We start from the raw sequence: 54,967 nt of genomic DNA, 5'->3' as shown, positions 1-54,967 counted from the left end.
CTTCGGCGAGCCCGTAGGCAAGCACCGCCGCGTTCATGGCCCCGGCGCTGGTGGCGACTGCCCCCTCGAGGGACAAGTTCTCCTCGTCAAGGAGCCGATCGATGACACCCCATGTGAAGGCGCCGTGCGCGCCTCCGCCCTGAAGCGCGAGGTTGATCGTCCGCTTCCCGCGGACCACGCTGGCCGCGGCCGGTTCCGATTGGCTGGAGGCAAGCTTCACAACGTCGGCATGAGTGTTCATCGGGTACCCTCCTCGCGTAAAATTGCAGAAATTTGACGATGACGGTGCGCTCAGTGCGCAGTCCAGCCGCCGTCGATCGGCCGTAAATTTCCAATTGGCCGCAGCACCGCTGGCCCTGTCGCCGATGGCGCTCGGTCTCGTTTATTTCGTATTTCTGCCGTCGATGCTGACAACCCCGCTCGCCGGCCGAGTGGCAAGGCGGTTCGGCCCGGCCAGCGGCATTGTCCTGACGCTCGGAATCGCCATCGCCGGCCTTCTGGCGCTGCTCACTCCAAATCTGCCGATCGTTCTTGCGGGCATGGCGCTGATTGCCATCGGAACATTCTTGGCGCAGGCGATCACGACCGGCCATGTCAGCCGCGTCGCCGCCCGCGACAAGGCCGCTGCGAGCGGTATCTATCTTGCTTCATACTATTCCGGCGGGTTGGTCGGCAGCTTTGTCCTCGGCCAGGTCTATGACCGGCTCGGCTGGACCACTTGTGTTATTGTTCTCGTCGCCGCCCTGATCGCGGCAACGATAATCGCCCGCCCGCTGACGGCGCCACGCGTCTGATCCCGCTTCACCTCGACGTTTACCGCCGCTCATGAGCGGCGGCATTTTCCATGGAACCTGCCAGCCATACGCCGCACTCATCAATTCAGGCAGCAAACGGCATTATCAATCCGTCGAGCCTTTCCGCATCCTTTCTTCCAGCCTGTCAAAGGACCGGCTTCACTCACGGAGAAAGAAAAATGATCAATTCAGTCAAATCGACCCTCGCGTCGACGGCGCTTGTCCTGACGCTTGCCACCCCGGGGTTTCTGGCCCAGGCCAATGCTGAGACGGCGTCCGACGGCGTCGTTACAGTCAAGAGCGGCTATTCGGTTGCAGAGACCGTGTCGCGGATCAAGAAGGATGTCGCCGACAAGGGCATCACGTTGTTCGGTGTCATCAACCAAGCCAAGCTCGGCAACGCCGCCGGCAACGTCGTCAGGCCGTCGCGGCTCATCATGTTCGGCAACCCGGCACTCGGCACGACCTTCATCACCGCGAACCCGAAAGCCGGCCTCGACTGGCCGGTGCGCGTCGTCGTTTACCAGACGGCTGATGGCTCGGTCTACGCGGCCTACACGGACTTCGACTACATCGCCAGGCGCCACGGTATCGAAAGCCGCACTAGGGAATTCAAGATGGCGACCGAAGTGATCCAGTCCGTCACCTCCAGCATCGAGAAATGATCCTTGAAGCGGGGCCGGCCTTCCGGCTAGCGGTCCGGCCCCGAAAGTTTTGCGCCGCCACGGATTTAGTTCCTATGACACGTAACACCCTCGTACCCAAGCATCAGACATGACCGGAACGACAGCTTCCCCTGAATTGCGGGCAACGGAGAGACTGGGACAGAAGGTCAGCTCAGGGTCATGGGCGTGAATTTGGCCGGTCGCGAACGAACCACCGCCAAGGGTCATCTTTCGCCCTTCCGCACCGGTGCTGAGTGTCAGATTTTTCCACCTAGAACCACATATCGCGCACGCAGCGACCATCGCCCGGCAGGTCCTCGAATGTGTGGAGACCATCGAAATGGTCGATTGGCAAGTCGGCGACGGTGTCAGGCGGCGCAAGCCTCACATTGACGGCGATCCGCGTGCGACCGGCGGCACTGGCGCGCAAACCACGCCAGGCCAGCACACAGGCGCATGTCGGACAGAACAGGATCTCGAGCGACGGGGCATCCTTTCCGGAGCGCGTGTAAGCACTTGTCGGTCCCGCAAGACGGATGCGTTCGTCGACATAATCGTAAGCCCATAGCGCGCCATAGCGGCGGCAAAGCGTGCAGTTGCAGGCTGTGATCGAGCCGGGATCGCCCTCCAAAGTCCAGTGGACCGCGCCACAATGGCAGGTTCCGGTCAGCATTCGTCCTCCTCACCTTCTGGCAGCAACATGAGCAGTGTTCCCCAACATTGTGGCGGACCCGGCGCGATATTCAACAGACTTTGGGCGGCCTGATGCGCTCGCCGCTTTGGCAAGATGTTCGTTGTCTTGCCCAACATCCTTGCCTTCGTGACAGGCATTCGCCATGAAGGCAGATGACTTTGCCAGCCAGCACACGCCAGCGGCTCGACGAACTCCTCGTCGCGCGCGGCCTGTTTCCCAGCCGCTCTCGCGCCCGCGACGCGATCGAGCGCGGCACCGTGATGGTTGACGGCGTCATCGCCCGCAAGCCCGGCCAGACCGTCCGGGCTGATTGCCTCATAGAAGTCGATGATCCGGCGCACGGCTATGTGTCCCGTGCTGCGCTGAAGCTGATCGCCGGGCTCGACTATTTCGACCTCGATCCAGCCGGCAGCGAAGCGCTCGACGTCGGCGCCTCGACCGGAGGCTTCACTCAAGTGCTGCTCGCACGCGGCGCGGCGCATGTCACGGCGATCGATGTTGGGCATGGCCAGATACATCCGGATATCGCCGGCGATCCGCGTGTGACGGTCATCGAGGGATTGAACGCCCGTGATCTTTCGACCGCCGATCTTGCCGATCGAATTCCAGATTTTATCGTCTCCGACGTCAGCTTCATCTCGTTGAAACTGGCGCTGCCGCCGGCGCTCGCCATTGCCAGGAGCGGCGCCAAAGCAATATTTCTGGTCAAGCCGCAATTCGAGGCGGGCCGCGAGGCGATCGGCAAGGGCGGCTTGCTGAAAGATCCATACGATGCCGCGCGGGTTGCCGGCCTGCTGCAGGATTGGTTGGACGGCGTCCCCGGCTGGCGCTCGCTCGGACTGCATCTGTCGCCGATCGAAGGCGGCGACGGCAACCGCGAGTTCCTGCTCGCCGGGATCAAGGACGCCGGTATCGAGAACAGGGGGATCGGAGGCCGATGACCGCGCGCTTCACGATCGCACGGCTGGGCTCCCAGGGCGACGGCGTCGCCGAAACCGAAACCGGCGAGCTTTTCATTCCGTTCACGCTGCCCGGTGAAACCGTCACCGCCGCGCGCGAAAAGGACCGTGCCACGCTGATGTCGGTGCTGGAGGCTTCGGCGCTTCGCATCGACCCTGCCTGTCGGCATTTCACCGAATGCGGCGGCTGCGCCATCCAGCATCTCGAGGCCGAAGCCTATCATCGGTGGAAGCGTGACAAGGTTGCGCATGCGCTCAACAGCAAGGGCATCACTTGCGACATTGACGCGCTGGTGCCGTGCGCGCCGCAGACGCGTCGGCGCGTCGTGTTCACCGCCAGGCGCAGCGAGTCCGGCATGCTGCTTGGCTTCGTTCGGGCGTTGTCGTCCGAGATCATTTCCATTGAGGAATGCCCGATCTCGCTGCCCGAGATCGTCGCAATGCTCGACCGTCTGAGAGCACTCGCCGAATTGGTTTGCGCCACGACGAAATCGTTCCGCATGACGGTCACGGCGACCGGTTCCGGCCTCGATGTCGCGGTTCACGAGTCCGGCAAGCTCGGCGAGAACCAGCGCCGCGTCGCCTCCAATTTCGTCATCGCCCAGGGGCTGGCCAGGCTTTCGATCGATGGCGAGATCATCATCGAGCCCAAAAAGCCGGTTGTCACGTTCGGCAGCGTCGCCGTCGCGGTGCCGCCGGGCGCTTTCCTGCAGGCGACCGAGGCCGCCGAGCAGGCGATGGCCGACATCGTCGGCCGGCACCTCGCGCGCGCCAAAAAGGTCGCCGACCTCTTCGCCGGCTGCGGCAGCTTCGCGCTGCGCCTCGCCGCCAGGTCGGAGGTCCATGCGGTGGAGGGGGATGCGGCAGCGCTTTCGGCGCTCGACCGGGCATTCCGTTTCGCCAGCGGTCTCAAGCGGGTGACCAGCGAACGCCGCGACCTGTTCCGGCGGCCGCTCACTTCGAGGGAACTGAATGCCTTCGACGGCGTCATCTTCGATCCGCCCCGCGCCGGCGCCGAAGACCAGTCGAAGCAGATTGCCCGTTCCGACGTGCCGCTGGTCGCCGCGGTTTCCTGCAATCCGGTTACGCTGGCGCGCGACTTGCGCATCCTCCTCGATGGCGGCTACGCCCTGAAAAGCGTGACGCCGATCGACCAGTTCCTGTGGTCGCCGCATGTCGAGGCCGTCGCGCTTCTGGAGAAGCCGAAGCGAAGGCGGTAGCGGGTCCGCACTTGTTGAGCTTGAATTTCGCGTAAAATGAGCATACTTTGAATGTGTTCTGTTCAAAATGTGCTAGGAAACTGTTATGAATACCGCAGCTCTCGATATCAGAGCATCGCGCTTTGGCGATGAGCGGACGCCATTTCTTTCGGCAAGACGGGTGGCTGAACTGCTGGGCGTCAATCTGACCGAACTGGCGGGCCTGATCGGCGTCGCGCGCAACACGCTTGCCGCCAAGACCGGCGCGCGCAAGGTCGACGCCGCATTGAGTCCGATTGTCCGTATCCTTGCGATGGCAGGCGAGATGGCCGGCGATGAACAGCGTGCGGCGATCTGGTTCAAGCATCAGCCGATCCCCGGCTGGGCGGGAAAGACCGCCTACGATCTCGTTCGAGAGGGCAAGACGGACAAGGTGCTTGCCTATCTGGAGGCAGTCCGCTCCGGCATCTATGCCTGAAAACAGACTGAGCCTGTGGCGCGCCTTCGTGCCGCGTTGGGCGCATCTGCCGCTTTCCGGCGAAGGAGCAGCCCGCTTTGGCGGTCGCTGGAATCCAGTCGGCGCCCCGACGATCTATGCCGCGGGCGAATTGTCTACGGCCTGGGCGGAGTACAATCAGGGCTTTGTTCAGCATCCGGCGCTGATTGCGCAACTCGCACTTTCAGGCGCGCGCCTGGCCGACCTTACGGACGCTGATGTGCTGACCAGGCTCGGCGTGACGGCGGACATTCACCGATGTGAATGGCGCGACATCATGGATCAGGGCCTTGTGCCTGAGACGCATACGCTGAGAGATCGCCTGATTGCCGATGGGCAGCATGGCGTGATCTACCCGTCCTTCATGTCGCCCGGCGGCACATGCGTGGCGCTGTGGCGATGGAACGAGAGCAACACACCCCGTCTGAAGGTCATCGATCCCGACCATCGCTTGCCGAAAACGGCGGCTTCATGGCTTTAATGCATGTCGCGCAAAAGCATGCCCTTGGGCCTGGACCCGAGGGTGTGAAGCGGTTTTGCGATAACGACATGCATAAAACAACACCCTAAAGCGCGTCGCATGAGGCCGGTCAAACGCGACGCGCTTTAGGGCAGTTCTAACCGGCCGCGCCGCCGCGCTTCGGCCAACACACCCGCGTCCATTTCTTCCAACGTCTTCGGCCTGTCTCTATGGGGCAGGGATCCAAACACGTCTTCTGGCCGTGTCTCGGCGAAGACTGGTGCAGGCTTCAGTAGCACGCCCTCCCGAGTATCTTCGACCAGAAGACGTGTGCCGGCGTCCCATTCCCTCCGCTTGCGGATCGCGCTGGGCAGGGTGACCTGCCCCTTGGTCGAGACGGTGGTTACGAGTCTTTCCGGGTTGGCCATCGCGGCGCATCCTCTGCATGTAAGACAAAAACCGCAGCTTCCGTCAAACCCGCGTTCCGCCAACCGTCATCTGGTTCATCCTGAGGTGCGGCTGGCCGACGCCGACCGGCACGCCCTGGCCGGCCTTGCCGCACATGCCGATGCCGGTGTCGAGCTTCATGTCGTTGCCGATCATCGCAACCCGATGCATGGCATCCGGCCCATTGCCGATCAGCATGGCGCCCTTGATCGGCTGCGTCACCTTGCCGTCCTCGATCATGTAGGCCTCGGTGCAGCCGAACACGAATTTTCCCGAGGTGATGTCGACTTGGCCGCCGCCGAAGGAGACGGCATAGATGCCGTTCTTGACCGAGGCGATGATTTCGTCCGGCTCCATGTCTCCTGAAGTCATATAGGTGTTGGTCATGCGCGGCATCGGCTGGTGCGCGTAGCCTTCGCGCCGTCCGTTGCCGGTGGCGTTCATGCCCATCAGCCGGGCGTTCTGGCGATCCTGCATATAGCCGACAAGCTTGCCGTCGTCGATCAGCACATTGCGGGCCGACGGCGTGCCTTCATCGTCGACGGTCAGCGAGCCGCGCCGCTCGGCCATGGTGCCGTCGTCGACGACGGTGACACCTTTTGCTGCCACCTGCTGGCCCATCAGCCCGGCGAAGGCCGATGTCCTCTTGCGGTTGAAGTCGCCTTCCAGCCCGTGGCCGACGGCCTCGTGCAGCATCACGCCCGGCCAACCGCTGGACAGCACGATGTCAAAGGTGCCGGCCGGCGCCGGGATGGCCTCGAGGTTGACCAGCGCTTGCCGCAGCGCTTCCTTGGCGGCGTGCTTCCAGCTGTCCTCGACCAGGAATTCGCCAAAGCCTTTGCGTCCACCCATGCCGTAGGAGCCGCTCTCCTGGCGGTCGCCGTCGCCGACCACCACCGACACATTGATCCTGACCAGCGGGCGGACGTCGCGCACCATCTGGCCGTCGGCACGCACGATCTCGACATGCTGCCAGGAGGCGGCGAGCGACGCCGTCACCTGTCGCACGCGCGGATCCTCGGCTCGCAGCCACGCATCGATTTCCTGAAGGAGCTTGGCCTTGGCCTCGAAGGAGGGCGAGGGGATCGGGTTGTCGTCGCCATAGAGATGGCGGTTGGTGCGGGCCGGAGCCGCAGCAAGCGTGCCGGAGTAGCCGCTCTTGACGGTTGACACGGCGTCGGCCGCGCGTAGCAGCGACGCTTCCGAAAGATCGCTGGAATGCGCGTAGCCGCTCGCTTCGCCGGCGACCGCGCGCAGGCCAAAGCCTTGGTCTGTGTTGAAATTGGCGGTCTTCAGCCGGCCATTGTCGAACATCAGCGCTTCGCTCTCGCTGTATTCGAGGAACAACTCGCCGTCGTCGGCGCCGTTGATGGTCTCGGCGACGATCTGCTTGATGCGATCGTCGGAAATGTCGAATTGGCCGATCAGGCTGTTCATGGCGCGGTCCGTCCGTGGAAAGAGATTGTCCTCACGATGTAGGCGCGAAGGTGCGCCCAGACAATCGGCAATGACCATTGTCTGTACATGACCCCGAAAATCGGAATCGATTTTCGGAAAGGATCATGCGCAAAATCGAAGCGCTACAGCGTCCTTTGCGCGCCCTTGAATGCGCGGCGCTGTAGCCAAAGGCGGTCACAATCTCATTTTCGTCAGCAGGGTTTGGGCCTCACGCCCCGCCTCAAGGCAGCGCGGCGAAACCGTCGGCGAAACCCTTGAGCTCGACCGGAATGCCGATGCCTTCCTCCGGCGTCTGGAAGACGATGAAGGTGGCCGACGTTCCGGTTTTCAGCGTGTCGAGCAGCGGCTTTTCGAGAATGACCTCGGCATAGCAGCCGTCCTGGAAGCAGCGCACGAAATAGGCCCGGCCGATGTCCTTGCCGTCGACATTGAGGCCGAGCCCGTTGGGCAGCAGCACGCCGAGCGGCGCCAGCACGCGCAGGATTTCGGCCTTGTTGTCGGCGGTGCGCAGCACGACGACGGAAAGCCCCATCTCGGGACGGTCTTCGGCGACGACGTTCTGCATCATCACGCATTGTTCCGAGGTGGCGCCAGCCGGCGTGTCGCAGATGATCGACCATGCGCCATGCGTCGTCCGCACCTTGCCGCTTGGCTGCGCGGCATTGGCCTGGCTGACGCCAAACGAGCCAACATAGGACAGGCCGATCCCGGACAGACCAACGCCAGATAGGCCAACGCTACACACGGCAGCGAGAAGGATGGCCTTTGCCAAGCTTCTAGAAAGCCCAAGTCCCCAAAGCCAAGAGTTCATGACGGCTCCATTGCGAATCACGGCACTTTAAGCCGCGCCAAGGGCAAGTAAAGGATGAGACCACTGCCGGCCTGCCTCGACCAAGGCAATTGTGCGCTTTTCCGTGCCAAATTCGCCCGAATTGCGACGGCCCGGCGCATTTTGCCGGGACACTCCGCCGCTCGGGCATTCGCGGGTCCGACACCGCCGCGGCCGCCGCCACAAGGCGCAGCCGCGCTTGCGCGCAAAAATGCCGCACGGTTTCCCCCGCTCCTTTCTTGCAGAGGCAAATAGAGTATGGTTTGAACCAGCCTCGGGACTATCCGGGATTCCCGTCCCGGCGTTGTTCGATATTCTTGCGGTCCGATCGCGAGGAACTGGGAGATAATGACGGCAATGAGAAAATTCCTAGCAGGCGCCAAACTCCTGGCAAGCGCTGCCGCCACACTGTTCACCGGCGCGTCCGCCCATGCGGCCCAGCCTGCGCCGTGGGAGATGAGCTTCCAGCCCGCCGCCACCGACATGATGCGGCAGATCGCCTGGTTCGAGGGCTATACGCTGTGGTTCATCGTGCCGATCACCCTCTTCGTGCTCTTTCTCATCGCCTATTGCATCCTGAAGTTTCGCGCGAGCGTCAACCCGACCCCGTCGCGCACCAGCCACAACACGCTGATCGAGGTGATCTGGACGGTTGGGCCGGTCGTCGTCCTGCTCCTGCTCGCCATCCCTTCGTTCCAGCTCCTGACCGCGCAATACACACCGCCGGAGGAAGCCAAGCTGACCGTCAAGGCGACGGGAAACCAGTGGAACTGGGATTACGAATACCAGACCGAAAACACGCTTTCCTTCAACTCGGCGATCCTGGCGGATTCTGACCGCGCCGCGGCCGGCAAGGAGGACCGCGGCGCTTATCCGCGCCTGCTCGCCGTCGACAACGAGATGGTGGTGCCGGTCAACACCATGACCCGGGTACTGGTGACGGCGGCAGACGTGATCCACGCCTTTGCCATGCCGTCCTTCGGCATCAAGACCGACGCGGTTCCGGGTCGCATCAACGAGGTCTGGTTCAAGGCGGAAAAGGAAGGCCTCTATTACGGCCAGTGCTCGGAGCTCTGCGGCAAGGACCACGCCTTCATGCCGATCGCGATCCGCGTCGTCTCCGACGCCCAGTACAAGACCTGGCTGGCAGCAGCCGGCACCGACCTTCCCGGCGCCAACAAGGCGCTGATGGCCGAGGTCGACGGCAAAGACAAGGTAGCGGCCGCCGGCAACTGATGCCGCGACCAGAAAAGATCAGGGAACGGAGCCGAACATGGCAGACGCTGCAGCTCACGACCACGACCACAAGCCGTATCATGGCTGGGTGCGGTGGGTGTATTCGACCAACCACAAGGATATCGGCACACTCTACCTGATCTTCGCGATCATGGCGGGCTGCGTCGGCGCTGCCCTTTCGGTCGTCATGCGTATGGAACTGCAGGAGCCTGGGATCCAGATTTTCACCGGCCTGGCGCAGATGGTCTACGGCTTGAACGCCGACGCTGCGCTCGACGGCGGCAAGAACATGTACAATGCCTTCACCACCGCCCATGCGCTGATCATGATCTTCTTCATGGTCATGCCGGCGTTGATCGGCGGCTTCGCCAACTGGATGGTGCCGATCATGATCGGCGCGCCGGACATGGCATTCCCGCGCATGAATAACGTCTCGTTCTGGTTGCTGCCACCGGCTTTCATCCTTCTGATCATCTCGGCCTTCGTGCCGAGCGCGCCTGGCGCCTACGGCGTCGGCGGCGGCTGGACGATCTATCCGCCGCTATCGACCTCGGGCCAGCCCGGACCGGCGATGGATCTTGCGATCCTGTCGCTGCACATCGCCGGCGCCTCATCGATCCTCGGCGCCATCAATTTCATCACCACCATCTTCAACATGCGCGCGCCTGGCATGACGCTGCACAAGATGCCGCTGTTCGCCTGGTCGGTGCTGATCACCGCTTTCCTGCTGCTGCTGTCGCTTCCGGTTCTGGCCGGCGGCATCACCATGCTTTTGACCGATCGCAATTTTGGCACCACCTTCTTCGCGCCCGACGGCGGCGGCGACCCGATCCTGTTCCAGCACCTGTTCTGGTTTTTCGGGCACCCGGAAGTCTACATCCTGATCCTGCCGGGCTTCGGCATCGTCAGCCACATCGTCTCGACCTTCTCCAGGAAGCCTATCTTCGGCTATCTCGGCATGGCCTATGCCATGGTGGCGATCGGGGCGGTCGGCTTCATCGTCTGGGCGCACCACATGTACACGACCGGCCTGTCGCTCGACACGCAGCGCTATTTCGTCTTCGCCACGATGGTTATCGCGGTGCCGACGGGCGTGAAGATATTCTCGTGGATCGCCACCATGTGGGGCGGGTCGATTTCGCTCAAGACCCCGATGCTGTGGGCGATTGGCTTCATCTTCCTGTTCACCGTCGGCGGCGTTACCGGCGTCCAGCTTGCCAATGCCGGTCTCGACCGCCCGCTGCACGACACCTATTACGTGGTCGCGCATTTCCATTATGTGCTGTCGCTGGGCGCGGTCTTTGCCATCTTCGCCGGCTGGTACTACTGGTTCCCGAAGATGACCGGCTACATGTATTCGCCTGTCATCGCCAATACCCACTTCTGGGTTACCTTCGTCGGCGTCAACCTCGTCTTCTTCCCGCAGCATTTCCTCGGACTTTCAGGCATGCCGCGCCGCTACATCGACTATCCGGATGCGTTTGCCGGCTGGAACATGGTGTCGTCCTACGGCTCGTATATTTCGGGCGTCGGCGTGGTCATCTTCCTCTATGGCGTGTTCGAGGCCTTCCAGAAGAAGCGGGTGGCCGGCGCCAATCCATGGGGCGAGGGTGCGACGACGCTTGAATGGCAGCTGCCTTCGCCGCCGCCCTTCCACCAGTGGGAACAGCTGCCGAAGATCAAATAGGCTTCTGCCTGGGCGAATACTGAATCGCCGGTTCGCCCGGCGGTTTTGGCCAACGGAATGATGGACTTTAAGTACGCATGGCCCTTGTCGACGACACCTTGACTGACGAACCGGGCTTTCGCATGTCGGAAGCGACGGCGGGCGATTTCTTCGCACTGTTGAAGCCGCGCGTCATGTCGCTGGTGGTGTTCACCGCCTTTGTCGGCCTGGTCGCGGCACCTGTGGCCATCAATCCGCTTCTGGCGGTGATCGCGATCCTGGCCATTGCCATCGGGGCTGGCGCGTCCGGCGCGCTCAACATGTGGTATGACGCCGATATCGATGCGGTGATGACCAGGACCGCCGGCCGTCCGGTGCCGGCCGGCCGCATCCGGCCAGGCGAGGCGCTGAGTTTCGGCCTGGTGCTGTCGGTGCTGTCGGTGATGACGCTCGGCGTGCTGGTCAATTGGTTGTCGGCGACGCTCCTGGCCTTCACCATCTTCTTCTATGCCGTCGTCTACACGATGTGGCTGAAGCGCTGGACGCCGCAGAACATCGTCATCGGCGGTGCTGCCGGCGCCATTCCGCCGGTGATCGGCTGGGCCGCGGTGACCGGAACCGTCAGCCTGGAAAGCGTCGTCCTGTTCCTCATCATCTTTTTATGGACGCCGCCGCATTTCTGGGCGCTCGCCCTCTTCAAGTCCGAGGACTATGCCAGGGCCGGCATCCCGATGATGCCGAATGTCGCCGGCCAGGCTTCGACCCGACGCCAGATCTTTGCCTACGCGCTGATCCTTGCCCCGGTTGGCGTGCTGCCATGGATGCTCGGTTTCACCACGCCCGCCTACGGCGTCTTTGCGGTGCTGCTTGGTGCCGGCTTCGTCTGGTATGCGTGGCAGGTGCTGCGGACGGCGGACGACGACCATGTGATGAAGCCGGCCAAGGCATTGTTCGGCTATTCGCTGCTCTACCTCTTTGCCATTTTCGCCGTCTACCTTGCCGACTGCGTTGTCGGGCGCGTGCTGACCATGGGCGGAGCATGACCATGGCCGACAAGAAGCTTGAACTCGTCACGCTGACGGAGCGCCAGCAGAAGGCCCGGCGCAACCGCTCGGTAGCCATCGGCCTGGCGCTGGCGGTGCTTGTCGTCATCTTCTACATCGCGACCGTCGTGAAATTCGGTAACAACCTCACCGGAACCATGTGAGGCTCAAGATGAACCGCCAAACAGTGACCAATCCTCAAAAGAAGAACACCAACCGCGTCGTCGCCGGCGTCTGCATCGCCTTTTTCGGCGGCATGATCGGCATGGCCTATGCCGCGGTGCCGCTCTACGCGATGTTCTGCCAGGCGACCGGTTACGGCGGCACTGTGAAACGCGCAACGCAGCAATATGCCGACCGGGTGCTCGACCGCGATATCACCATCCGTTTCGACGCCAACACAGCCGGCGTGCCCTGGCAGTTCGAGCCGGTCGCCCGCTCCGTCACCATCAAGATAGGCGAGACGGCGCAGGCGCATTATAGCGCCACGAACAAATTCGTCCGCGCCACCACGGCCCGCGCGACCTTTAATGTGCAGCCGGAATTTGCGGGATCCTACTTCAACAAGGTCGAGTGTTTCTGCTTTACCGATACGACGCTGAAGCCTGGCGAGACGCTGGACATGCCGGTCGTGTTCTATGTAGATCCCGACATCGTCAACGCGCCAGAATTGAAGGACCTGAAGACGATTACCCTGTCCTACACGATGTTCCCGGTCGAGAAGAACGAGAAGAAGAAGCCGGTCGTGTCGTCAGTGCCGGCCGAAGGCACAAGCAACAAAGTTTCACATACCGAACGAAGCCTCGGGGGTTGATATGGCAGACGCGCACGCAAAACCACAACATGACTACCATCTCGTCGACCCGAGCCCGTGGCCTTTTCTCGGCTCGGTCGGTGCATTGGTCACCGCGATCGGCGGCGTCTGTTACATGCAGTATCTCAAGGGCGGCGATTTCCCGATCTTCGGCTTCAACATCGCCAATCCGTGGCTGTTCTTCATCGGCCTCTTGATCGTCATCTACACCATGTACGCTTGGTGGTCGGATACCATCAGGGAAGCGCATGAAGGCCACCACACGCGTGTTGTGTCGCTGCATCTGCGCTATGGCATGATCATGTTCATCGCTTCCGAGGTGATGTTCTTCGTCGCCTGGTTCTGGGCTTTCTTCGACGCCAGCCTGTTTCCCGGCGAGGCACAGCAATATGCCCGCGCCACCTTCACCGGCGGTGTCTGGCCGCCGAAGGGCGTTGAGGTCCTCGACCCCTTCCACCTGCCGCTCTACAACACCGTCATCCTGCTTCTGTCGGGCACTACGGTGACCTGGGCGCACCACGCGCTGCTTCATGGCGACCGCAAGGGGCTGATCAACGGCCTGGTGCTGACCGTCGGTCTCGGCATCCTGTTCACCATGGTGCAGGCTTACGAATACATGCACGCGCCGTTCGGCTTCAGGGATTCGATCTACGGCGCCACTTTCTTCATGGCGACCGGCTTCCACGGCTTCCACGTCATCATCGGCACCATCTTCCTGCTGGTCTGCCTGGTCCGCGCGATGAAGGGCGACTTCACGCCCAAGCACCATTTCGGCTTCGAGGCCGCCGCCTGGTACTGGCACTTCGTCGACGTAGTCTGGCTGTTCCTGTTCGCGTCGATCTATGTCTGGGCCTCGAGCGGCGCGGTCATCGAAGGCCACTGAAATCTTCCTGAGGAAATCGATGAGGCGGCTGCGGCGACGTGGCCGCCTTACCTTTTGGAGTGAAGGGCACTAAAGTATCGCAATGAGCGACGACAAGGCGATCTGGCCAGCAATCGATCCGATTTCGGCTGGCCTGCACGGCCGCTGCCCGCGCTGCGGCGAGGGCCGGCTGTTTTCCGGCTTCCTCACCGTCGGCGAACGCTGCGCCAATTGCGGCCTCGACTATTCCTACGCCGATGCCGGCGACGGTCCGGCGGTGTTCGTCATCCTGATCATCGGCTTCATCGTAGTCGGTCTGGCGCTGTGGATGGAGGTGACGCTCAGCCCGCCGCTCTGGCTGCACTTCCTGCTGTGGATACCGCTGACGCTGGTGCTTTGCCTGGGCGCGCTCAGGCTGATCAAGGGCGTGCTCCTGACGCTGCAATACCGCAACAAGGCGGCAGAGGGCAGGCTGGACCTCGGCGAATGAGCACGACATCCGCTTCGATTGCGGGCCGTTCGCGGCCGAAGACGGCATTGCTGCTTGGGCTTGGCCTCGTGCTGTTCTTCATCCTGCTGGCGCTCGGCACCTGGCAGGTCCAGCGCCTGTACTGGAAAGAGGGTCTTCTCCAGACCATCGACCGGCGCACGCACTCAGCGCCCGTGCCGTTGGCCGAGGTCGAAAAGCGGTTTGCCGCCAGCGGCGATGTGGATTACACGCCGGTGACGGCATCAGGCACGTTCCTGCATCAAGGCGAGCGACATTTCTTCGCGACCTGGGAAGGCCAGTCCGGTTTCGATGTCTTCACGCCATTGCATCTGGAGGACGGCCGCTTCGTCCTGATCAATCGCGGCTTCGTGCCGTACGATCTCAAGGACGCTGCCAAGCGCCCGCAAAGCCATGGTGCGGGCCAGGTAACGGTGACGGGGCTCGCCCGCAATCCGCTGCCGGCAAAGCCCTCGATGATGCTTCCCGACAATGATCCGCAGAAAAACATCTTCTACTGGAAGGATCGCGACGCCATGGCGGCCAGCGCCGGTCTGCCGGCAGGTGCGGGGCTGGTGCCATTCTTTATCGACGCGGACGCCACGCCGAACCCGGGCGGGCTGCCGGTCGGCGGCGTTACAATCATCGAGCTGCCGAACAGCCATCTGCAATATGCCGTAACCTGGTACGGCCTTGCCGCTGCCCTTGCCGGCGTCCTCATCTTCAGGCTTCGCCGCCCGGCGAAAGAAGAATGATCAGCACTGGTGCCCTTGACAGGGCAGGGGTGCGCACCTCATTTCGCGCCTTGAGTTCAAGACTTGAGTTCACGCTACGACCAACCGGCCGGGAACCATGCTTCACACGACCACAAAGCCACCGCTGACGATAAGGCTCTGCCAGCCGCGCGGCTTCTGCGCCGGCGTCGACCGCGCCATCCAGATCGTCGTGCTGGCGCTGAAGAAATATGGCGCGCCGGTCTATGTTCGCCACGAGATCGTCCATAATCGCTACGTCGTCGAGGGGCTACAAAGCCTCGGTGCGGTGTTCATCGAGGAGCTCTCCGAGATACCGGCTGAGCATCGTCAGAGCCCGGTCGTCTTTTCGGCGCATGGCGTGCCGAAGTCGGTGCCGGCGGACGCCCAGGCGCGCAACCTCTTCTATCTCGACGCCACCTGCCCGCTGGTGTCGAAGGTCCACAAGCAGGCAATGCGCCATCAGCGGCTCGGCCGTCATGTGCTTCTGATCGGCCATGCCGGCCACCCGGAAGTGATCGGCACGATGGGGCAGTTGCCGGACGGCGCCGTCACCTTGATCGAGACCGAAGCCGACGCTGCGAATTTGGTGCCCGCCGACCCGCAGGCGCTCGGGTTCGTCACCCAGACGACGCTGTCGGTCGAGGACACCGCCGGCATCATTCGGGTGCTTAAGGATCGTTTTCCCGATTTGCATGCGGCGGCAGCGGAATCGATCTGCTACGCCACCACCAATCGCCAGGAAGCGGTCAAGGAGACCGCCGCGGGTGCCGATCTCTTCCTGATCGTCGGTGCTCCCAACTCCTCAAATTCGCGGCGTCTCGTCGAAGTGGCCGAACGCGCTGGCGCCTCGATGTCGCTTCTGGTGCAGCGCGCCTCCGAGATTCCATGGACCGAGATCGCCGGCATCTCGACGCTCGGTCTGTCGGCAGGTGCATCGGCGCCGGAAATCATCGTCGACGAGATCATCGATGCGTTCCGGCAGCGCTTCGACGTAACCATCGAGCTGGCGGTGACGGCGACGGAAACCGAGGATTTTCCGGTGATGCGGGTGCTGCGCGACGTCGAGCTGACGGCCGCCGACATGGCTTTCGTCAACGGGGCCGCGTAAGGTTCATGGCGGTCTACACCGACGTCAACGAAGGCGAGCTCGGCGCGTTCCTCAAGGACTATCCAGTCGGCGATCTCCTGTCCTACAAGGGCATAGCCGAAGGCACCGAGAACTCGAATTTCCTGCTGCACACGACCAGCGGCTCCTACATCCTGACGCTCTACGAAAAGCGCGTCGACAAGGCCGACCTACCGTTCTTCCTCGGCCTCATGAGCCATCTCGCCAGGAAGGGCATTTCCTGCCCGCTTCCGGTGACCGCGCATGATGGCGACGTCATCGGAACGCTTGCCGGCCGGCCGGCGGTCATCATCACCTTCCTCGAAGGCGTTTCGCTGCGGCGGCCGACATCAGCGCACTGCGGCGAGGTCGGCAAGGCGCTGGCGGCGCTGCATCTGGCCGGCGCCGACTTTCCGATGACCCGTCCGAATGCCCTTGCCATCGATGGCTGGCGCAAGCTGTGGAGCGCCTCTCGCCCTCGCGCCGACGAGGTCGAGCCGGGACTGGCGGCCGAGGTCGATGCCGACTTCGCCGATTTCGAGCGGAATTGGCCGAACGGCCTGCCGGAAGGCATCATCCATGCCGATCTTTTCCCCGACAACGTCTTCTTCCTCGGCGAGAAACTGTCGGGGCTGATCGACTTCTATTTCGCCTGCAACGATCTCTACGCCTATGATGTCGCGACCTGCCTCAATGCCTGGTGCTTCGAGAAGGATTTTTCCTTCAACCTGACCAAGGGCACGGCGCTGCTTGCCGGCTACCAAAGTGTACGGCCCTTGAGCGGCGAAGAGAAAGCTGCGCTGCCGATGCTGGCGCGCGGCTCGGCACTGCGCTTCATGCTGACCCGGCTTTACGACTGGCTGACCATTGCCAACGGCGGGCTGGTCGTGAAACGCGACCCGACCGAATATATCAGGCGCATGCGTTTCCACCGGGCGATCAAATCTCCTTCCGAATACGGGCTGACATGACCAAGCGCGTCGAAATCTTTACCGATGGTGCCTGTTCGGGCAATCCGGGGCCTGGCGGCTGGGGGGCTGTCCTGCGCTTCAAGGGCGTCACGAAGGAACTGTCGGGCGGCGAGGCTGCTACCACCAACAACCGCATGGAACTTTTGGCCGCCATCTCGGCGCTCAATGCGCTGAAAGAACCCTGTGCGGTCGATCTTTATACCGACAGCAACTATGTCAAGGACGGCATTTTCAGCTGGATCGACGGCTGGAAGCGCAACGGCTGGAAGACCGCTGCCAGGCAACCGGTGAAGAATGCCGAACTGTGGCAGGCGCTCGACGAGGCGCGCAACCGTCATCAGGTGATCTGGCATTGGGTCAAGGGCCATGCCGGCCATCCGGAGAACGAGCGTGCCGACGAATTGGCGCGGCTCGGCATGGCGCCGTTCAAGAACAAGACGGCCAGGCCCGCGCCCGTTTCGGCTGGGGAAAACACCCAAGCCAAACAGCCGGCAGCCAGGAAACTGCGCCGCTCGACCCAAAGCTACTGACCAGTCTGGGCCACTGACCAGTCTGGTCCGCCATATTCAGCGGATCAGCAGCGCTGTGCCGAAAAGTCCGAGCGCGAACACAGTATGCGATACGAGGTTGAGGGCGCGGATCTGCATCGGGTTGGGGCGCTTTGACGCGGCCCAGCCGGCGCCCATGCCGGGCGCCAGCAGGAACCAGCCGGCGCCTACGGTGACGATGCCGAGGATGAAGGCCGGCAGGAAGGTCGGCGCGGCCAGCCACGCCGCTCCCGCCAAAACGGCCAGAACGATGCCGTAGACGATGCCGACAAAATAGTGGAAGGCCCAGCCCAGCGCCGATTCATGCGCATAGGGTGCTGCCTCGCCGATATCGTCATGGAAGACCTTGCCGTCCCTCAGGTGCCAGACCCAGCGACCAACCAGTCCCCAGTTCGGCCGTGGCTGAGCAAACACCGTGTTCAGGAAAATCGCCCAGAGGTCCATGAGCGCCGTGGCGCCGATGCCGATCGCCACAGCGCGCCAGAAGTGGTCAAACATCATTGAGGTCCACTAAAAGCAGGCAATTCCCGAACAGCGTTCTTTGCACGCCCAATTGGACGCGCGGCTGCCGAAACGAGCGCGATCGTCAGGCCAAAGGACCGCGGCAACCTCGGCCTATGCTGTCGCCAAAACGGAAAGCTGTCCGAGAATGTGAGCAGCACCGGATTCATCAACGCCAGGCTTTGTCTCGACATTGAGCGCGGCGACCTTGCCGTCGTCGACGATCATCGAAAACCGCTTCGAGCGCAGCCCCATGCCACCGCCGGAAAGGTCGGCGTCGAGACCGATCGACTTGACGAAATCGCCATTGCCGTCGGCAAGATAGAGGATCTTGCCTTCACCGCCGCTGAAGCGGGCCCAGGCGCCCATTACGTGAACATCGTTGACGGCGACGACGGCGATGGTGTCGACGCCGCGCGCCAAGATGGCGTCGTAATTATCCAGAAAGCCGGGCAGATGGTTGTTGGAGCAGGTCGGCGTGAAAGCGCCGGGAACAGCGAACAGCACCACCTTCTTTCCCGAGAAAATCTCGGCCGTCGTGATCGCTTTTGCGCTGTCGGCAGTCATCGTCTTGAAGGTCGCTTGGGGCAGCTTGTCGCCAACGGCAATCATCATCGTGGTCCTCGTTTTGACAAATGGAAGGGAGTGTCCTTGCGATAGCGAATTCAGCCGTTCCCCGCAACTGTCGGGGTGCCGGAGCAAGGGATGTTCGATCTGAACATCCTTTGCTGGGGATCAAGGGAAGGGCAGCAGGCCTTCGACGGCGCCGGCCGCAGTTGTCAGCGTGTAGTAAAGTCCGCCATCCGTCGGCGTCGTCGTCGGCCTGTCGAGGATCGGCACGGTAAACACCAGCTTGCCGTCCTTTTCGCTGCGGGCCGGCACGCCGAACATGTAGTCGCGCTCACCGGCGACGAAGAAATCCGCTGCTTTGGGATTGCCCGGAAAGCTCGCCTCGACAATCAGTGTCGCGCGGTCGCCCGGCAGGATCTTGACGCCGAAATCGGGTCTTGCGGGAGCAGGCAGCGTTGCAAGCGCCGCTTTCACCAAAGCGGCGTCTTCGACATTGTCCGGATCGGAGCCCGGATCGATGGTCAGCTTTGTTTGCACCGGGATGCAGATCGTCTCACAAATTCCGAGAAAGATATCGGCAACGATGACGGCCGGCTCGTTCGGCGCCGACAGCGTGAACGTTACCGGCAGCGAAACCGGATGGTCGTAGCCGGCCCATTTGCCGGAGCCGTCGTCGTGGCGCTGGGGTGGTGGAAACGAAAACGTCGCGTTGGCAATGTTGGTGCTGGCCGAGATATCGATTTGCGGCGGCACGCCCGCGTCGCCCGGATCGCGCCAGTAGGTTTTCCAGCCAGGCTTGAGCGAAATATCGAGGACGCCATGGATGCGTCCGGCTGTGTCGGGCTTGCCGCTGGTCACAAGGCGTACTTTGCCGCCTTCGCTTTCGTACCAGATCGACGAGGAGGCTGCGGCGGGAAGACCGGTTCCACATCCGACAGCGGCGCTGAGCAGCAGGACTTTCAAGCTTTGCATGGCGGTGATTTGAGCGTCCGTTCATGGCTGCGCAATGACTTCATGGCGTCGCTGCTATCATATTTGCGTGACCTCGGGCACAGCTTTGCGTGCCTTGGATGCACATCTGCGACCAAATCGCGCGCGGCGCATCTTTTCGGCGCTCCAGAAACGCGTTACGCTCCCCTCATGGACTTGTTGCGCCACAAGAAGATGGCTGCGGGACGCGGCTTTCTCGACGACCAGTTCCTGATTGCCATGCCCGGCATGAAGGACGACCGCTTCACGCGCTCCGTCATCTATATTTGCGCGCACAGCGACGAAGGCGCGATGGGCCTGGTCATCAACCAGACACAGCAGATGCTGTTTCCGGATCTGCTCGTGCAACTCGGCATCATGAACGAACAGGAGGCGATCCGCTTGCCCGCGCAGGCCCGCGACTTCGTCGTCCGCAACGGCGGACCGGTGGACCGCAGCCGCGGCTTCGTCCTGCATTCGGGCGACTACCGCGTGGAATCGTCGCTGGCCGTCTCCGACGACATTTGCCTGACCGCGACCGTCGACATATTGCGCGCCATTTCGTCGGGCCGCGGGCCTCGGCACGCGCTGATGGCGCTCGGCTATTCGGGCTGGGGCGCCGGTCAGCTGGAAAGCGAAATCGCCGAGAACGGTTGGCTGACCTGCCCGGCAAATGCGGAGCTTCTGTTCGATACCGACATCGAGCGCAAATACGACCGGATACTCGCTTCGATCGGTATCGACCTCGCGCATCTCAGCCTGGCCGCTGGTCACGCCTAATGCATGTCGCGCAAAAGCATGCCCTCGGGCTTGACCCGTGGGGTGTGTAGCGGTTTTGCGATAGCGACATGCATAAAACGACAACCTAAAGCGCGTCGCGTGAGGCCGATCAACGCGACGCGCTTTAGAAGTGAAAACCCGATACCTGGCTGGTTACCGCCGCATTGCCATCGCCAGCCGTTTGCCCAGATCGTAGACGAGATTCTCGAAACCCGACGTCCAGGACAGGTCAGCCTGTTTCACGCGCGTTTCGACATCGCTGTATTTGCCGATGCGGGCTTCCAGGAAGGAGCGCAGGCGCTGGTGAAACTGGCCGACGGTGAGCTGTTTTCCCTCGGCCTTGAAGATCGCAATATTGAAGCGTGCCGCCTTGGGGAAGATTGTGCTGGCCGTGGCATTGGGCTTCTCATCGGCATTCGACAGGAGCGCTGCTGCCCCGTTGGTGCCAAGGAAATGGGGGAGGTAGAGATCCCTTTCATCCATGGCCTTCTCAAGACGAGCTTCGATGCGTTGCTTGGCCGCGAGAAGGTTCTTGGCCGCAAGTGCCGCCGACAGATAGGGATCGCGCCTGAATTCGAGGATGCGCTGTTCTTCGGCCTTGTCCTCGACGAAATGGTATTCGCGCTTGCCCTCGGGGCGGGTCCGGATCAGTTCCGCTTCGTCGCCCAGGCCGAATTCTGCACCGTACCTCTTCACCGCCTCGAGCCATGTCTGGTCGAGGAATTGCATAAGACCAAGCGCCGACCCTTTAGACGGGCGATTGTTGATGTCGAAGGAGGATTCCTTCTCGGCGATCGCAAAAAGCGTGTCGGCAGGAAATTGGGTGTCCTTGGCTGCACGAAGGATTTCGCTGGCGATGTGCTGCGACACCTTGTACTCGCCGAACTCGTGCATCGACATGCCGATGACGATCTGTTCCGCGCCTTGGGAAAGGATGGAGACGGTGCCCTTCAATGCCTGGGCCAGCGTGCGTTCTCCCTCGCGTCCAGAGGTCGATATGGTGTCTGGATCGATGATGTCGAACTCGGGCGCGGCCGAGGGAAAACTCAGAGCCGAGAACGGAACAGCAGTGGCAACCGCGGCTTCGGTCACGCCGTTGACCAGGACTCCCGAATAGACCGGCCATGGCATGGCTGCCACGGTCGCCGCCAGGCCAAGCCCCGCCATCCTTTTCGACAAAGGCCGTCCGCCCGAAAGGACGAAGGCTCCGCAAGCAAAGAATTCAAATGTTCTTTGGAGTGACGCCAGGTCCCCCTCCGTTCCTTGTCTAGCCGCCCAGATATTTTGGGGCAGGTCTATTTCCAACGTTGAGCCGTCAACGTCGAAAAAGACAAGAAGAACGGTCAGTGCTTCATTCAACTAGTCATGGATAATGGCGGCACAATGGCCACAGTGCGGCAAAATAATTCGAAATGTAAAACAAGCTGGTTTTAATCGAGGGCTGCGTAGCCGATGCGTTGCTTGTGAAGCCTCTCGATTGGCGAGCAGAAATTTCCCTGAGGTGGTCTGCCCTCGACCGCAGCCAGGCAATCCTTTCGGTTCTCGAACGGCAGATTGTGAATGAGCAGCCATTCTCGGCACAATACTCGATCGAACCAGTTCTCCGCTGGTGAGAGGTCATTTATCCTTTGGCTGTCGCCAGATTGGTGCTGAGCTCGAAGGCCAGTCCCGACCCGATGGTGTATGGCTGCAGCACGGACGCACTCTCGCTCACGATCGCCTCCACGACGCGCTTGCGTTCGTGATCACCCAATTCCTTGGCTAAGGAACTCATCCCGACCAGCGCCATCGTATTCAAATGCAGGAAAGGTACGCCTTCCCCGAAATGGATGGTGCGCGAAACAATCCTCGATCGGACCTCGTGGAAGCCGGCGTCTCGCAGCAGCGCCTCAAGCGGAGCCGCTTCCCCGAAGCTGTACCGCTGATCGGCGATGGCGCCCAGATGACGCTCCGCGACGCGGCGCAGGTCGCGAAAGAACGGGATTTCGTCGTCCGGGCGCCACGTGGCGATTGCCAGCCTGCCACCCTTCGTCAGCGCGTGACGCATCTGCGCCGCCGCCGCGGGTTTGTCAGGAAAGAACTGCAGTCCTTGCTGGCAGACGACCACGTCGAACGTCTCACCACTAGGCAGAGGCAACTCGCCGGCATTGCCCTGGCGCCAGTCGACGGCTGGTTCTACAGCCCGCGCCACGGCAAGCATGTCCGCGCTGACGTCGACACCGACGATAAATCCGGCTCCACCGAGCCGCTCTCTTGCAACGCGCGCCACTATTCCTGTTCCACAAGCGATATCGAGTACGCGATCGCCCGAAGACAATTCCAACTCGTCAAGAGCCATCTCGGCCCATGGACGGAAGAGAGGGCCGACGAGCCACCGCTCGTACATCTCCGGGAAACTTGCCTGGTTCATTGCGTAGCTGGGCAAGGTCATGATCGTCCTCCCTCAAATTTCCATCCGACCATTGTGACCCTTCACCCGCGCTAGATCCATCGGGACCCATCGCACCTGAACAATCTATGCGGCTTTCGGGCAGTCAGGCTCGCATAGGCGAAGCGGCCGAAGAATGAGGGTCCGCGCCTGGCGTTTCGAGGATCCGCAAGGCGCGATCAGGCTCGGCAACGTGGCCCTGACTTCAGGCGTTGCTTTCAGCCGTTTTCAACCGTCTGTAGCGAGCAGGGCGCATGACTATGGCAGATGTACTCCACTGGCACCAGCAAGTGCTCGCAAGGCGCATCGGGCCACGTTTGGCGCCATAAAATGACGTTTTGCATCGACGAGAAGCGAAAACCCTTCAGCGGGCTTTGGACCTTCAGCCAGAGCGCTCCGTCGGTAATGGCAACACTCTTCGCGTCACGCGGCTTCGCCGCGTGCAAGGGCCGCCGCCTGCTCCAGACTCACGCCCTTGACCAGGGGGTCAGCGTGCCGATGCACCAGGCGCCATTCCGCCTCTTCGCGGCGATAGACCAAGGTAACCCGCAGCGGCCAATCCTGGGCCGGCAGACCGCCGACCTCGACATGCGGGCGTTCAATGATCGCGAGGACCACCATGTCGGCGGAACCATAGGCTTGAAGAAGTTCGTGCTCGAAGGTCCCGTTCTTGAAAAAGCGGCCCATCGCGTCGATCCGCTCCGCAGTCAGTTCAGAAGCCCGCGTGGGCTTTCCGCCGAATGGAGACATCAGCAGGAAGTCCCCGGTATGTGGGATCACCTCGTAGTACTTCGTTATCTCCCCGCGCATCAGCGCCGAATTTGCTTCCGCAGAACGCTCGAGCAGATCGGCAACCGTCTGGTCTATAGCAGTCTCCTCAAGAGCCTGTGCCGAGGCGTTCGTTAATCTTGCAGTTTCTGACAATGCCACGCCAGCGCTTGCTGCGGCGAGAAGGGAACGTCGTGATACTGGCATGCGGGTGCTCCTGCATCTGTTTTCGATGCGAAGCGCGCCTTGCGCTGCTCCGCTTGCTCAGGAGATCGCACTTCGATGATGTTGAATCCAGTGATATGATTTCATCGATATGCTGAACAAGATTGATCTCAACCTCCTCGTTCTGTTTGAGATCGTGCCCGACGAGTGCCACGTGGGCCGAGCGGCCGACAGGTCGAATCTGACGCATCTCAAATCAGCAAAGCTCAAGCCTCAGCGCTAGACGCCTAGCCTGGCCAATCGAACGTCTGGGCAGCTCGGACCATTGCCGCCGTCGCCGGGCTATAGGGCCGGCCCGGAATGCTAGCCAGGGACACCGTGCGTGCCACCGCGGGTTCGATCAGCGGACGCTGCAAAAGTTCAGGCGATGTCACCGAATATTCAGGCATGAAGGCGAAGCCGATCCGCGCCAGCACCATTGATTGGATCCAATCCTCGCGCTCGGAACGAAAGCGGGCATAAAGGCTGACGTTTCTTTCCCGGCACACACCCATCACTAGGTCCCGCATTTCACAGGACAGACGATCGACGTAGGGTTCTTGAGAGAGATCGACCAACTTGATTGCATTGAGGCTCGCAAGCCGGTGATCCGGCGCGAATACGACGACGTAACGCTCACTGTAGAGATCATGGACGCGGAACGCCGCTCCCAATCCCTCCAGCGGATTGAGAACGGCAAGATCGAGATCGCCTTGCTCAAGCCTGTTTTTCAGTTCCTGAACGCTCGCCTCGCTAACTTCAAGCTCCACGCCATGATAGTCGCGCTGGAACTTTGCGAGGAACCGGGCGAGCTTCACATGGCCGATGGTCGACATGACGCCGAGGCGGATCGGCACCTGGTTGAGCAGCCTGAAATTGTCGGCAAGCGTTCTGGTTGCGTGGGCCTCCTGCATGATCTGCTGAAGATGCGGCAGAATGGAGCGCCCGAACTCACTCAGGAGGACGCGCCTTCCCTCGCGGTGGAACAAGGGCGCGCCAAGCTCATCCTCGAGCGTCTTGACCGCTTTGGTGAGCGCCGGTTGAGACACATTGCAATCGGTGGCGGCCTTGGTGAAGTTCAGCATCTTCGCGGCGGCAAGCACGTAGCGGACCTGAAACATCTCCATGGCGAGCCCTCCCGAGGCGGTTCCACGAAACGACATTGTAATCCTTTCATCGATAACTGTCGGCTATCGATCGATAGAAAAAATGTCGTTCTCTTTCGCCCGCAGCTGCGTTCAACTCCTGTGGTCACTTTTCACAGGAGGAGATCTGGAAATGACTGTCTACATGGTGGAACGCGACCTCAAGGGCATCAGCATGGAAGCTCTGGGAAATGCGCAGAAGGCGGCGATCAGCAAAGCCGCCGAGATGACCTCCAACGGCACCGACATCAGTTATCTGCGCTCGACCTTCGCACCGGAGGACGGGCGCTGCATGTGCCTGTTTGACGCTGCCTCCGATGTCGACGTGAAGCGTCTAAACGACGATGCGGGGCTGCCCTATCACAGAATCGTGCCGGCGCTCGATCTTACCCCATAGGGCCGGCGCGACCGGGCTCGTGATGGCTGTCCGGGCCCGGTGTTCTTGCGGAGTTATGCAGCGCGCCAGTTTGAATCTTTGGAACGACGGAAGGGCCAAGACGTTCGTGCTGCATCCGCCAGGAGAGTCGGAGCATGTTTGGCAATTCGGGCACCCTTCCTCTGCCTCGCCTGCTTGAGCGTCGTGTGGACACCCTTGCGCTGTCGTTCATGCGCCAGCGGCTCGGATCTCAGATGGACTTCTCGACCCCGCAGGGCGAGCCGGCGCTGTTGCCGCCCAACTCGGTGTCGTGGCGTATTTTCAAGAACCCGGTTGCGCTGTTCATCGGCGGGGCTACCGCGGTGTTGCTCGAATTGGCAGAGCCGCGGGTTCGCGACGCCATTTGGCAGCACAGCACATTCCGCTCCGACGCGCTCCGACGATTACGGCGCACCGGCCTCGCCGCCTTGGTCACGGTCTACGGTCCCCGGACCAAGGCCAAGGCCATGATTGAAGGCGTGGTCAGGATGCATGGGCGCGTTTCAGGCCGAACCAGCGAAGGTGAGCCATACCACGCCACCGACCCGGAGTTGCTGGACTGGGTGCAAGCGACGGCCGGGTTTGGCTTCATGGAGGCCTATCACGTCTATGTGCATCGACTGCGTTTTTTCGAACGGGATGCGATGTTCGCCGAGGCTCGCCCCGTCGCGCTTCTCTATGGTGCGGTTGACGCGCCCACGTCGCAGGCCGAGCTTTACGCGCTGTTCGACGCGATGAGGCAAAGACTCGTCGCATCGCCGATCATCCTGGAATTCCTGCAGATCATGGAAGACGTTCCCGTCTTGCCAGGAATGGCTCAACCGCTTCAGCGGCCATTTCTGAAGGCGGCTGTCGAGATCCTGCCCCGCTGGGTCCGCAAGCGGTTGGCACTCGGCGACCACTGGACGTTGAAGCCGTGGGAGCGTGCTTTTGTGAAGACGACGGCTGCAATCTGCGAGCGCATCGTGCTCCCTTCATCTCCGGCCGTCCAGTCGTGCCGTCGCCTCGGTCTTCCCGAGAACTATCTCTATCGCCGACAGAAGGCACCTAGACACGAGCAGCACGGTCGCGATCATGCGGGATTTGATGCCCGCATAGGGGAAAGCGACGGGTTAAAAGTGCGGCAATGGCCGCCCTAAGGGCGCGTATCTCGTGTTGGGGAATGTCCAGTGAAGGGCCCGAAAGCGACGATCAGCGGAGCCGGAACTTCCTATCATTTCGACCTGGCAGGCTGTCGGACATGCTCCGCTGGTAGCCGCCCAGCAAGTTCCCTCGCGATCCTGTTCAGGGCGTCGCGAGGCCGGTCCCGCGACGAGCCGCATCGACGCTCCACGCGCCGCCTCCCGCGAAAAAGAAGTACAGGAAAATGAAGCAGTAGAGGATCGACGAGTCGCCCTCGTTGACAACCGGAAAGAAGTTTTGCGGCGCATGCGCCATGAAATAGGCGACCGCCATGTTGCCGGACAGAATGAACGCGACGGGCCGGGTGAAGAGTCCGAGGGCAAGCAGCGCGCCTCCGATCAGCTCGATCAATGCCTGGATCACAATAAGCCCCGACAGTTGCATCGGCTCGGGAGCGGGCGGAAAATTGAAGAGCTTTTGAGTTCCGTGCTCCAGAAACAGCAGCGCCGACATGATCCTCACGACGCTTAACCACACCGGAGCCCAGGCAGAAATCTTGTCGAAATTCATCAGTTGGGCCTCCATCATGACCCGGTGATTCCGGGCAGCAGGCTGAATTATCAGCGGGTCAGCTCTTCGCACCGATTTCGCGAAGTCGGTATGATGCACAGCGCGAGCCGTAAACCAATACTCCCAGTTCACAGTCGCGTGACCGCCGGTCGTACTTTTGATGGAGTGCCGAGCCGCGGGAGCTGAGACCTTGCCGATGCGCTCCAGCGGGTGCCAATCGCCAGGCTCATGCCGCTCAAAAAGGGCAGCGGTTTTGGGACAACGACATGAACAAGATCAAGCCCGGGTCAGCGGATACTGTTCCTTCAGCGTCCTCAGCACCTGATCGCCGGGCATCGGCGCGCCGAACATGAAGCTCTGCACATATTCGCAGCCCATCTGGCGCAGCTCGAGCGCATCGCTTTCGTCCGAAATGCCCTCGGCCACGACCGAAAGGCCGAGTTCATGCGCCATGTTGACCATCGATTTGAGCAGCACCGCGCGCTTCGGTGTGGTGTCGTCGACAAAGCTCTTGTCGATCTTGATCGTGTCGAAGGGAAAGCGCGTCAGATAGGCCAGCGATGAGTAGCCGGTGCCGAAATCGTCCAGCGACAGGCCGATGCCAAGCTTCTTCAGCTTGTTCAGCACATGGGCTGTCTGCTCGGGATTGTCCATCACCAGCGATTCGGTGAGCTCGAGCCGGAAACAGCGCGGCTTCAGATTGGCCCGCGCGATCACCGAGCGGACGTCGCTGACCAGATCGCGGCGGATGAGCTGTCGGCTGGACAGGTTGACCGAAACCGACAGCGGCGCGTCGCCGATCTGCTTTTGCCATCCCGCCAGATCTTCGGCGGCCTGTTGCATGGCGAACAAGCCAAGCTGCACGATCAGGCCGCAGCTCTCGGCGACCGGGATGAAATCGCCTGGCGGGATCATGCCGCGACGCGGATGGTCCCAGCGCAAAAGCGCCTCGAAGCCGGCAACGCTGCCGTCTTCCAGCCGCACGATGGGCTGGTAGGCGAGTGTGAATTCGCGCCGTTCGATGGCGCGGCGCAGGTCGGACTCGAACTGCAGCCGGTCGGTGCCGACGGTGCGGAAGGCGGGTCGGAACGGTTCGATCCTGTCGCCGCCAAAACGCTTGGCCTGGTGCATGGCAAGCTCGGCGTCCTTGACCATGTCCTCGGCCGAACTCTGCGCCGAGGTCCAGGTGACCAGACCGATCGATGCGGTCAGCACGATCTCGCGCTTGGCAAAGGTAATCGGATTGTTGATCGCATGCTTGATGGCATCGGCAACAGCTGCGATGCGGGCCGGGTCCTGCTCGGAAAGCAGCATCAGCGCGAACTGGTCGCCGGCAAAGCGCGACAGCGAATCCTTCGGCTTGAGCAGCCGGTGCAGCCGGCGCGCAACAGTGAGCAGGATGGTATCTCCGGCCGAGATGCCGAGCCCGTCATTGACCTGCTTGAAGCGGTCGATGTCGATGACGAAGACGGTGGGACGGACCTTCTCTTCCGTGCGCGCGATCGAGATGATCGCCTCCAGCCGGTTCATAAGCAATTCCCGGTTCGGCAGGCCGGTCAGATTGTCGTGCACGGCATCGTGCAACAGCCTCTCCTCGGACTTCTTCTGCTCCGTCACGTCGACCATGGTGCCGACGCAGCGGATGACCTCGCCGTCCGATCCGATCACCGGCCGGGCGCGCAGCGAAAACCAGTGATAGTGCCCGTCGGCGCCGCGCAGGCGGAAATTCTGTGACACCCGGCCGCGCCGGTGTTCGAGCACCACGTCGAGCGTCGTACGGAAGGTGTCGCGGTCGTCGGCATGGAGCACCGGCAGCCAGTTGCGGGCAGCGCCGCCCAGACTGTCGGGCGCAAGGCCAAGCTGGATGCTGACATCCGGCCTGGTGACGACGCGGTCGCGCATCACGTCCCAGTCCCACACCGTGTCGCCCGATCCGGCCACGGCCAGCGCCTGCCGTTCGAGATCGGAGAACAGGCCCTGATGCAGCGCACCGCCGGCAAAGGCGTGCTGCATGACGGTGAAGCCGATGAGCAGGATGATGAGGATCAGCCCGCCGCCCAGTGCCGGCTGGGCGATGTCGTTGTCGAGCATGCCGGTGATCGCCATCCACGACCCGCATAGCCACAGCAGGACCATGACCCAACTGGGCACCAGCATGATGGCACGGTCGTAGCCGCGTATGCCGAGGAATATGATCAGGCCGAGGCCGGTCAGCGCGGTGGCGGCGAAGGACAGCCTGGCGATGCCGGCGGCGACCGCCGGGTCGACGATTGCAACGCCGGCGATCAGCAGCAGCCCCAGAATCCAGACCAGAGCGCCGTAGCTGAAATGGCCGTGCCATCGGTTAAGGTTGAGATAGGCGAACAGGAACACCACGAACGTCGCTGCAAGCGCCACCTCCGTTCCGGCCCGCCACATCTGCTCGTTGCCGGGCGATATTTCCAGGACCTTGTTGAGAAAGCCGAAATCGATGCAGATATAGGCGAGCACCGCCCAGGCGAGTGCTGCGGTTGCCGGGAACATCGAGGTCCCCTTGACGACGAAAAGGATGGTCAGGAACAGCGCCAGGAGGCCGGCGATGCCGATGACGATGCCGCGAAACAGCGTGTAGGAATTGACCGAATCCTTGTAGGATTCCGGCTCCCAAAGATAGACCTGCGGCAGTTTGGGCGACGCCAGTTCGGCAATGAAGGTGATCACCGTTCCGGGGTTCAGCGTCACCCGGAACACATCAGCGTCGGGGCTGCTCTGGCGGTCAAGCGCGAAGCCCTCGCTGGGCGTGATCGCGGCAATGCGGGTCGAGCCGAGATCCGGCCAGAAGATACCGGAATTCACCAGCCGGAAATGCGGTGCGACGATCAGCCTGTCGAGCTGCTGGTCGGTGGTGTTGGCAAGCGCGAACACCGCCCAGTCGCCGGTCGAGCGCGCATCATTGGCCTCGACCTCGATGCGCCGCACGATGCCGTCCGGTCCCGGAGCAGTCGACACCTGAAAATTCTCGCCCTGGTTGCGGTAGATTTCGACGGCGCCCGAAAGGTCGAGCGCCACATCGTCGCGGGCAATCTTGATCGGTTCGACGGCGAAGGCCGAAGACGCCGCGCAGAGCACGACGATTGCCGTCAGCACAAAGGCGAACAACGACCCGATTCGCAGGAAATTCGTCAAAATCAGTCCTTCGTTTCCGCGCCCGGCGGATCGTCCTCGATCCGGGCGTAGAGGTAGTGGTCCTGCCAGATGCCGTTGATCCTGAGATAGGATCGGAGAAGTCCTTCGCGCCGGAATCCGGCTTTTTCAAGCACGCGGATCGACCGGGCGTTGTCGGGAATACAGGCAGCTTCGATCCGGTGCAACCTCAGCGTATCGAAGGCGAAGCGCGTCACCACCTTGACCGCGTCGGTCATCAGGCCACGGCCGCTGTAGCGCTCGCCGATCCAGTAGCCGATATGGCCGCTTTGCGCGACGCCGTGGCGGATATTGCCGAGGGTGATTCCACCGACAAGCTTGCCGTTGCCTTTGTCGAAGATGAAGAAGGCTATGGCCGTTCCCTGCGCATAGTCTTCGCGATAGCGGCTGAGGCGATGCCGCCAGGCCGTGCGGTCGAGCTCGTCGGGGTTCCAGCGCGGTTCCCACGGCTCCAGGAAGGCGCGGCTTTCCCCGCGCAGCACCGACCATTCACGATAGTCGTTGGTCAGCGGCACGCGCAGCGTGACCCGGTCACCCTTCAGTGCCGGCAGGTCACGGCGAAAGAAAGGGAGCGCGAACATGACGCTTTGATGGACTTAGCCGGCGAGCTTTCGGGCCGTGGTCTGCGTGCCCGAAAGCGACTCGAGGACCGCCTCATAGGGAGCGAGCGTGCCCACCGGTCCGACGGCAGTCAGCGTCGGCTTGGTCGAAAACAGACGTGACGACAGGTCCGTCAACCGCTCGACCGTCAACGCCGACAGCCGTTCCATCAGCTCTTCCTTGGCGATCGGCCGGCCGAACAGAAGCATTTGCCGGGCGATCTGCGAGGCGCGGCTGGCTGGGCTTTCGGCAGACATGATCAGGCCTGCACGGTACTGGGCGCGTGCCCGGTCGAGTTCCTCCTGCAGGATGTTCTCGCCGACTTTCTGCAACTCGCCGATGACCACCGGCACCAATTCGGCGATATCGCTCTGCCCGGTCGCGGCATGGACGCCGAATATGCCGGTATCGGAAAAACCCCAGTGGAATGCATAGACCGAATAGCACAGCCCGCGCTTTTCGCGGACCTCCTGGAAAAGACGCGACGACATGCCGCCGCCAAGGATCATCGACAGGACCTGCGAGGCGTAGAAGTCGCGTACATGATAGGCGCGGCCCTCGAACCCCAGCACGATCTGCGCGTCCATCAGGTCGCGGTCCTCGCGGAAATCGCCGCCGACATATTGCGCATATTGCGGCATGGTGTTGTCGGACTTGCTGCGGAAACCGCCGAGATGCTTCTCGACCTCGCGCACGAAGTTGTCGTGCTTGATGTCGCCGGCGGCAACGACCACCATGCGCTCGGCGCCATATTGCCGTTCGATGAATTTGTGCAATTGCTTCGAGGTGAAGGATTTGACGGTTTCCGGCGTGCCGAGGATGGAGCGGCCGATCGTCTGGTGGCGGAAGGCCGTCTCGGTGAAGTGGTCGAAGACGACGTCGTCGGGTGTATCGTGTGCGGCGCCGATCTCCTGCAGGATTACATGCTGCTCGCGCTCCAGCTCCTGCGGGTCGAACTCGGATTCCTGCAGGATGTCGGACAGGATATCGACGGCCAGGGGCACGTCGTCGCTCAGCACCCTGGCATAATAGGAGGTGGTCTCGACACTGGTGGCGGCATTGATCTCGCCGCCGACATCCTCGATTTCGGAGGCGATCTCGAAGGCGCTGCGCCTTCTGGTTCCCTTGAACGCCATGTGTTCAAGCAGGTGGGCCATTCCGTGCTCTTCGCTACGCTCATTGCGGGCGCCTGATTTGATCCAGGCGCCAAGAGCGACGGATTCGAGGCTTGGAAGGGTTTCGGTGGCGACTGTCAGGCCGTTCGACAGACGGCTTACCTCAACACCCATATAGCTGATACTCCCTAATTTGCCGCCCGCGTGTGGCGGCTAACATAATCTTCCACCATTTTCAGGTCGGATGGAAGTACCGTGTATTTTTCCTCTGAAGTCATCAACCCGCCTAGCCATGCGGGCAGGGCAGGCGACACGCCGCTGGACGCTTCGACGGCGGCCGGGAACTTTGCCGGATGGGCGGTGCCCAGCACCACCATGGGCATGGCATTGGTGGCTCTTGCAACCGCAACGTGCATGGCCGCGGCCGTGTGCGGGTCGAGCAGATAGTTGCTGGCTGCGAGCGTCGAGCGGATCGTGGCGGCGACTTCGTCCATGGTCGAGCGGCCGGCGTCGAATTCGGAACGGATTCTGGCGATCTCGCCGGCTTCGATGGTGAAGGCGCCGGACTGCTTGAGGCCGCTCATGTAGCGCCGCACGGTAGAGGCGTCGCGGCCGGCCGCCTCGAACAGCAAGCGTTCGAAATTCGAAGAGACCTGGATGTCCATCGACGGCGACGTGGTCGAAAAGACGCCTTTCGTGCGGTACTCGCCGCTCGACAGCGTGCGCGCCAGAATGTCGTTGTCGTTGGTTGCGATGATCAGCCGCTCGATCGGCAGCCCCATCTTCTTGGCGGCGTAGCCGGCGAAGATGTCGCCGAAATTGCCGGTCGGCACCGTGAACGAAATCGGCCGGTCGGGCGCGCCGAGCGACAGCGCCGATGAGAAGTAATAGACGATCTGGGCCATGATGCGGGCCCAGTTGATCGAATTGACGCCGGACAGCGATACCCGGTCGCGAAAACCGTGATCGTTGAACATGTCCTTCACCAGGCCCTGACAATCGTCGAAATTGCCTTCGACCGCCAGCGCATGGACATTTGCGGCGATGGACGTCGTCATCTGCCGCTGCTGCACCGGCGAGACCCGGCCGTGCGGGAAAAGAACGAAGATGTCGGTGCGGTTGCGCCCGGCGAAGGCATCGATGGCGGCCCCGCCGGTATCGCCGGAGGTGGCGCCGACAATGCTGGCGCGCTGGTTGCGTTCGGCAAGCACATGGTCCATCAGCCGGGCGAGAAGCTGCATGGCGACGTCCTTGAAGGCAAGCGTCGGGCCATGGAAGAGTTCCAGAACGAACATGTTCGAGCCGGTCTGCACCAGCGGGCAGACCGCCTCGTGACGGAACGTCGCATAGGCTTCGCGCACCAGGCGTTCGAACACCGGCATCGCGATCTCGCCGCCGAGAAACGGCGACAGCACGCGGATGGCGAGGTCGGGATAGGGAAGGCCGCGCATCGCGCGGATCTCAGCTGCCGAAAACTGCGGCCAGGTTTCAGGGACATAAAGTCCGCCATCGCGCGCCAAACCAGCCAGCACAGCGTCGGAAAATCCAAGCACGGGCGCTTCCCCGCGGGTACTCACATAGCGCATCGTCATGTTCCATTGCTGCCGGGCGGTATTGTCCGCGGCAAAGTGGTTAATTTCCGTACTTGCTCAGTCGCATTTTTGCCGCGCGGTTGATATACGTCACCCGCTTTGCGAGAGGGAAGTGCAGTTCATGGCGTTACATACATTTAACGGTCGTTTTGTCGCGGGTCTGGCGCTCGCCGGCTTTATGCTTACCGCCGCCGGCTGCCAATCAGGCGGCAGCAGCATGCTGGGCTTCGGAAAGAAGGACACGACACCGCCACCACCGCCGGACCCCAAGGTTCTCGCCAGCCAATTGCTGGCCTATTGTCCGAAAGTGACGCTGCGCGACGGCACCGCCTTCTTCAACACCTATGCCAAGGGCAGTCAAAAGCCCAAGAAAAAAGCCGCCACCCTGGATGCAGAAGCTGCCGCGCTTGACGCGAGCAGCGGCCAGCAGGATGGTTCCGCCAAGATCGTCTATCAGGCTTCGATCACCGATGTGACCCGCGACTGCATCCGCGCCAACGGCTCGCTGACGATGAAGATCGCAGTCGCCGGCAAGGTCGTTCCGGGACCGATGTTCAGCCCTGGCACCATCACCATGCCGATCCGTATCGCTGTGATGCATGGCAAGGAGGTCCTTTACTCGCAGCTTCACCAACATCAGGTCCAGGTTACCAATCCCTCGAGTGCCACCCAGTTCGTCTTCACCGATTCGAACGTTGTCGTTCCCGAGCCCACCGCGCGGGACTATCAGGTGTTCGCCGGCTATGACGAAGGCCCGCCGAAGAAGACCGACAAGAAGGTTGCCGCGGCCGAATAGCCGCGGCTTTGGATCTGCGCGTCCATTTGGACGCCTGCTTCACGCATCCGCCGACCACTCCGACAGGGCGGAGATCACGCTTTTCAGTTCCGCCCAGCGGCGGATGACCGTTTCGGCGCCGGCCTCGGTCAGCGCGTCGGCATGCCCGGGATAGCTGTGCGCCGCTCCGGTGAAGCCGATCACACGCATGCCGGCTGTCCTGGCGCCGGTCACGCCATGCACGGAATCCTCGATGACGAAGGTGTTCGCCGGATCGGCCTGGAGCTTTGCCGCGGCAAAGAGAAACACGTCGGGCGCCGGCTTGGATTTTCCGCTAGGTGTTTCCAGCGACGAAAAAATCCGGCCGCTGAAAAACGGCAGCAGATGCACCTTCTCCAGCATGAATTCGATCCGCTCGGTGCGCGAATTCGAGCAGATGCAGCGCGGCGCCGTCACCGCGGCGACCGCCTCGTGCACCCCGTCGACGGCGCGCACGTCGCTGCGCAGGCGGCGGTCGACCAGGTCTTCGGCGCGATCGATCAGCGAGGCCTGGAACGGGACGCGGGATTTTTCCTCGACCCGCATCATGATGTCCTTGAAGGTCAGCCCGGCATAGGTCTCGGAAATCTCCTCGGCCGATATCTCGTAGCCGGCCGACGTCAACAGCTCGGCTTCGATGCGCGCGGCGATGATCTCGGAATCGACGAGCACGCCGTCGCAATCGAAGATGACAAGGTCTGGCTGGGGCATAGCGATCCGGAAAGCGGGAGGGAGGAGGCTGGGACGGTTCAGGCGGCGCGGCATACACCAACAGGCCGATCTTCGCAAATTACCCGGGGTCCGCACCCCAGGCCTTCACCGAATATTTACGCTGATCGGTAACCATAACAGGGAGTAAACAGTAACGCGTGCTTTGGGTGTAACAATGTCTGCCGTGCGTCTTCTCGACGAGCTTTCCCATGCTCCCCAGCAATCCGAATGGCTCGATACGATCCTGAAGGGCGATTGCGTCGCCGCGCTCGACCGGCTGCCCGAAAAATCCATCGACGTGATCTTTGCCGATCCGCCCTACAATCTGCAGCTCGACGGCGATCTGCACCGGCCCGATCAGTCCAAGGTCGATGCCGTCGACGACGACTGGGACCAGTTCGCAAGTTTTGAGGTCTACGACGCCTTCACCCGGGCCTGGCTGCTGGCGGCGCGCCGCGTGTTGAAGCCCAACGGCACCATCTGGGTCATTGGCTCCTACCACAACATTTTCAGGGTCGGCGCCAAGATGCAGGATCTGGGGTACTGGATCCTCAACGATGTCGTCTGGCGCAAGACCAATCCGATGCCGAATTTCCGCGGCCGCCGCTTCCAGAACGCCCATGAGACGATGATCTGGGCCTCGCGCGATCAGAAGGGGAAGGGTTACACCTTCAACTACGAAGCGCTGAAGGCGTCGAACGACGACATCCAGATGCGGTCCGACTGGCTGTTTCCGATCTGCACCGGCGCTGAGCGCCTCAAGAACGAAAATGGCGACAAGCTGCATCCGACGCAGAAGCCCGAAGCGCTGCTCGCCCGCATCATGATGGCCTCGACGAAGCCCGGCGATATCGTGCTCGATCCCTTCTTCGGCTCCGGCACCACCGGCGCCGTGGCCAAGCGCCTCGGCCGCCATTTCGTCGGCATCGAGCGCGAGCAGGCCTATATCGACGCCGCCAACGAGCGCATCGATGCAGTCCGGCCGCTGGACGGCGCTGCTCTTACTGTGCTTACCGGCAAGCGCGCCGAGCCGCGCGTTGCTTTCGTCAGCCTCATCGACACCGGACTGATGCTGCCGGGCGCCACGCTCTACGACGCCAAGAAGCGCTGGGCGGCCAGGGTGCGCGCCGACGGCACTGTGGCGGTCGGCGGCAGCGCCGGATCGATCCACAAGATCGGCGCGGAAGTGCAGGGGCTGGATGCCTGCAACGGCTGGACCTTCTGGCACTATGAGCGCAGCGGCGGCCTGACCCCGATCGACGAGCTTCGCCGCATCGCCCGCCTCGGCATGGAGCGGGCAGGGGCCTGACGATAACCGCTACAGAGGTCTCGTTGCACATCGTTCTCATGCGGCGCGCAGGCCGAGGTAACGAACCATCGGGTCGAAGTCTCGGTCATCATGCAACAGCGCGTGTCCGCCCAGGATGCAGAATGTGCCGATAATCATATCGACTGTCCTGCGGATGGTGATGCCCCGCCGCCGGAGCATGCGGTAGTTTCGGGCAGCTTCGACTGCCGTCGCCGGATCCAGCATCGGCACGATGGCGAATTGTCGGAAGTTCCGCTCGATCAGTTGGGCATGCGGTTCGTTGAGCGCGCCTTGCAGCACTTCCAGCAGGATCAAGTCTCCGACCAGAATCTCCTGTGTGTCATCGAGATGCCTGAGCTTGCCGACCGAGACGCTGTCCGTATTGCGGAGATGGGCGATCCACACGGAACTGTCGACGACGATCATCGCTGCCGATCGGGCGAACGGCCTTCCCGCATGGCGTCGAGATCGCCCTCCCAGCCGGCGCCAGCAAGGGCGGCGATAGCCATATCCTGCCTGTGCCGGCGCACCAGACTGCGCAGCGCCGCCTCAATCGTCGCTTTCTTGGTCTTGAGGCCGGAGGCGGCCATGGCCTCCGCGATCAATTCGTCGTCGAGTTCGATGTTGGTTCGCATGGTGCTTCTCGATGTGTATAGATTGGACTAAATATACACATTCTGCTCCTGACCAACAAGCCGTCACGACGAAAGAGAGGACATCTTCGACACCTAGTGGTCAGAATCTGACACTTGGTACCCGGTTGGGAGGTCGGTTCAGGGGTTCAGGGCGGTTAGCGAATCCTGAGTGGAGCGCAGAGCAACGCGACTTCGCGACGGAGTGCGGAGCTAACCGAAGTGGACCGTGCCCGGAACGGGTCTTCGGCTTACGCGTTGCAACGTGGAGGTGACGGCAGGCGTGCATCACGACGCGCTGTTGGGTTCCCATCCAATTGTTGCCGCGATCGGACATGCGAAGCGCGCCGCAGTCATCGAAGAAAACGCCCATACATTCGTCATCTCCGCGGCGATGGGAGTGCTGGCACGACGTCGATCCAAAGGAAAGTAGATGAGTGCGTTCTCTCTTTCATCGGACGGGAAACTTGCGATAACGGCGAGCGAGACGTCGTCCAAAAATGATTTCGACTATTTGGTGGGCAACTGGAACATCAGGAATCGTACGTTGAAGGAACCACTGGCCGGCAGCGGCGAGTGGGAGGAATTCGACGCGACCCAGGAGTTCCGCCAAATCCTAGTGGGTTTGGGCAACTTCGACATTTTTCATACGGAGTTGGGAGGAAAGCCGTTCGAGGGCCTCACCGTGCGATTGTTCGATCCAAAGACGCGTCTCTGGACGATCTATTGGGCCGACAGCAACGCGGGCAAACTCGACGACGGAAAGGTGGGCTCGTTCAATGGCGACGAAGGCGAATTCTTCGGCCGTGAGGTTGTGGCCGGCAAGGACGTTATCGTGAAATTCCACTGGGATAAGCGCAACCCGAAAACCCCGATTTACAGCCGTGCGTTCTCCGTTGATGCAGGCAGTACGTGGGAATGGAATTGGTACTCGAAGTTTTCACGACGGTGACTGACTGAGTTGGCCCAAACTAAATGCCGCTCCTTCGCGTGCAGCCAAGAGGAATCCCGAACCGGACTCTTATGTCAGGTGGGTACCACTAGCGCGGGTAGCCGGTTCGGGTTTTCGGCGCCGCCGGAGGATCACGGTGAGCGATTCCCCAGGAAGAGTTATTGACCTTTGCCCACCGTTTCTCGAATGCTCGATTCTCTTATGCAACGGAGACCAGATCCATGAAAGCTCTTGCCTCGCCGCTTGTCGCCGCCCTCGTCATGGGTTTGTTGGCCTCTCCGGCGATTGCGCAGAACACCGGCGCAGAAAACCAGCTTGATGCGGTTATCAAGAACGGCAAGCTGCGCGTCTGTACGACCGGCGACTACAAGCCCTTCACCTTTCATGACAAGCCCGCGAACAACTACCAGGGCATCGATATCGATCTCGCAAAATCTCTGGCAAGCTCACTAGGGGTCGAGGCGGATTTCGTTGCGACTACCTGGAAAACATTGCTTGCCGATTTTACGACCGGCAAGTGTGACATCGCGATGGGCGGTATTTCGGTGACCCTGGAACGCCAGAAGCAGGTGTTCTTCAGCGAGCCCTATCTCGTCAACGGCAAGGCACCGATTGCGCGCTGCGAGGACGAGGCGAAATTCCAATCGATTGCCGACATCAACAAGCCGGATGTGACTGTGATTGTTAATCCCGGCGGGACCAATGAGAAATTCGTGCGTGAAAAACTCAGTGACGCTAAAATTGAGATCTACCCGGACAACGTCACGATCTTCCGCCAAATCCTTGACGGCAAAGCCGATATCATGATCGCCGAATCGGTCGAAACCGAGTTGCAGGAGAAACTTCACCCCGGCCTTTGCGCGATCAACCCCGAGAAGCCGCTCCAATATGGCGAAATGGGTTATATGCTTCCTGAGGGTGCCGTTGTCTTCAAGGCCTATGTCGACCAATGGTTGCATCTTGCCAAGGCGACGGGTGAGTTCGATCGCATCTACGCTTCTCACGTCAAGTAGCGCCCGAGACGGATCCAATGGCAGCGCCGTGGACCGCGCGTCTCAGCGACTGCGGTCAGGCCCGTCACAGTGATCACACTCTGACCCCCAGGCGATCGAGGTCCGCCTCGAGCGTCTTTGCGTCGGTGAACAGCACCGACTGCCAGCCGGCTGCCTTGGCGCCGTCGACATTCTTTTGGCTGTCGTCGATAAACAGCGTGGCCGCGGGCTCGAGGCCGAACGCGGCGACGTGATGGTCGTAAATGCCGCGATCCGGCTTGATCATGCCGATCTCGCCCGAAATGGTCACACCGCGCGGGCGGTTGAGGAAGTCGAAACGCTGCCGGGCTTCGGCAAGCGTGTCGGACGCAAAATTGGTCAGCATGGTGACGTCGTGGCCGCTCTCGATCAGCTTGTCCATGAGTTGGACGCTGTCATCGTAAGCGTGCGGAACCATCTCGTGCCAGAGGCGGCGGAAGTTGCGGATGTTTTCGGCGTGGTCCGGGTATTCGGCGATCAGCAACGCCTCGGCCTCTTCCCAGGTGCGGCCGCGGTCCTGCTCGATGTTCCAGTCATGCGTGCAGACATTGTCGAAAAACCACTTTCTCTCGTCGGCATCCGGAATGATACGGCTGAACGGCAGGTTCGGATCGTAATGGATCAGCACTCTGCCGATGTCGAAAACGATGTGGCGGATTTCGGTCATTCTTGTCCTCGTTCAACGCAGTTCAAATGGGGGCGACGTGGGCGATTCAATGTGCGCGCTGCTTCTTCGTCGCGCCCGGTATCGCTGCTTCGATTACCTTTTTCATGACGGTGGGCAGTGCTTCGCCGGAAATTTCGTCGGCCAGCGACCAGAAATGACCCGCTGGGGCGGCGACATCGGCCATCGCTTTGAAGATTTCGAGTTCGAGCGCGAAATGGGTGAAGACATGGCCAATCTTCCCGGCTGGCCGCCAGTTGCCGGGGAAGGGCGCCGCCGCCGCTGTGGTGCCGCCGTCGATCCGCGCGGTCCAGCCGGTCGTCGGCACTTCGGTCATGCCGCCGAGCAGGCCCTTATCCCCACGTTTGCGCAAAAGGATGGCGCCATCGCCGCGTACGGCAACGAAAGCAGCCCCGCGCCGCAATGGTTTCTCGCCCTTCGGCAGGCGGACAGGGAAGCGTTCGGCATCGCCGGAAATAATGGCGCTGCAATCCTCACGCAGCGGGCAGAGCCCGCAGCGCGGCCGCCGCGGCGTGCAGATCGTCGCGCCGAGATCCATCATCGCCTGGGCGAAGTCGCCCGGCCTGGTCGCTGGAACCATGCGCTCGACATAGGTGCGTATGTCGCCCTTGGCCTCGCTCAGCGGCGTGACGATCGAAAACAGCCGGGAAACCACCCGCTCGACATTGCCGTCGACGACCGCGGCGGGCTGGTCGAAGGCGATCGCGGCGATCGCCGCCGCTGTGTAGGCGCCGATGCCGGGCAGCTCTCTCAAGCCAGCTTGCGTATCCGGAAACCTGCCGCCTTGCCGCGCGACGAGGTCGGCGCAGGCCTTGAGATTGCGCGCGCGGGAATAATAGCCGAGTCCGGCCCAGGCCTTCATGACATCTTCGGTCGCTGAAGCGGCCAACGCCTCGATATCAGGCCATTTCTCGACAAAGGCCCGGAAATAGGATTTTACCGCTTCGACCGTGGTCTGCTGCAGCATGACTTCGGAAAGCCAGACCCGGTAGGGATCGGGTCGTATGCCGCGTGCCAACTCGCGCGGCGCAATGCGCCACGGCAAGTCGCGGTGATGCCCGTCGTACCAGGCGAGCAGGCGGGACGCGATCTCGCCGCTGTCTCCGGATGCGGCTTTGCCGCTGTCTCCGGATGCGGTCTTGCGGGTCTGGTCGTGCAGTGCCATTGATCGAGGACTGGCCTAACCGATGTATGGTGAAGGTCGTGACTGGAGAACGCACATGGCAGGGAAAAGGCCCTTCGGCAATCCCGTTCCGGTGAGTGATCTCGCAACCCAGATCCTCGATCCGGTGCTGCGCAAGCGAGCCGGCATGTCGATCGGGCTCGTCCAGTCATGGGAGGAGATTGCCGGGCCGCGGCTTGCCAGCCGTTCGCGCCCTGAAAAGATCCAGTGGCCGCGCCGCATGCATGAAGATGATCCGTTCGAGCCGGCGGTGCTGGTCATCGCCTGCGAAGGCATGGCGGCGCTCCATCTGCAGCACGAGACCGGCGAGATCATCAACCGGGTCAACGCCTTCCTCGGCTTCAACGCTATCGGCCGGATCAGAATCGTGCAAAAGCCAGTCACGGTTGACAAAGGCCGGCTTAAACCAAGCATCCGGCCGCTGACCGCGGCCGAGAAGGTGAAGCTGTCGGGCACTGTCGGAATGATCGAGGATGATGGGCTGCGCGCCTCGCTGGAGCGGCTCGGCGCCACCATTCTCGGTCAAAAGAAAATATAATCTCGCGCTTTCGTGATCGCGTGCCTAGGATTTGGCGATTGGAATGGGGACGGCGATGCCTTAATTCGCGCCAACTCTCGCCTTTTCTAGCCTTTGCATTGCAAAATCCAACCATTGTCAGGTGATTCGTATGCCCCGTCTTTTGTCCCGCAGAAACCTCCTGTCGTCACTGGCCGCCATTCCGGCGGTGGCTCTGCTCGCCGCCTGCAGCGACTCGGGCGAGAAAGCCGTGGCGGAGGATGTGAAGCCTGCGGCCCCCGCCGATGCGATGAAGCCGGCCGATCCGGCAAAGCCGGCCGCTCCGGCCGCGGCCAAGGCGCCTGAGGCCCAGGGCACGGTGGACATGGCTGCCTTGCTGAAGCCCGGCGCACTGCCCGACATGCAGCTCGGCAAGGACGACGCGAAGGTCGCCATCGTCGAATATGCCTCGATGACCTGCCCGCACTGCGCGCATTTCCATGAAACCACCCTCCCGGCGCTGAAGACGAAATACATCGATACCGGCAAGGCCCGCCTAATCCTGCGCGAATTCCCCTTCGACCCCAGCGCCGAGGCCGGTTTCATGCTGGCGCGCTGCTCCAAGGACAATTATTTCCCAATGGTGGACGTTCTGTTCAAGCAGCAGGCGAACTGGGCAGGTGTCGCCAATACCAAGGACGCCCTGCTGCAAATCTCCAAGATGGCCGGTTTTACACAGGAGTCGTTCGAGGCCTGCTTGACGGACCAGAAACTTCTGGACGATGTGAGGTCGGTCCAGAAGCGCGGCGCCGATGAATTCAAGGTCGACTCGACGCCGACCTTCTTTATCAACGGGAAGACCTACAAGGGGGCGCTGTCGATTGAGGAAATCTCGGCCATTATCGACCCTCTGCTCTGACGTCTCGGCAGCGCCGAAGCGGCTGCGCTTCGGCGTGCGCAACTTTTTGTTGCGCCGCGAGTTCTTGTCGCCAAACCGCGGAACACTTTTGCAGAACCCGCTTTTGGGGCGGCGCGAATGAAATTCTCGCGCCTTCGCCTGCTCGGTTTCAAGTCGTTCGTCGAACCCGGTGAGTTCGTCATCGAACGCGGCCTGACCGGCATCGTCGGCCCCAACGGCTGCGGCAAGTCGAACCTTGTCGAGGCGCTGCGCTGGGTGATGGGCGAAAGCTCGTACAAGAACATGCGCGCGTCCGGCATGGACGACGTCATCTTTTCCGGTTCCGGAACGCGTCCGGCCCGCAACACCGCCGAAGTCACGCTTTTCCTCGACAACAGCGACCGTAGCGCGCCCTCGGCCTTCAACGACGCGGACGAGTTGCAGGTTTCGCGCCGCATCGAGCGCGAGGCGGGTTCGCTCTACCGCATCAACGGCAAGGAAGCCCGCGCCAAGGACGTGCAGCTGCTTTTCGCCGACCAGTCGACCGGCGCTCGCTCGCCCTCGATGGTCGGACAAGGCCGCATCGGCGAGCTGATCCAGGCAAAGCCGCAGGCGCGCCGCGCGCTGCTGGAAGAGGCGGCCGGCATTTCGGGCCTGCACACACGTCGCCACGAGGCCGAACTGCGTCTGAAAGCGGCCGAACAGAATCTGGAACGGCTGGACGACGTCGTCGGCGAGCTGGAAAGCCAGATCGAAAGCCTGAAGCGCCAGGCCCGCCAGGCCTCGCGCTTCAAGAACCTGTCGGCCGACATCCGCAAGGCTGAAGCGACGCTGCTGCATCTGCGCTGGACGCTGGCCAAGACGCAGGAAGGCGAGGCGCGCTCGGCGCTGGCGATCGCCACGGCACTGGTGGGCGACCGCGCCGCTGCCCAGATGGCTGCCGCCAGGGAGCAAGGGATCGGCGCCCATCGGTTGCCGGAGCTGCGCGATGCTGAAGCCGCCGCCGCCGCCGCCTTCCAGCGCCTGTCGATCGCCAAGACGCAGATCGAGGAAGAAGCGGGCCGTATCCGTGCCCGCCAACTGGAGCTCGACCGCCGGCTCCAGCAGCTCGACGGCGACATCGTCCGCGAGGAGCGGATGGTCCGCGACAATGCGGATATTCTTGATCGCCTCGCCGCCGAAGAAGCCGCGCTCAACACCGAGAACGCCGGCGCCGCCGACCGCGATGCCAGCACCCGCGCGGCGGTCGAACAGGCGGCTTCGACGCTTGCCGCCAGTGAAGCCAAACTCGCCGAGTTGACCGCCGAACGGGCGGAGGCCGCCGCCTCCCGCAACCAGATCGAACGAACGCTGCGCGACACCGCGGAGCGCCGCGACCGTTTCGCCCGCCAGCTCGCCGATGTCGACCGGGAATTGTCCGATATCGCCTCCAGGGTCGCCGGCCTGGCCGATCCCGCCGAGAAGCAACTTCTGGTTGAACAGGCGCTGGCGCTGCTCGAGGAAACCGAAGCCGCGGCGATTGCCGCCGAACAGGCTGTCGCCGAGGCGCGCGCGGCGGAGAGCGCCGCCCGCCCGCCGGTTCAGGATGCAAAGGCCGAGCTGGCGCGAATCGAAACCGAGGCCCGCACGCTGGCCAAGATCCTGAATGCCGCGAGCGGCGACCTCTTCCCGTCCGTGCTGGAGCAGATCAGCGTCGAGCGCGGCTACGAGACGGCGCTGGGCGCGGCCCTTGGCGAAGATCTCGACGTGCCGCTCGACCGCAGCGCGCCGGTGCATTGGGGCCAAAGCGAGGCCCAGCCCGGCGACGCCGCTCTGCCCGAAGGCATCAAGAGCCTTGCCAGCGTCGTCCGCGCGCCGGCGCAACTCGCCCGCCGATTGGCGCAGATCGGCATCGTCGACGCTGCTGAGGGAAGACGGTTGCAGGCGCAACTTACTCCCGGGCAGCGGCTGGTCAGCCGCGAAGGGGCGCTCTGGCGTTGGGACGGATTCACCGCCAGCGCCGACGCGCCGACCGCCGCCGCGCAGCGGCTGGCGCAGAAAAACCGGCTGGCCGAACTCGACGCCGAAGCGGTTCATGCGAACCGCATCCTGCGCCAGGCCGAACAGGCCCTTGCCGATGCCGAGCAGGCGCTTGCCCAGGCGAGCGAGGCCGAGCGCAACGCCCGTCAGGCCGGGCGTGATGCCCAGCATGGGCTGGACGCCGCCCGCAACGCGCTGGCCGAGGCCGAGAAGGCCGGCGGCGAGCTGTCGAGCCGGCGCGCCGCACTTGACGAGGCGCGCGCGCGCGTCGTCGACAGCCATGAAGAGACGGCCGCGGCTTTCGTCGAGGCCGAGATGCTGCTGCAAAGCGCTCCCGATCTCGGTGATCTGCAGTTGCAGCTCGATCAGTCGGCCGCCAACGTCGCTCGCGACCGCGCCACCCTTGCCGATGCCCGCGCCGTCCATGAAGGCTTGAGGCGGGAGGCGGAAGCGCGCGCGCGCCGACTCGACGCCATCGGCGCGGAGCGCCGCAACTGGCTGGAGCGCGCCGAAAACGCCTCGACGCAGATCGCCGCACTCGGCGAACGCAAGGCCGAGGCCGAGACCGAACGCGAAAGGCTGGCCGACGCCCCCGACGAGATCGACGCCAAGCGGCGCGCCTTGCTGTCGCAGCTTGCCGAAGCCGAAAGCCTGCGCCAGGCCGCCGGTGACCGGTTGCAGGAGGCGGAAAACAAGCAGTCCGAACTGGACAAGGCCGCGACGTCAGCGATCCAGTCGCTGGCCGAGGCGCGCGAAACCCGCGTCCGCGCCGAAGAGCGGCTGACCGCTGCCGATGAAAGACGGCTCGAGGTCGAGGCGCGCATCCAGGAAACGCTGAACACGCCGCCGCATCTGGTCATCCGCCACACCGGCCTGGAGGCCGACAGCCCGATGCCGGAGATGACTGAGATCGAGCGTCAGCTCGACCGGCTGAAGATCGAGCGCGAGCGGCTCGGCGCCGTCAATCTGCGCGCCGAGGAAGAGCAGAAGGAACTGTCCGACCGGCTGGAGACCATCGTTTCCGAACGTGAGGACATCATCGAGGCCATCCGCAAGCTGCGGCAGGCGATCCAGAGCCTGAACCGCGAAGGCCGCGAACGGCTTCTGGCTGCCTTCGACGTGGTCAACGGCCATTTCCAGCGGCTGTTTTCGCATCTGTTCGGCGGCGGCACGGCGGAACTGCAACTGATCGAGTCCGATGATCCGCTCGAGGCCGGTCTCGAAATCCTTGCGCGGCCACCCGGCAAGAAGCCGCAGACGATGACGCTGCTTTCCGGCGGCGAGCAGGCGTTGACGGCGATGTCGCTGATTTTTGCCGTGTTCCTGACCAATCCCGCGCCGATCTGCGTGCTCGATGAGGTCGACGCACCGCTCGACGATCACAATGTCGAGCGTTTCTGCAATCTGATGGACGAAATGGCGGCCACCACCGAGACGCGCTTCGTCATCATCACGCACAACCCGATCACCATGGCCCGCATGAACCGGCTGTTCGGGGTGACCATGGCCGAGCAGGGCGTCAGCCAACTCGTGTCGGTCGACCTTCAGGCGGCCGAGGCCCTGCGCGAGGCGAGCTGATGCGTCGACCGCGCAGCTTGTCGGTAGCGCCTATTGGGGCTTTCGGCTAAAACACGAATTGGACTGGGTCGGTTCCGTTCATTCTGATGAGCGTTTTGATGTTGCGCATGATCCTCTCCGAAATCGATCTCGATTTCGCGATCATGTGCCAGCATATGCGTGGAGAACTTTGTTGCCTGTACTTGTCACGGGAGCCGCAGGATTCATCGGCAGCCATGTTTGCCATCATCTCCTGAGCAGGGGGGAAGCGGTCGTCGGCGTCGACAATATGAACGACTATTACGACCTGGCGCTCAAAAAGGGGCGCCTCGCCCGCTTGCAGCCTCACAAGGATTTTTCATTTCACCAGATCGACATCGCCGAACAGGGCGCTCTTGCCGACGCTTTGGCCGGGCAAGGCATAGTCAGGATCGTCCATCTCGCCGCTCAGGCGGGTGTGCGCTATTCACTCGACAATCCGAGGCTCTATGTCCGTTCCAATGTTGTCGGCCATCTCGAAGTGCTCGAATTCTGTCGCGCGCAGCCCGCATTCGAGCATCTGGTCTATGCCTCGTCGAGCTCGGTCTATGGCGGCAACCGCAAAGTGCCGTTCAGCGAGACCGATCAGGTCGACAAGCCCGTCTCGCTTTACGCCGCCACCAAGAAGTCCGATGAATTGATGAGCCACACCTATGCCCATCTCTTCGGGGTGCCGCAGACCGGTTTGCGATTTTTCACCGTCTACGGTCCCTGGGGCCGGCCCGACATGGCCTATTGGATATTCACCAAGGCGATGCTCGAAGGCAAGCCGATCCGGGTGTTCAACAATGGCGAGATGTGGCGCGATTTCACTTATGTCGAAGATGTGGTGAGAGCTGTCGTTGCCGTGCTCGACAAGCCGCCATCGGCTGAAGTTCCGCCGAGCAGGCTCTACAATGTCGGCAACAACCGGCCGGTGCGGCTCGGCGATTTCATCGACACTCTGGAAAAACTGCTCGGCGTAAAAGCGATCCGCCACAGCGAGCCGATGCAAAGCAGCGATGTCGAGCGGACCTATGCCGACATGACTGCGCTGGAGCGCGATTTCGGCTTCAAGCCGAGCGTTTCAATCGAAGACGGGCTGAAGAAATTCGTCGACTGGTACCGGTCTGAATGGGCTGCAGGATCAACGACAAGGTGACTGCGGCCCGCGGGTCGTCGCCTGCGGTCTCCGCGTTTGCGGCCCGAGGGGCGCGACTTCGCTCCAGTCGCCGCTTGTTATCGCCTCAGCCCACTCATGAAGGTCTTTACTCGGGCAGGGTCGACCTGGTTCCACCAGACGCCGTCATGCTTCAGCGCACTGGCGATGATGATCCCATCGACGATGCCAAGGATATCGTTCGCATTGTCGGGCGTCACGCCGCTGCCGACCAGCGTCGGCAGGCCGGCGGCCTCTTTGATCATGCTGATATAGCTCAGATCCGCAGTGTGCCCGGTGCGTTGACCGGTCGCAATGATGGCGTCGGCGTCGAAGAAGACCAGATCCTTGACCAGTTCCTCCACCGGGCGGTCGGCAACGATCGCGTGCGCGCCGTGCTTGACATGAGCATCGGCGAAAACGCGGATGCCATTGGCGCGCAGCCTGGCGCGGTAGCGTGCTGCGCGACCGGACTCCCCCTCGACAAAACCCTCATTGGCGACATAGGCATTCGCCCATTGATTGACGCGGATAAAGCCCGCGCCGGAGGCGCTGGCGATCGCAAGGGCAGGGATCGCGGCGTTAGCGAGCACATTGATGCCGATCGGCTTGCCGAACTCGCGGCGGATACGGTCGGAAATAACCGCCATATAGGCCGCTGTCTCCGGTCCGATATCGTCAGGTTTGGCAAACGGGATGTCGCCATGATTCTCTACGATCACGCCGTCGCATCCGCCATCGAGATAAGATCTCGCATCGTCCAGACCGCGCTGATAGATCGCCTCGACCGCCTCGCCGTCATAGCGCGGCGCGCCGGGAAGCGGCGACAGGTGAACGACGCCGATCACCACCTTGGTGCGGCCGAAAAGGTCTACCAGCGCGACGCCGCCTGATTGACCGAGTTGGGTCATGAGAGCTCCGTTTGATCGATGAGCGCCGCCATTTCAGACGCGGAAGGACAGGATATCAATGTGCCCGGGCGAGTCACCGCAATTGCGGCAGCCGCGAGCGCGAACGTCAGCCCTGGGGCAACCGACATTCCCTTGGCAAACCCGCCGGCCAGGCAGCCGCAAAACACATCGCCGGCGCCGCTGGTGTCGAGCGCCTCGACACGTGGTGCCGGCAAACGAAACGATCCTCCCTGGTCCGGGCCAAGGGCGAGACAGCCTTCCGCACCGAGCGTGATCACGACTGTCTCGGCGCCTTTGGCCGCCAGCGCGTCGGCGGCGGCTGCCATGTCATCCTGGCCGGTCAGCGCTTTCGCCTCGGATTGATTCACCACCAACACCTGCGCCAGGCCGAAGTCAGGCAGAGCCGCCGCGTCGATAGGGCTGGCATTCAGGACGGTGCGCGCGCCATTTTCCTGTGCTGCCCGCAGGCAGGCATCTATCGCGGCGCCTCGCAGGTTTCCTTGGCAGACAACGATGTCGCCAGACGCGATTCGGTCCGCAAGTGCGGTTTGTGCGATCGGATCGAACGCCTCGCTGCAGGCGACGCCGCTCACGATGAAGTTCTCGCCGCCGGCCCCAATGACGATGGTCGAGCGGTCGCTTGGCAGGTCGAATTCAATCGCCTCGAGGTCAGACAACTCCCTGTCGAGGCGGCTCCTGATCCATGCGCCTGCGCGGTCCTTGCCGAGCGCCGTCCAAAACGTTACCGCAGCACCCGTGCGCGCGGCGGCAACCGCCTGGTTTGCTCCCTTGCCGCCGAGGCCGTCGGCGTAGCTGCTGGCGTTCAAGGTCTCGCCGGCGGCAGGGAAGCGGCCGACGCGAAAAATCGTGTCGACGCAGGCATTGCCGACGACATGGACATGCATCGCTCAGCTCTCACCGATCGCCCAGCTCAGCATCTGCTCGAACAGGGTTTTGTAGCCTTTCCAGGCGATGAATTCCGGTGGCAGCCAATGCGGCCCGACATCGGACGTCCAGGCCACAGTGCGGCCCTTGCCATAGTGACCGGTGACGAGCAGCGGCAGCGAGCCATAATCCGACGACACGGTTGCCAGGACTTCCGCCCCGTCTTTCAGCGTCACCTCGTTGAAGCCGAGCAGGACTGGCCAATCCGACCCGAGACCCCTGAGGATCGGATGGTCCGAGGAGCCTTTCAGGACAGGCGAAAACCCTTCCGGCACCTCGACGCGGTCGTCGAAGGCGAGGCAGCTCACCGGCAGCACCTCCTCGACCGGCGTCTTGCGATAGCGCGCGCCGCCATTGATGCCCTGGAAGCTATAGTAGCCGCCGAACATCAAAAGCCCGCCGCCGTCGCGCACATAATCGCGCAGCAGCCGCAGGCGGTTCGGCGTCGGCTTGGAGTGAACCCAGGTGTCGGGATGCAGGAGCAGCGTGTTGGCGCCGATGTCGGAGAGCACCACCGCGTCATAGGCCGAAAGCGTCTCCATTGTTTGCGGAAAGCTGCGCTGTGCCTCATGCGCCGGCATGAAGGTCACGTCGAAGTCGGTCGCCCTTAGCGCCGTCAGCAATTCGTCGGCGCCGGTGTGATAGGTGACCGTCGGAAACTGGTCGAAGCCCTTGATATGGGTCGCGGTCGACACCCAGGATTCACCGGCAAGCAGGATTTTTTTCTTGGACATTTGAACTCCGTCGTAAGTCTCAGCCGTAAGTCTGGGCTTGATTCTGCCGCGAGAACACGGCTTTCGGATTGGCGATCAGCATGCGGTCGATGGCTGGCTGCTCGACGCCATGCCGTTTCAGGCGCGGTATGAAATGCTTGAGGATGTAGCCGTAGCCGAAACCGCCGAAGCGGGTCAGCATGATCTTGAGGAACACATCCTGCGACAAGAGCAGGCGATCGCCGAAGCCGGCCTCGACAAGTGCCGCGATTGCCCGCGCGTTCTCTTCGTCGGAGGGCGATTGCGCGTCCTGATCGGCATAATAATAGTCCATGCCGATCATGTCGTATTCCAGGAACGCGCCGCGCCGGGCGAGGCTTGTCTGGTAGTCGAGATCATTGTGGCTGGGGTTCATGTGGCAGAGCACAGTGTGGCGAAGATCGGCGCCCTCGGCCTCCACGACATCGAGCACATCGTGCGCCAGCCGCTCCCAGCCGGGCAGGTGGATCGACAGCGGCACGCCGGTGATGCGCGAGGCCCGCGCCGAAGCTCGCAGCGACTTTCGTTCCTCCGAAGTAAAATCCTTGCTGACGCCGATCTCGCCGATCAGGCCGGCCAGGATCGGCGGCTGCGTCTCGCCGCCGCCGACATCGTTGACGATGAACTCGGTCACCGCGTCGACATCCATCGCCTTCAGCCATTCGGGATGGGTGTGCTCCAGATAGAAGCCGGTGCCCATGACGATCTTCAGGCCGGACATGCGGCTGATGCGGGCGAGCTTTTCCGGCTCGCGGCCGATGCCGATATTGGTCGCGTCGACGACGGTGTGGCCGCCCAGCGCGCGATAGCGTTGCAGCTCAGACAGCGCCAGGTCACTGTCATCGAGCGAAACATTGTCGCGGTTGACGTAAGGGTTCATGCGCAATTCACCGATGATCTCGATGCTCACCGGCTGCTCTGCGAGCGCCATGTCGTCGGGATGACAGGGACATTTCCAGCTGCGCGCACCGTCGAGCAAGATGTGCTCGTGCATCAGCGTGACGCCCATTTCTTCGACCGGAACGGGGCCGAGCACGGTCATCACATGACCGGTTTCGACTCCGATCGCCAGCCTCTGCCTGGGAGCCGCGTCATCGAAAAGATCACTCATGGGCTCAACGGCTCCGCACGGCGCCGCGGAACAGGCGGAAGTTCAGCCAGATGGCGATCAGGATGATTGTTCCGGTCACGATCGGCGTCAGGAATGGCGACAGATGCGCCAGGATCAGACCGTTGCCGATGACGGCCACGGTAAGCGCGCCGAGCACCGTGCCGACGATCGTTCCGCGGCCGCCGAACAGGCTGGTGCCGCCAAGCACGACGGCGGCGATGACTTCGAGCTCAAATCCTTGTCCGGCATTCGACGATCCGGATCCGAGCCGGGCAGCAATGATGATCCCCGCAAGCGCTGCCGCGGCGGCGGAAATCACGTAGACGAAAAGTGTCGTCAGCCGCGTGTTCACGCCGGCGCGCCTGACCGCTTCGGCGTTGGCGCCGATGCCGGTCACGTAGCGGCCGAACGGCGTCTCGTTGAAGGCGATACAGGCGATCGCCAGGATCGCCAGCGCGATCAGCGCCGGCGCCGGCACGCCAAGCAGCCAGGCGCGGCCCAGCACCGTGAAAGGGCTGCCCGGCTCGATGGGGATGGAGTAGCCGCCGGTGATCAGCAGCGCCACGCCGCGGATCACCGAAAGTCCGGCAAGCGTGACGATGAAGGCCGGGATGCCCTCATAAGCGACGAAATAGCCCTGCACCGCGCCAAGCAAGGCGCCCAGCGCAAGCATGGCGAGGATGACCAGCGGCCATGGCAAACCCAGTTGCAGCAGCGTCGCCGACAGCGTTGCCACCAGCGCCAGCACGGAGCCGACCGAAAGGTCGATGCCGCCGGTGGTGATGACGAAGGTCATCGCCGCGGCGACGATCAGCAGCGGTGCCGACTGCCGCAGGATGTTCAGCAGGTTGGGCGACGTCAGGAAGGCGTCCGTCGCCACCGAGAAGATGACGCTAACGATAAGAAAGAACAGCGCGATCGACACGACACTGCCGTTGGCGAGCACCGCATCTCGCCACGTGGATTCGCGGACCCTTCGAGACTGCGCGGAGCGGGTCGAAGTCGCTTCGCTCATGCTGGCGCTCCATCGCGATAGGCGTTGGTGGCCGAACGAGCGTTGAACTTGCGGCCCACGATCAGGTTGACGACATCCTCGATATTGGTTTCGCCGATCAGTCGCTCGGCGACGTTGCGTCCTTCGTACATGACCTGAATGCGGTCGCATACGAGGAACAGATCCTGAAGCCGGTGGGTGATCAGGATGACACTGACGCCGCGGGCGCTGACGGTGCGGATCAGGTCCAGCACAGCCTCGACCTCGGCGACGGCGAGCGCCGCCGTCGGCTCATCCATAATCAGCACGGACGGCTCGAACGAGGCGGCGCGGCCGATCGCGATCGACTGTCGCTGTCCGCCGGACAGGTTTTCGACCTTGAGCCGCGTGTCTGATATAACGATGCCGAGACAGTCGAGCATCTGGCGCGTTTGCTCGTGCATGCGCTTCTTGTCGAGAAAGGAAATGCCGGCGATGCGGCGGCGCGGCTCGCGGCCGAGAAAAAGATTGCCGGCGACGTCGACCGTGTCGCAGAGCGACAGATCCTGATAGACCATCTCGACGCGCGCCGCACGCGCGTCCGCCGGCGAAGTGAAGGTCACCGGCGTTCCATCGATCTCGATCGTGCCGGCATCGGGAACCACCGCTCCCGACAACACCTTGCTCAACGTCGACTTCCCGGCGCCATTGTCGCCGACAAGCCCCAGGACCTCGCCCGGCCTCAGCACCAGCGACACGTCATCGAGCGTCTGAATGGCATTGTAGCGCTTTGAGATGCCGCTCATCCGCACCCGATAGGTCTCGCCACTGCTCATCTTGGATCCCACGGGATTGCAAAGCGTCCGCGGCGTAGCCCTTCGCGGCGCCGCGGACGGGTCATCGATGCAGTCTACTGGAACATCGCGCGGTATTGTTCGACATTGTCCTTGGTCACGATCGTCACCGGAATATTGATGATCGGCTCGACCGTTTCGCCCTTCTTGAGCTTGACCAATGCTTCGACAGCGGCCTTGCCTTCGCCGGCAGGGTCCTGCTGGACGACTGCCACCACCCAACCATCGTCAATGCCCTGAATGACCTGCTTGGTCAGGTCCCAGCCGAACACCTTGACGTCGCCGGTGCGGCCTTGGCTGGTTACGGCCGAAACAGCGCCGAGCAACGCCGGCTCGCCGGTCGCATATAGCGTCGTCATGTCCGGATTGGCGGTCATCAGATTCTCTGAAGCGCTCATTGCGGTCTCCTGGACATTCTGGCCGTCGACCGTGTCGAGGAAGGTGATCGCCAGGCCGCTGTCGGTGACCGCCTTCTTGAAGCCGTCGAGCCGCTGGTTCTGGATGAACGAATTGAGCGCGCCGACAATGCCGATCTTGGCAGAGCCGCCCATCTCCGACTTCACATAATCGGCATAGAATTTGCCGATATCCTCGCCGGCCTTGGCGTTGTCGACACCGATGAATGCAACGTTGTCGCCGTCGGGAATCTGCGCGTCGATGGCGATCACCGGGATGCCGGCCGCCTTCGCGGCGGTGATTGCAGGCTTGACGCCGTTGACGTCGATGGCGACCAGAATGATGCCGTCGACTTTTTGTGTGATGTAGTTCTCGATCGCATCATTTTGCGCGCTCGGCACGTTGTTGGCATTGAAGATGACCAGCTTGGCGCCGGCGGCGTCGGCCGCCTTCTGCGCGCCCTCGTTGATCTGGTTGAAGAACAGGGCCTGCTGGTTGATGTTGACCAGAGCGAACGTATCGGCGAACGCCGATCCCATCGCCGTCGAGCAGATGGCCAAGACGGCGGCGCAACGGAAGAGAAGCTTGAACGGACGCATTTACGGTTCCCCTTGCTTGCGGGCCAAACCTGTCAGGCTGGCCGTTGGTGCTACAGGCACAAGGCAAACATTCAAGAGACTTGAATATTTGTCAACGAATTTGATCTCACAGCAGCCGTCAGAAGGTCGCTGGTGTGTTGACCCAAAAAATGCTGGCTCTCTCCTTGCCGATGTTGCGGTAATGGTGCGGCAGTTCCGACCTGAATACGAACGCATCGCCGGTGGCGAGATCATGGCTCTTGCCATCGACGATCAGCTTGATCCGGCCGGCAAGCACGTAGCCGACTTCCTCGCCGACATGCTGGATGGGACCTTCGCTCTCGCCGTCTGCCTCGATATGATGGATGTTGCACTGCAACAGGTGTCCGGGCGAATAGGGAATGATGCGTTCGAGCGAGATGCCCTCGCCGCGCCTCAGCGCGTCGAGCGAGATCAATGGCCGCGCGCCTGCGCGGAACACGATCGCCTCGTCGCCGTCGACCTGTTCGAACATCCAGCCGATATTGGTCTCCAGAGCTTCGACCAGGCGGTGAAGCATGGGCAGGGATGGCGAAGCCTTGCCGTTCTCGATCTTGGACAGAAGGCTTTCAGAGCAGTGCGCAGCTGTCGCCAGCGTCTTCAGCGTCATGCCCCGCGTCTGGCGGGCGAGGCGCAACCGCGTTCCAAGCCGCGCGGCATTTACGGTGGCGTCCGTTTCGGACTCCGGCCGTCGCCGATCGATTTTGTTCATCCGTTCGCCAACCATTCAACGGGACAACTGTCGCGCGAGCAAAAGACAGCCGCGACCGATTTGCAAGTGGTGATTTGTCAATTTCGACCTACCCGGGCCTCGACCGGTTTTTGATAGCACGGATAAAGCAACCCGGCGTCAAACACTCGCCGTCCACAGCGACATCGGCCGCCCCTCGATTGAACCCGGCGCCGACTGGAACGAAAAGCGTTCCTGCGTTGTTCCCCAACCGTCCCGATGTTCGAAGGGGCTGGTCTATACGCCGGCCAGAGGCGATGCTCGCGGCAGGCGCTCGACGGAAACTCAATGCAGGTAAGATAGGTCTTGAGCCTGCGCAGCGCCTTGTTCGCCCGCTTGAACTGCTTGGCGTGGGCATAGCGCTGATGGCTGATCAGCGCCAGCTTGCCGACCCGCACATAGCTCTGGCGCAAAGAGGCCTTTGCACAGAATCGGATTGATGATTCCGGGGGTAAGGAAGAGAGGGAGATGATTCGGATGGTCGATCGTGTTGTTGGTCAACTGAGCCTGGCGGATGCGCTGGCGCTGTCGGATACGACGCAGCTCGACCAGATCGCGACGGTCATCGACTGGATGCCGATCCGGGCACTTCTTGGTCAGCGCAGCGGGCCGGGCAAGGGCAACACCAGCTATCCAGCCGAGACATTGCTGCGCTGTCTGTTTTTGGGCGTGTGGAACAATCTCAGCGACCCCGCCCTTGAGATGCAACTGCGCGACCGGCTGTCGTTCCGCCGCTTTGCCGGCTTCAGCCTGTCGGACCGCAC

General features: G+C 62.3%; 59 protein-coding genes and 1 pseudogene (1 of these 60 cut by a window edge). 30 read left to right on the top strand and 30 right to left on the bottom strand.

All coding sequences use genetic code 11. From position 1 onward, the window contains the following. On the bottom strand, window positions 1–241 hold the start of the coding sequence (locus BLT09_RS20365; protein WP_091595985.1) for a patatin-like phospholipase family protein. The gene continues 845 nt to the left of window position 1, outside the view; 241 of the gene's 1,086 nt are visible here — the first part of the coding sequence; its start codon is at window positions 239–241; the stop codon falls past the left edge of the window. A gap of 94 nt (window positions 242–335) precedes the next feature. Between BLT09_RS20365 and BLT09_RS20360 the strand changes: the two genes are divergently transcribed. Together BLT09_RS20360 and BLT09_RS20355 are read left to right on the top strand one after the other, a co-directional pair. Next, on the top strand, window positions 336–794 hold the full coding sequence (locus BLT09_RS20360; RefSeq protein WP_413468396.1) for an MFS transporter: 459 nt from the start codon (window positions 336–338) through the stop codon (window positions 792–794). Window positions 795–973: 179 nt separating this feature from the next. Further along, complete coding sequence (locus BLT09_RS20355; protein ID WP_091595983.1) at window positions 974–1,459, top strand: DUF302 domain-containing protein; 486 nt, start codon at window positions 974–976, stop codon at window positions 1,457–1,459. A 271-nt stretch (window positions 1,460–1,730) separates the two neighbouring features. Here the strand turns inward: BLT09_RS20355 and BLT09_RS20350 are convergent, their stop codons facing one another. Beyond that, window positions 1,731–2,132, bottom strand: coding sequence for a GFA family protein (locus tag BLT09_RS20350; protein WP_091595981.1), 402 nt, complete (start codon window positions 2,130–2,132; stop codon window positions 1,731–1,733). A 173-nt stretch (window positions 2,133–2,305) separates the two neighbouring features. Between BLT09_RS20350 and BLT09_RS20345 the strand changes: the two genes are divergently transcribed. The 4 genes from BLT09_RS20345 (at window position 2,306) to BLT09_RS20330 (ending at window position 5,288) form a co-directional block, all read left to right on the top strand. Then, window positions 2,306–3,094 (top strand): TlyA family RNA methyltransferase, encoded by a 789-nt coding sequence (locus BLT09_RS20345; RefSeq protein ID WP_091595979.1) that lies wholly within the window; start codon window positions 2,306–2,308, stop codon window positions 3,092–3,094. After that, window positions 3,091–4,332 carry a class I SAM-dependent RNA methyltransferase gene (locus BLT09_RS20340; RefSeq protein WP_091595977.1) on the top strand — a complete coding sequence of 414 codons (1,242 nt, stop codon included), beginning with the start codon at window positions 3,091–3,093 and terminating at the stop codon, window positions 4,330–4,332. The genes BLT09_RS20345 and BLT09_RS20340 overlap by 4 nt, the downstream gene beginning before the upstream one ends. An 85-nt stretch (window positions 4,333–4,417) precedes the next feature. Then, window positions 4,418–4,789, top strand: coding sequence for an antitoxin Xre/MbcA/ParS toxin-binding domain-containing protein (locus tag BLT09_RS20335; RefSeq protein WP_027152353.1), 372 nt, complete (start codon window positions 4,418–4,420; stop codon window positions 4,787–4,789). Then, window positions 4,755–5,288, top strand: a complete 534-nt coding sequence (locus BLT09_RS20330) for an RES family NAD+ phosphorylase (protein WP_413468401.1) — start codon at window positions 4,755–4,757, stop codon at window positions 5,286–5,288. Before BLT09_RS20335 ends, BLT09_RS20330 begins: the two co-directional genes overlap by 35 nt. Window positions 5,289–5,413: 125 nt before the next feature. On the opposite strand, the gene BLT09_RS20325 is transcribed toward BLT09_RS20330, so the two are convergent. The 3 genes from BLT09_RS20325 to BLT09_RS20315 form a co-directional block, all read right to left on the bottom strand. Further along, entirely contained in the window at window positions 5,414–5,695 is a 282-nt protein-coding gene (locus BLT09_RS20325) for an AbrB/MazE/SpoVT family DNA-binding domain-containing protein (RefSeq protein ID WP_091595973.1), read from the bottom strand. A 43-nt stretch (window positions 5,696–5,738) separates the two neighbouring features. Continuing rightward, window positions 5,739–7,151 carry a metalloprotease TldD gene (gene tldD, locus BLT09_RS20320; protein ID WP_091596184.1) on the bottom strand — a complete coding sequence of 471 codons (1,413 nt, stop codon included), beginning with the start codon at window positions 7,149–7,151 and terminating at the stop codon, window positions 5,739–5,741. Window positions 7,152–7,392: 241 nt separating this feature from the next. Continuing rightward, on the bottom strand, window positions 7,393–7,983 hold the full coding sequence (locus tag BLT09_RS20315) for an invasion associated locus B family protein (RefSeq protein ID WP_031254969.1): 591 nt from the start codon (window positions 7,981–7,983) through the stop codon (window positions 7,393–7,395). A 375-nt stretch (window positions 7,984–8,358) separates the two neighbouring features. Here BLT09_RS20315 and coxB point away from each other — a divergent pair, with 375 nt between their 5' ends. The 11 genes from coxB to rnhA all read left to right on the top strand — a co-directional run bounded on the left by coxB (window position 8,359) and on the right by rnhA (window position 17,470). Next, the gene (coxB, locus tag BLT09_RS20310) at window positions 8,359–9,237 is read left to right on the top strand and encodes a cytochrome c oxidase subunit II (RefSeq protein ID WP_091596182.1); all 879 of its coding nucleotides are present in this window, start codon (window positions 8,359–8,361) and stop codon (window positions 9,235–9,237) included. 37 nt (window positions 9,238–9,274) lie between these two features. Further along, a complete protein-coding gene (ctaD, locus tag BLT09_RS20305; protein ID WP_091595971.1) occupies window positions 9,275–10,924 on the top strand; it encodes a cytochrome c oxidase subunit I in 1,650 nt (549 codons plus the stop codon). A 77-nt stretch (window positions 10,925–11,001) separates the two neighbouring features. Further along, window positions 11,002–11,946 (top strand): heme o synthase, encoded by a 945-nt coding sequence (locus BLT09_RS20300; RefSeq protein WP_091595969.1) that lies wholly within the window; start codon window positions 11,002–11,004, stop codon window positions 11,944–11,946. Window positions 11,947–11,948: 2 nt separating this feature from the next. After that, a complete protein-coding gene (locus BLT09_RS20295) occupies window positions 11,949–12,110 on the top strand; it encodes a hypothetical protein (protein ID WP_091596180.1) in 162 nt (53 codons plus the stop codon). An 8-nt stretch (window positions 12,111–12,118) separates the two neighbouring features. Next, window positions 12,119–12,760 (top strand): cytochrome c oxidase assembly protein, encoded by a 642-nt coding sequence (locus tag BLT09_RS20290; RefSeq protein ID WP_091596178.1) that lies wholly within the window; start codon window positions 12,119–12,121, stop codon window positions 12,758–12,760. Window position 12,761: 1 nt separating this feature from the next. Then, complete coding sequence (locus tag BLT09_RS20285) at window positions 12,762–13,643, top strand: cytochrome c oxidase subunit 3 (RefSeq protein WP_027152361.1); 882 nt, start codon at window positions 12,762–12,764, stop codon at window positions 13,641–13,643. Between the two features lie 82 nt (window positions 13,644–13,725). Beyond that, complete coding sequence (locus BLT09_RS20280) at window positions 13,726–14,112, top strand: DUF983 domain-containing protein (RefSeq protein WP_023799320.1); 387 nt, start codon at window positions 13,726–13,728, stop codon at window positions 14,110–14,112. Then, window positions 14,109–14,864 carry an SURF1 family protein gene (locus BLT09_RS20275; protein ID WP_167366480.1) on the top strand — a complete coding sequence of 252 codons (756 nt, stop codon included), beginning with the start codon at window positions 14,109–14,111 and terminating at the stop codon, window positions 14,862–14,864. Before BLT09_RS20280 ends, BLT09_RS20275 begins: the two co-directional genes overlap by 4 nt. Before the next feature lie 97 nt (window positions 14,865–14,961). Further along, a complete protein-coding gene (ispH, locus tag BLT09_RS20270; RefSeq protein ID WP_027152363.1) occupies window positions 14,962–15,972 on the top strand; it encodes a 4-hydroxy-3-methylbut-2-enyl diphosphate reductase in 1,011 nt (336 codons plus the stop codon). A 5-nt stretch (window positions 15,973–15,977) separates the two neighbouring features. Continuing rightward, window positions 15,978–16,940 carry a homoserine kinase gene (locus BLT09_RS20265; RefSeq protein WP_091595967.1) on the top strand — a complete coding sequence of 321 codons (963 nt, stop codon included), beginning with the start codon at window positions 15,978–15,980 and terminating at the stop codon, window positions 16,938–16,940. After that, entirely contained in the window at window positions 16,937–17,470 is a 534-nt protein-coding gene (gene rnhA / locus BLT09_RS20260; protein WP_023799316.1) for a ribonuclease HI, read from the top strand. The genes BLT09_RS20265 and rnhA overlap by 4 nt, the downstream gene beginning before the upstream one ends. Before the next feature lie 36 nt (window positions 17,471–17,506). On the opposite strand, the gene BLT09_RS20255 is transcribed toward rnhA, so the two are convergent. From BLT09_RS20255 to BLT09_RS20245, 3 genes are all read right to left on the bottom strand, one after another. Then, window positions 17,507–17,986: a DUF2938 domain-containing protein gene (locus BLT09_RS20255; protein WP_091596173.1), complete on the bottom strand. Its 480-nt coding sequence runs from the start codon at window positions 17,984–17,986 to the stop codon at window positions 17,507–17,509. A 117-nt stretch (window positions 17,987–18,103) separates the two neighbouring features. Beyond that, window positions 18,104–18,604, bottom strand: coding sequence for a peroxiredoxin (locus BLT09_RS20250; protein WP_027152367.1), 501 nt, complete (start codon window positions 18,602–18,604; stop codon window positions 18,104–18,106). A 120-nt stretch (window positions 18,605–18,724) separates the two neighbouring features. Beyond that, window positions 18,725–19,531 (bottom strand): protein-disulfide reductase DsbD domain-containing protein, encoded by an 807-nt coding sequence (locus tag BLT09_RS20245; RefSeq protein ID WP_091595965.1) that lies wholly within the window; start codon window positions 19,529–19,531, stop codon window positions 18,725–18,727. A gap of 168 nt (window positions 19,532–19,699) precedes the next feature. On the opposite strand from BLT09_RS20245, the gene BLT09_RS20240 reads away from it, so the two are divergent. Then, complete coding sequence (locus BLT09_RS20240) at window positions 19,700–20,308, top strand: YqgE/AlgH family protein (RefSeq protein ID WP_023799312.1); 609 nt, start codon at window positions 19,700–19,702, stop codon at window positions 20,306–20,308. 153 nt (window positions 20,309–20,461) lie between these two features. On the opposite strand, the gene BLT09_RS20235 is transcribed toward BLT09_RS20240, so the two are convergent. The 3 genes from BLT09_RS20235 to BLT09_RS20225 all read right to left on the bottom strand — a co-directional run bounded on the left by BLT09_RS20235 (window position 20,462) and on the right by BLT09_RS20225 (window position 23,711). Continuing rightward, entirely contained in the window at window positions 20,462–21,487 is a 1,026-nt protein-coding gene (locus BLT09_RS20235) for a transglycosylase SLT domain-containing protein (protein WP_139172635.1), read from the bottom strand. Window positions 21,488–21,929: 442 nt separating this feature from the next. Continuing rightward, complete coding sequence (locus BLT09_RS20230; RefSeq protein WP_091595961.1) at window positions 21,930–22,739, bottom strand: class I SAM-dependent methyltransferase; 810 nt, start codon at window positions 22,737–22,739, stop codon at window positions 21,930–21,932. Window positions 22,740–23,159: 420 nt separating this feature from the next. Further along, window positions 23,160–23,711, bottom strand: coding sequence for a nuclear transport factor 2 family protein (locus tag BLT09_RS20225; RefSeq protein WP_236473084.1), 552 nt, complete (start codon window positions 23,709–23,711; stop codon window positions 23,160–23,162). A 109-nt stretch (window positions 23,712–23,820) separates the two neighbouring features. On the opposite strand from BLT09_RS20225, the pseudogene BLT09_RS35025 reads away from it, so the two are divergent. Further along, window positions 23,821–23,916, top strand: a pseudogene (locus BLT09_RS35025) (LysR family transcriptional regulator); the annotation flags it as partial. 40 nt (window positions 23,917–23,956) lie between these two features. Here the strand turns inward: BLT09_RS35025 and BLT09_RS20220 are convergent. Then, complete coding sequence (locus BLT09_RS20220; RefSeq protein WP_167366479.1) at window positions 23,957–24,835, bottom strand: LysR family transcriptional regulator; 879 nt, start codon at window positions 24,833–24,835, stop codon at window positions 23,957–23,959. A 151-nt stretch (window positions 24,836–24,986) separates the two neighbouring features. Here BLT09_RS20220 and BLT09_RS20215 point away from each other — a divergent pair, with 151 nt between their 5' ends. Next, window positions 24,987–25,250: a DUF4242 domain-containing protein gene (locus BLT09_RS20215; protein ID WP_091595957.1), complete on the top strand. Its 264-nt coding sequence runs from the start codon at window positions 24,987–24,989 to the stop codon at window positions 25,248–25,250. 134 nt (window positions 25,251–25,384) lie between these two features. Next, on the top strand, window positions 25,385–26,407 hold the full coding sequence (locus BLT09_RS20210) for an oxygenase MpaB family protein (RefSeq protein ID WP_091595955.1): 1,023 nt from the start codon (window positions 25,385–25,387) through the stop codon (window positions 26,405–26,407). A 145-nt stretch (window positions 26,408–26,552) separates the two neighbouring features. On the opposite strand, the gene BLT09_RS20205 is transcribed toward BLT09_RS20210, so the two are convergent. From BLT09_RS20205 to thrC, 5 genes are all read right to left on the bottom strand, one after another. After that, the gene (locus tag BLT09_RS20205) at window positions 26,553–26,960 is read right to left on the bottom strand and encodes a DoxX family protein (protein ID WP_031254957.1); all 408 of its coding nucleotides are present in this window, start codon (window positions 26,958–26,960) and stop codon (window positions 26,553–26,555) included. A gap of 276 nt (window positions 26,961–27,236) precedes the next feature. Further along, window positions 27,237–30,125, bottom strand: coding sequence for an EAL domain-containing protein (locus tag BLT09_RS20200; RefSeq protein ID WP_027152376.1), 2,889 nt, complete (start codon window positions 30,123–30,125; stop codon window positions 27,237–27,239). Between the two features lie 2 nt (window positions 30,126–30,127). After that, the gene (locus BLT09_RS20195; RefSeq protein ID WP_091595953.1) at window positions 30,128–30,724 is read right to left on the bottom strand and encodes a GNAT family N-acetyltransferase; all 597 of its coding nucleotides are present in this window, start codon (window positions 30,722–30,724) and stop codon (window positions 30,128–30,130) included. 15 nt (window positions 30,725–30,739) lie between these two features. Then, window positions 30,740–32,032, bottom strand: a complete 1,293-nt coding sequence (locus tag BLT09_RS20190) for a M16 family metallopeptidase (RefSeq protein WP_023799302.1) — start codon at window positions 32,030–32,032, stop codon at window positions 30,740–30,742. A 14-nt stretch (window positions 32,033–32,046) separates the two neighbouring features. Then, window positions 32,047–33,444 carry a threonine synthase gene (gene thrC / locus BLT09_RS20185; RefSeq protein ID WP_091596169.1) on the bottom strand — a complete coding sequence of 466 codons (1,398 nt, stop codon included), beginning with the start codon at window positions 33,442–33,444 and terminating at the stop codon, window positions 32,047–32,049. Window positions 33,445–33,571: 127 nt separating this feature from the next. On the opposite strand from thrC, the gene BLT09_RS20180 reads away from it, so the two are divergent. Beyond that, complete coding sequence (locus tag BLT09_RS20180) at window positions 33,572–34,246, top strand: hypothetical protein (protein ID WP_091595951.1); 675 nt, start codon at window positions 33,572–33,574, stop codon at window positions 34,244–34,246. A gap of 39 nt (window positions 34,247–34,285) precedes the next feature. Here the strand turns inward: BLT09_RS20180 and BLT09_RS20175 are convergent, their stop codons facing one another. Then, the gene (locus tag BLT09_RS20175) at window positions 34,286–34,975 is read right to left on the bottom strand and encodes an HAD family hydrolase (protein WP_027152381.1); all 690 of its coding nucleotides are present in this window, start codon (window positions 34,973–34,975) and stop codon (window positions 34,286–34,288) included. A 175-nt stretch (window positions 34,976–35,150) separates the two neighbouring features. Between BLT09_RS20175 and BLT09_RS20170 the strand changes: the two genes are divergently transcribed. Beyond that, window positions 35,151–36,284, top strand: coding sequence for a site-specific DNA-methyltransferase (locus BLT09_RS20170; RefSeq protein ID WP_023799298.1), 1,134 nt, complete (start codon window positions 35,151–35,153; stop codon window positions 36,282–36,284). Window positions 36,285–36,320: 36 nt separating this feature from the next. On the opposite strand, the gene vapC is transcribed toward BLT09_RS20170, so the two are convergent. Beyond that, entirely contained in the window at window positions 36,321–36,710 is a 390-nt protein-coding gene (vapC, locus tag BLT09_RS20165; RefSeq protein ID WP_091595949.1) for a type II toxin-antitoxin system VapC family toxin, read from the bottom strand. Then, window positions 36,707–36,919, bottom strand: coding sequence for a type II toxin-antitoxin system VapB family antitoxin (locus BLT09_RS20160; protein ID WP_023799296.1), 213 nt, complete (start codon window positions 36,917–36,919; stop codon window positions 36,707–36,709). The genes vapC and BLT09_RS20160 overlap by 4 nt, the downstream gene beginning before the upstream one ends. A gap of 430 nt (window positions 36,920–37,349) precedes the next feature. On the opposite strand from BLT09_RS20160, the gene BLT09_RS20155 reads away from it, so the two are divergent. Further along, complete coding sequence (locus BLT09_RS20155) at window positions 37,350–37,868, top strand: DUF1579 domain-containing protein (RefSeq protein ID WP_139172633.1); 519 nt, start codon at window positions 37,350–37,352, stop codon at window positions 37,866–37,868. A gap of 221 nt (window positions 37,869–38,089) precedes the next feature. Then, window positions 38,090–38,881, top strand: a complete 792-nt coding sequence (locus BLT09_RS20150) for a transporter substrate-binding domain-containing protein (RefSeq protein ID WP_091595947.1) — start codon at window positions 38,090–38,092, stop codon at window positions 38,879–38,881. A 73-nt stretch (window positions 38,882–38,954) separates the two neighbouring features. On the opposite strand, the gene BLT09_RS20145 is transcribed toward BLT09_RS20150, so the two are convergent. Continuing rightward, window positions 38,955–39,566, bottom strand: coding sequence for an HAD family hydrolase (locus BLT09_RS20145; RefSeq protein ID WP_091595945.1), 612 nt, complete (start codon window positions 39,564–39,566; stop codon window positions 38,955–38,957). Between the two features lie 46 nt (window positions 39,567–39,612). Further along, on the bottom strand, window positions 39,613–40,749 hold the full coding sequence (gene mutY, locus BLT09_RS20140; RefSeq protein WP_091595943.1) for an A/G-specific adenine glycosylase: 1,137 nt from the start codon (window positions 40,747–40,749) through the stop codon (window positions 39,613–39,615). 55 nt (window positions 40,750–40,804) lie between these two features. On the opposite strand from mutY, the gene BLT09_RS20135 reads away from it, so the two are divergent. The 4 genes from BLT09_RS20135 to BLT09_RS20120 all read left to right on the top strand — a co-directional run bounded on the left by BLT09_RS20135 (window position 40,805) and on the right by BLT09_RS20120 (window position 46,917). Further along, entirely contained in the window at window positions 40,805–41,305 is a 501-nt protein-coding gene (locus BLT09_RS20135) for a DUF721 domain-containing protein (RefSeq protein ID WP_091595941.1), read from the top strand. 130 nt (window positions 41,306–41,435) lie between these two features. After that, entirely contained in the window at window positions 41,436–42,182 is a 747-nt protein-coding gene (locus BLT09_RS20130) for a DsbA family protein (protein ID WP_091595939.1), read from the top strand. 117 nt (window positions 42,183–42,299) lie between these two features. Further along, window positions 42,300–45,758, top strand: coding sequence for a chromosome segregation protein SMC (smc, locus tag BLT09_RS20125; RefSeq protein WP_091595937.1), 3,459 nt, complete (start codon window positions 42,300–42,302; stop codon window positions 45,756–45,758). Window positions 45,759–45,930: 172 nt separating this feature from the next. Next, window positions 45,931–46,917 (top strand): NAD-dependent epimerase/dehydratase family protein, encoded by a 987-nt coding sequence (locus tag BLT09_RS20120; protein ID WP_208602519.1) that lies wholly within the window; start codon window positions 45,931–45,933, stop codon window positions 46,915–46,917. 77 nt (window positions 46,918–46,994) lie between these two features. Here BLT09_RS20120 and BLT09_RS20115 read toward each other — a convergent pair whose 3' ends face one another. The 8 genes from BLT09_RS20115 to BLT09_RS20080 all read right to left on the bottom strand — a co-directional run bounded on the left by BLT09_RS20115 (window position 46,995) and on the right by BLT09_RS20080 (window position 54,185). After that, window positions 46,995–47,825: a BtpA/SgcQ family protein gene (locus BLT09_RS20115; RefSeq protein ID WP_091595933.1), complete on the bottom strand. Its 831-nt coding sequence runs from the start codon at window positions 47,823–47,825 to the stop codon at window positions 46,995–46,997. Next, window positions 47,822–48,730 (bottom strand): PfkB family carbohydrate kinase, encoded by a 909-nt coding sequence (locus BLT09_RS20110; RefSeq protein WP_091595930.1) that lies wholly within the window; start codon window positions 48,728–48,730, stop codon window positions 47,822–47,824. Before BLT09_RS20110 ends, BLT09_RS20115 begins: the two co-directional genes overlap by 4 nt. Window positions 48,731–48,733: 3 nt before the next feature. Then, window positions 48,734–49,504, bottom strand: coding sequence for a glutamine amidotransferase (locus BLT09_RS20105; protein WP_091595928.1), 771 nt, complete (start codon window positions 49,502–49,504; stop codon window positions 48,734–48,736). A 19-nt stretch (window positions 49,505–49,523) separates the two neighbouring features. Further along, complete coding sequence (locus BLT09_RS20100; protein ID WP_091595926.1) at window positions 49,524–50,633, bottom strand: phosphotriesterase family protein; 1,110 nt, start codon at window positions 50,631–50,633, stop codon at window positions 49,524–49,526. A gap of 4 nt (window positions 50,634–50,637) precedes the next feature. Beyond that, a complete protein-coding gene (locus BLT09_RS20095; protein ID WP_091595924.1) occupies window positions 50,638–51,648 on the bottom strand; it encodes an ABC transporter permease in 1,011 nt (336 codons plus the stop codon). Then, a complete protein-coding gene (locus tag BLT09_RS20090) occupies window positions 51,645–52,442 on the bottom strand; it encodes an ATP-binding cassette domain-containing protein (RefSeq protein WP_091595922.1) in 798 nt (265 codons plus the stop codon). The genes BLT09_RS20095 and BLT09_RS20090 overlap by 4 nt, the downstream gene beginning before the upstream one ends. 74 nt (window positions 52,443–52,516) lie before the next feature. Next, entirely contained in the window at window positions 52,517–53,455 is a 939-nt protein-coding gene (locus BLT09_RS20085; protein WP_091595920.1) for an ABC transporter substrate-binding protein, read from the bottom strand. A 118-nt stretch (window positions 53,456–53,573) separates the two neighbouring features. Further along, window positions 53,574–54,185 (bottom strand): cupin domain-containing protein, encoded by a 612-nt coding sequence (locus tag BLT09_RS20080; protein ID WP_091596165.1) that lies wholly within the window; start codon window positions 54,183–54,185, stop codon window positions 53,574–53,576. Window positions 54,186–54,680: 495 nt separating this feature from the next. Between BLT09_RS20080 and BLT09_RS20070 the strand changes: the two genes are divergently transcribed. Beyond that, window positions 54,681–54,967 (top strand): transposase (locus BLT09_RS20070; RefSeq protein WP_167366478.1); only part of this gene is annotated, 287 nt, incomplete at its 3' end.

The organism is Mesorhizobium muleiense (genome assembly GCF_900099905.1).
Lineage (GTDB): Bacteria > Pseudomonadota > Alphaproteobacteria > Rhizobiales > Rhizobiaceae > Mesorhizobium > Mesorhizobium muleiense.
The sequence above is the reverse complement of the archived record's forward strand: the minus strand, read 5'-3'. Positions and strand labels throughout refer to the sequence as shown.

Bases quoted from the DNA above. Each gene is read 5' to 3' on its own strand.
- BLT09_RS20150 (WP_091595947.1), top strand. From the start codon at position 38,090: ATGAAAGCTCTTGCCTCGCCGCTTGTCGCCGCCCTCGTCATGGGTTTG.
- BLT09_RS20195 (WP_091595953.1), bottom strand. From the start codon at position 30,724: ATGTTCGCGCTCCCTTTCTTTCGCCGTGACCTGCCGGCACTGAAGGGT.
- BLT09_RS20085 (WP_091595920.1), bottom strand. From the start codon at position 53,455: ATGCGTCCGTTCAAGCTTCTCTTCCGTTGCGCCGCCGTCTTGGCCATC.
- BLT09_RS20215 (WP_091595957.1), top strand. From the start codon at position 24,987: ATGACTGTCTACATGGTGGAACGCGACCTCAAGGGCATCAGCATGGAA.
- BLT09_RS20110 (WP_091595930.1), bottom strand. From the start codon at position 48,730: ATGCATGTCCATGTCGTCGGCAATGCCTGCGTCGACACGATTTTTCGC.
- tldD (WP_091596184.1), bottom strand. From the start codon at position 7,151: ATGAACAGCCTGATCGGCCAATTCGACATTTCCGACGATCGCATCAAG.
- BLT09_RS20335 (WP_027152353.1), top strand. From the start codon at position 4,418: ATGAATACCGCAGCTCTCGATATCAGAGCATCGCGCTTTGGCGATGAG.
- BLT09_RS20325 (WP_091595973.1), bottom strand. From the start codon at position 5,695: ATGGCCAACCCGGAAAGACTCGTAACCACCGTCTCGACCAAGGGGCAG.
- BLT09_RS20350 (WP_091595981.1), bottom strand. From the start codon at position 2,132: ATGCTGACCGGAACCTGCCATTGTGGCGCGGTCCACTGGACTTTGGAG.
- BLT09_RS20170 (WP_023799298.1), top strand. From the start codon at position 35,151: ATGTCTGCCGTGCGTCTTCTCGACGAGCTTTCCCATGCTCCCCAGCAA.
- BLT09_RS20175 (WP_027152381.1), bottom strand. From the start codon at position 34,975: ATGCCCCAGCCAGACCTTGTCATCTTCGATTGCGACGGCGTGCTCGTC.
- BLT09_RS20155 (WP_139172633.1), top strand. From the start codon at position 37,350: ATGAGTGCGTTCTCTCTTTCATCGGACGGGAAACTTGCGATAACGGCG.
- BLT09_RS20160 (WP_023799296.1), bottom strand. From the start codon at position 36,919: ATGCGAACCAACATCGAACTCGACGACGAATTGATCGCGGAGGCCATG.
- BLT09_RS20345 (WP_091595979.1), top strand. From the start codon at position 2,306: ATGACTTTGCCAGCCAGCACACGCCAGCGGCTCGACGAACTCCTCGTC.
- BLT09_RS20300 (WP_091595969.1), top strand. From the start codon at position 11,002: ATGGCCCTTGTCGACGACACCTTGACTGACGAACCGGGCTTTCGCATG.
- BLT09_RS20265 (WP_091595967.1), top strand. From the start codon at position 15,978: ATGGCGGTCTACACCGACGTCAACGAAGGCGAGCTCGGCGCGTTCCTC.
- thrC (WP_091596169.1), bottom strand. From the start codon at position 33,444: ATGCGCTATGTGAGTACCCGCGGGGAAGCGCCCGTGCTTGGATTTTCC.
- BLT09_RS20145 (WP_091595945.1), bottom strand. From the start codon at position 39,566: ATGACCGAAATCCGCCACATCGTTTTCGACATCGGCAGAGTGCTGATC.
- BLT09_RS20180 (WP_091595951.1), top strand. From the start codon at position 33,572: ATGGCGTTACATACATTTAACGGTCGTTTTGTCGCGGGTCTGGCGCTC.
- BLT09_RS20115 (WP_091595933.1), bottom strand. From the start codon at position 47,825: ATGACCCAACTCGGTCAATCAGGCGGCGTCGCGCTGGTAGACCTTTTC.
- BLT09_RS20210 (WP_091595955.1), top strand. From the start codon at position 25,385: ATGTTTGGCAATTCGGGCACCCTTCCTCTGCCTCGCCTGCTTGAGCGT.
- BLT09_RS20275 (WP_167366480.1), top strand. From the start codon at position 14,109: ATGAGCACGACATCCGCTTCGATTGCGGGCCGTTCGCGGCCGAAGACG.
- BLT09_RS20225 (WP_236473084.1), bottom strand. From the start codon at position 23,711: ATGCCAGTATCACGACGTTCCCTTCTCGCCGCAGCAAGCGCTGGCGTG.
- BLT09_RS20245 (WP_091595965.1), bottom strand. From the start codon at position 19,531: ATGCAAAGCTTGAAAGTCCTGCTGCTCAGCGCCGCTGTCGGATGTGGA.
- BLT09_RS20250 (WP_027152367.1), bottom strand. From the start codon at position 18,604: ATGATGATTGCCGTTGGCGACAAGCTGCCCCAAGCGACCTTCAAGACG.
- ctaD (WP_091595971.1), top strand. From the start codon at position 9,275: ATGGCAGACGCTGCAGCTCACGACCACGACCACAAGCCGTATCATGGC.
- BLT09_RS20290 (WP_091596178.1), top strand. From the start codon at position 12,119: ATGAACCGCCAAACAGTGACCAATCCTCAAAAGAAGAACACCAACCGC.
- BLT09_RS20130 (WP_091595939.1), top strand. From the start codon at position 41,436: ATGCCCCGTCTTTTGTCCCGCAGAAACCTCCTGTCGTCACTGGCCGCC.
- BLT09_RS20080 (WP_091596165.1), bottom strand. From the start codon at position 54,185: ATGAACAAAATCGATCGGCGACGGCCGGAGTCCGAAACGGACGCCACC.
- BLT09_RS20280 (WP_023799320.1), top strand. From the start codon at position 13,726: ATGAGCGACGACAAGGCGATCTGGCCAGCAATCGATCCGATTTCGGCT.
- coxB (WP_091596182.1), top strand. From the start codon at position 8,359: ATGAGAAAATTCCTAGCAGGCGCCAAACTCCTGGCAAGCGCTGCCGCC.
- BLT09_RS20135 (WP_091595941.1), top strand. From the start codon at position 40,805: ATGGCAGGGAAAAGGCCCTTCGGCAATCCCGTTCCGGTGAGTGATCTC.
- BLT09_RS20190 (WP_023799302.1), bottom strand. From the start codon at position 32,032: ATGGGTGTTGAGGTAAGCCGTCTGTCGAACGGCCTGACAGTCGCCACC.
- ispH (WP_027152363.1), top strand. From the start codon at position 14,962: ATGCTTCACACGACCACAAAGCCACCGCTGACGATAAGGCTCTGCCAG.
- BLT09_RS20340 (WP_091595977.1), top strand. From the start codon at position 3,091: ATGACCGCGCGCTTCACGATCGCACGGCTGGGCTCCCAGGGCGACGGC.
- BLT09_RS20295 (WP_091596180.1), top strand. From the start codon at position 11,949: ATGGCCGACAAGAAGCTTGAACTCGTCACGCTGACGGAGCGCCAGCAG.
- BLT09_RS20090 (WP_091595922.1), bottom strand. From the start codon at position 52,442: ATGAGCAGTGGCGAGACCTATCGGGTGCGGATGAGCGGCATCTCAAAG.
- rnhA (WP_023799316.1), top strand. From the start codon at position 16,937: ATGACCAAGCGCGTCGAAATCTTTACCGATGGTGCCTGTTCGGGCAAT.
- mutY (WP_091595943.1), bottom strand. From the start codon at position 40,749: ATGGCACTGCACGACCAGACCCGCAAGACCGCATCCGGAGACAGCGGC.
- BLT09_RS20315 (WP_031254969.1), bottom strand. From the start codon at position 7,983: ATGAACTCTTGGCTTTGGGGACTTGGGCTTTCTAGAAGCTTGGCAAAG.
- BLT09_RS20095 (WP_091595924.1), bottom strand. From the start codon at position 51,648: ATGAGCGAAGCGACTTCGACCCGCTCCGCGCAGTCTCGAAGGGTCCGC.
- BLT09_RS20105 (WP_091595928.1), bottom strand. From the start codon at position 49,504: ATGTCCAAGAAAAAAATCCTGCTTGCCGGTGAATCCTGGGTGTCGACC.
- BLT09_RS20230 (WP_091595961.1), bottom strand. From the start codon at position 22,739: ATGACCTTGCCCAGCTACGCAATGAACCAGGCAAGTTTCCCGGAGATG.
- BLT09_RS20240 (WP_023799312.1), top strand. From the start codon at position 19,700: ATGGACTTGTTGCGCCACAAGAAGATGGCTGCGGGACGCGGCTTTCTC.
- BLT09_RS20100 (WP_091595926.1), bottom strand. From the start codon at position 50,633: ATGAGTGATCTTTTCGATGACGCGGCTCCCAGGCAGAGGCTGGCGATC.
- BLT09_RS20205 (WP_031254957.1), bottom strand. From the start codon at position 26,960: ATGAATTTCGACAAGATTTCTGCCTGGGCTCCGGTGTGGTTAAGCGTC.
- vapC (WP_091595949.1), bottom strand. From the start codon at position 36,710: ATGATCGTCGTCGACAGTTCCGTGTGGATCGCCCATCTCCGCAATACG.
- smc (WP_091595937.1), top strand. From the start codon at position 42,300: ATGAAATTCTCGCGCCTTCGCCTGCTCGGTTTCAAGTCGTTCGTCGAA.
- BLT09_RS20285 (WP_027152361.1), top strand. From the start codon at position 12,762: ATGGCAGACGCGCACGCAAAACCACAACATGACTACCATCTCGTCGAC.
- BLT09_RS20220 (WP_167366479.1), bottom strand. From the start codon at position 24,835: ATGGAGATGTTTCAGGTCCGCTACGTGCTTGCCGCCGCGAAGATGCTG.
- BLT09_RS20255 (WP_091596173.1), bottom strand. From the start codon at position 17,986: ATGTTTGACCACTTCTGGCGCGCTGTGGCGATCGGCATCGGCGCCACG.
- BLT09_RS20355 (WP_091595983.1), top strand. From the start codon at position 974: ATGATCAATTCAGTCAAATCGACCCTCGCGTCGACGGCGCTTGTCCTG.